The following is a 56,380-nucleotide window of genomic DNA, read 5'->3' on the forward strand; positions in this document are numbered from 1 at the left end:
CAGCTTCTCCACGGACGCGGAGGCGCGGACGGACTTCGGGCCGTTCACGCCGGGCTTCGACATCGTGCCGTACGGGGACCTGGCCGCGCTGCGGGCGGCGGTCAGCGAGGAGACGGTCGCGGTGCTGCTGGAGCCGATCCAGGGCGAGGCGGGCGTGCTGGTGCCGCCGCCCGGCTACCTCGCCGGGGTGCGGGACGTGACGCGCGAGCGGAACGTCCTCTTCGTCGCGGACGAGATCCAGTCCGGGCTGGGTCGCACGGGCCGCACCTTCGCTTGCGAGCACGAGGGCGTGGTGCCGGACATGTACGTCCTGGGCAAGGCGCTCGGGGGCGGGGTCGTACCGGTGTCGGCGGTGGTGTCGAGCAGGGAGGTGCTCGGGGTGTTCCGGCCCGGTGAGCACGGGTCGACGTTCGGCGGGAACCCGCTGGCCTGCGCGGTGGCGCTCGAGGTGATCGCGATGCTGCGGTCGGGCGAGTACCAGCGGCGCGCCGCGGAACTCGGTGACCACCTGCACCGGGAACTGGGGCTGCTGACGGGCTCGGGGCATGCCACGGCGGTGCGCGGGCGGGGGCTGTGGGCGGGCGTCGACATCGCCCCCGAGTACGGCACGGGACGCGAGATCTCCGAGCGGCTGATGGACCGGGGTGTCCTGGTCAAGGACACCCACGGGGTCACGGTCCGGATCGCCCCGCCGCTGGTCATCAGCAAGGAGGACCTGGACTGGGGGCTGGCTCAGCTGCGTGCGGTGCTCGGCGCCGACTGAGCGCTCAGGGCCTGTCCGGCCGGACAGGCCCTGGCTAGGTCCTGTCGTCTACATTCCCGTCGTGGGGCAGACGGGAATGTGACGACAGGGCCTAGAGGATCACGTGGGGCAAGAAGCGGGCGTACTCGTCCGTGATCAGCCCGGACGACTCGCGGATGCCGAGCCCCGCCGACTCGCCGTCCACGACCCAGGCGCCGAGGACGACATGGTTGCCGTCGAAGGAGGGAAGGGGGGCCAGTTCCTGGTAGCAGCAGGGCTCGTCCTCGCGTACGACGGGGGCGGCGCCCGGCGCGTGCACCGTCACCCCGGCGCCCTCGCGGCCGAGGAGCGGCTTGGCGACGTACCCCTGGGTGGTGGCCAGCTCCCGGGGACCGTCGAGGTGGGCGGGAAGGAGGTTGGGGTGGCCCGGGTACAGCTCCCAGAGCACGGCGAGGAGGGCCTTGTTGCTGAGGAGCATCTTCCAGGCGGGCTCGATCCACAGGGTCGTGCCCGTACCGCCGCCGTTGTCGAGGGTGTCCAGGACGTGGTCGGCGAAGCGGTCGGTGGTGAGCCACTCCCAGGGGTAGAGCTTGAAGCAGCTGCGGATGAAACGGAGCTGATTATCGACGAAGCGGCCGGAGAGGGGGTCCCAGCCGATCTCCTCCACCGAGATCCAGTCGGTGTCCAGGCCCGCCTGTTCCGCCGTCTCCTTCAGATACGCGACGGTCATCAGGTCCTCGCCGAGTTCGTCGTCGGCGGAGTGCGCGAAGTAGAGGGGGCTGCCCGGCGGAAGGAGGGCGGCCTGCTTCTTCCAGGCGGCGACGAGGCGTTCGTGCAGGGAGTTCCACTGGTCGGCGCCGGGGAAACGGTCCTCCATCCAGAACCACTGGGGGCTCGCCGCCTCGACGAGGGACGTCGGGGTGTCGGCGTTGTACTCCAGCATCTTGGCGGGGCCCGTGCCGTCGTAGCGCAGGTCGAAACGGCCGTAGACGGAGGGGAGTTCGGCGCGGCGCTGCCAGGCCTCGGCGACCGCCCGCACGACGCGCGGGTCGGTGATGCCGAGGTCGGCGAAACGGTTCTCCGTGACGATGTGCTCGGCCGCCGCCAGGCACATGCGGTGCAGTTCCTCGACGACCTCCTCCAGCGCCTCCACCTCCGGGAGCGAGAAGGCGTAGTACGCGCTCTCGTCCCAGTAGGGGCGCAGGGAGTCGTCCGGGTAGCGGGTCAGGGGGTAGATGAGGCCCTGGTGCTCGACGGTCTGCTGCCAGCCGACGCGGGGCTCGATGGTGCGGCGTTCCATGGCGTACGGGTCCGATCGGTGCTGGGCGCGCGGTCTACGGCTACGGGTGCGGTGACGCGGTGTCACGTCGCTCAGCCGCCGGAGCTGCCCTTGCCGCTGCCGAAGCCGCCGCGGTCGACGGAGTGGTGGGTGCCGCCGCTGGTGCTGCTGCCGGATCCCTTGCTCGCCCTGGTGAAGGAGCCGCCGTCGACCCAGCTGCCCTTCTTCTTGCCGCCGTAGTACCAGCCGCTGCTGACCGAGGTCTTGGTGGTCTTGCAGTTCTTGTCGGCGACGACCTTGTAGCCCTTGAGCGAGGTGTAGCTGTCGCGGTCGACACAGCGCTTGTCCGGATCCGAGGAGCAGGCGGTGAGGGCCGCCGCGAGGAGTCCCATGCCGCCGAGTACGACCGTGCCCGAGCGCAGTTGCCGTCGTGTGTCCGCCATTTTCGATCCCCCGTTGTTGTCACAGTGCGTCCTGCTGAGCACCCTGCTGGGCGCAAGCGATCAGATTAGAGAACGGCTGTGACAGGTGGGCGGCAACCCCCTCCTTTTCGGCGTCCCCTACAGTCACTTCGTGCTCTTTGGAATGGTGTGCGCACTTGGTGCGGCGGTCTGCTTCGGTACGGCGACGGTGTTGCAGGCGATCGCCGCGCGGGCGGCGGCCGACAGTGGCGGCTCGGGCGGGGACGCGGCGCTGCTGCTGCGCGCGCTGCGGCAGTGGCGGTATCTCGCGGGCCTCGCGCTGGACGGGCTCGGCTTCCTGTTGCAGATCGCGGCACTTCGCTCCATCCCCATCTACGCGGTCGGGGCGGCGCTGGCGGCGAGCCTCGCGGTGACGGCGGTGGTCGCCGCGCGGCTGCTGCAGGTGCGGTTGAGCGGGGTCGAGTGGGCCGCGGTGGGGGTGGTGTGCGCGGGGCTGGCGATGCTCGGGCTGGCGTCCGGGACGGAGGGCGGCGAGGCCGGGTCCATGACGCTGAAGTACTGGATGCTGGGGACCGCGGTGGTGGTGCTGCTGCTCGGCCTGGTGGGCGGGCGGCTGTCCGGGCGGGGCCGGGCGTTGGTCCTCGGGCTCGGGGCCGGGTTCGGTTTCGGGGTCGTCGAGGTCTCGGTACGACTGATCGACGACCTCGCGCCCGCCACGCTGCTGACCAACCCGGCGACGTACGCGCTGCTCATCGGCGGAGGCGCCGCGTTCATCCTGCTGACCTCGGCGCTGCAGCGCGGCTCGGTGACGACGGCCACGGCCGGCCTGATCATCGGCGAGACCGTCGGACCGGCCCTGGTAGGGGTGATCTGGCTGGGCGACCGCACCCGCGAGGGCCTGGCCTGGCTGGCGGTACTGGGGTTCGCGGTGGCGGTGGCGGGCGCGTTGGCACTGGCACGGTTCGGCGAGGCACCGGTGGAGGAGGGGTGACGGGGCTTGCGGAGGGTCGTCATCGAGGGTCCCACGCCCATTCCCTACGAGGCCGTGATCCACGAAGCAGCACTCCGCGTCAAGGTGGCCGGACGGCCCGCTTCGCGGGCCCCACTCACCCGGGTTGTGGAACTGTCCGAGGCGGAGCACATCAGCGTGCGGGTCATCCCGTTCGGCCTGGACGACTTTGCTGGCGCAGGAAGCGCCATGGTGTACGTGGGTGGCGCGGTAGCACGCCTGGACACCGTCGTACGCGATGCTCCGCACGGCACGGTCTTCGTCGATTCGGAAGCCCAACTGGAGCACTTCCGGAAGCTCTTCCGTAGGGTGAAGGGTGAATCTTTGGACCCCGGTCAGTCACGTGACCTCATCCACAGGCTCATCAAGGAACTGTGAGGAAGAGCCATGGCCTCCCACCTCAAGTGGCAGAAGTCGTCCTTCTCCGGCGGCGGTGAAGGCAACGACTGCCTCGAAGTCGCCGCCACCCCCACCACCCTCCACCTCCGTGAGAGCGACACCCCGGCCGCGGTCCTCACCACCACGTCGACCGCCCTCGCCCACCTCCTGGCAGGCATACGCGCCCACGACATCCCGGGCCAGGCGTGATCGAAGACAGCGCCCCTGCATGGATGAACCATACGAAGGGCTCACCACGTCCCGCAGAGCAACATAGGGAAGTTTGAGCGGCAAAACCGCTGATCACGGCGGCGTTGGCAGCAGCCGTACCTCGGACTCGGGGAGCTTGGCCCACCAGTGGAGAGGCCGGGCGCAGCCCCGCCGCAGGGGACCGTCCGCGGCAGCGCGCCCCTCAAGTCGTCGTCAGGCCATCGCCTCCACGATCCCGTCCCACAACCGGGCCCTCGCCTCGAGGGCCAGCGTCGCCGTTTCGACCGCCTCCTGCCAGCGCGTGTCGTCCGTGCCGCAGAGGTCGGCCACCATCTGCATGGCCATGGGGGTGTGTTCCTCGCCGTCGACCTCGATATGTCGGGCCAGGTAGTCGCAGAAGAGCGGGAAGCGGTCGGTGCCCTCCTTCTTGATGACCTGGTCGAACATGTCGGGGATGAGGTCCTCCCGGGAGAAGGCGAACGCGGCCGCCCGGCAGTGCAGCGGCCGGTCCGAGATGATCTCGAAGGTGGTGCGGACGAACTCGGCCGCGGGGGCGGGGACTTGGGCGACGCGCAGCGCCGAGGGCACGTCGTGGCCCTCGGTGATCAGGGCGAGGAAGGTGTCGATCCTGATCGCGTCGGCGTCCGCCTCGGTCATGCCCGCGCGGTACAGCTCGAAATGGCTGGTGAAGCCGCCGTTCAGTTCGTCGCTCTCCTCGACCAGGACGATGTCGTTGATCAGGCGTCGGCTCACCTCCGTGCCGCGCGGCACCCAGGGGACGTCGACGCAGGTCAGTTCCCGCTGGAGGGACTTCAGGAGCGACATGAAGTCCCATACCGCGAACACATGGTGCGCCATGAACGTCGCCATGTCCTCCCGACTGTTTATCCGCTGGTAAATCGAGTGGGTGGTGACCTCCTTCCGTGCGGGTTCGATCACGGAACGCGCCCGCTCGATTCCCTCGTGGTTCATATTCCAGTCGTACCTGGACATGGGATCTCCTTCTTGGTGCCGGATGGGGGCCACAGCGGCGGTGGATGGCGATCGTGCAGCCTTATCGAGGGGCCTCGCAAGCACTTTCTGAAATTACGGGAGAGTTACCAGGAGTATCGATCGACAGAAGATGTCAAGATAACCGAAAGATAAACAAACGGTCACGATCCGGACACTCGAAAAACTTCGTTGAAACTTTGAACGCGCTGTATGCGCTTTCCGTACTCGGTGACGTGACCAGGAATCCCGTAACCGTCACCGTGGCGTATCACGTGATCCCGGGCCGCGAGACCGACTTCCACTCCTGGGGGTGGGCCGTGCTGCGGGCGAGCTCGCGCGAACCGGGCTTCATGGGGGGTGGTGTACTTGCCGACGGAGAGGCGGAGTGGCATGTGGTCTACCGCTTCGACAGCGAGGGATCGGCCCTGGCCTGGGAAGACTCGATCATCCGGGCGCAGTGGGCCACCCGGGCGGACCCGTTCGCCCGGGAGACGGGCCGGCGGAGCGTGCGGGGCTCCAAGAGCTGGTTCGACGCCCAGACCGGCGCGCCGAAACCGCCGCCGGCACCGATCCCGCCCGCGAAATGGAAGCTGTGGTTCATTAATATGAGCGCGGTTTTTCCGCCGGTGCTCTTATTCAATCTGCTCGTGATTCCGTATCTCGGCGGTCTCAATCCGCTCATCCGAACGCTGCTGCTGTGTCTGTGTGTGACGGCCCTCGTCACCTGGATTCTCATGCCGCGCCTTCAGCGATTCTTCAAGAAATGGCTGTACCCACCGCTCCAGGCGCTCCGCGGACGCCACAAAAGACGGACCGCGTAGGCCCGAGAACGATCAAAGGGAGGTGGGCGGGTGAAGACCCTGCTCATCGACAATTACGACTCGTACACGTACAACCTGTTCCAGCTGATCGCCGAGGTCAACGGCGAGGAGCCGGCGGTGATCCTCAACGACGCCGCCCCCGACGGAACAGACGGAAGAACTCCGGATCTCTCGGAATTCGACAATGTGGTGGTGTCGCCGGGCCCCGGACACCCGGCCGAATCCCGTGACTTCGGGATCAGCGCCAGAGTGCTCGCGGAGTCCACGATCCCGGTGCTCGGTGTCTGCCTGGGCCACCAGGGCATCGCGCTCGGGGAGCGGGGTCGGGTGCTGCCCGCCCCGGAGCCCCGGCACGGGCATCTGTCGAGAATCCGGCACGACGAGCGGGACCTGTTCCAGGGGCTGCCGCAGCACTTCACCGCGGTCCGCTACCACTCGCTGTCCGTGCGCGAGCCGCTGCCCGAGACGCTGGAAGCCACGGCCTGGTCCGAGGACGGCGTCCTGATGGGACTGCGGCACCGCACCCGGCCGCTGTGGGGGGTGCAGTTCCACCCGGAGTCCGTCCTGACCGAGTACGGCCACCGGATGCTCGTGAACTTCCGCAACCTCACGGCGCAACGCGCCCGCAAGACCCGTACGAAGAACACCGCGGTCACCCCGTCCGCGGCGGCCATCCCCGCCCCCGCCGGGCCCTCCCGCCCCGCGCGGACCGTCCGCCCCGCCCACCGGCTGCACACCCGCCGCATCGCCACCGCCGTCGACGCGGAGGCCGCCTTCACCCGGATGTACGCCGCCTCCCCGCGGGCGTTCTGGCTGGACAGCGCACGGGTCGAGGAGGGGCAGTCACGGTTCTCGTTCTTCGGCGACGGCTCCGGGCCGCTGTCGGAGTTCGTCCGGTACGACGTCACGAGCGGCCGCTGCGAGATCGAGCGGGCCGGCCGGCCGCCGCGCAAGGTCCGGGCGAGCGTCTTCGACTACCTCAAGCGGCAGTTGGCGAACCGCCGCGTGGACGCCACCGGGCTGCCCTTCGACTTCACCGGCGGATACGTCGGCTACTTCGGGTACGAGGCCAAGGCCGACTGCGGCTCCCCCAACCGCCACCGGGCCGAAACCCCGGACGCCTGCTGGCTGTTCGCCGACCGGCTGATCGCGGTGGACCATCAGGAGGGCTTCACCTACGCCGTCTGTGTGGCCGAGGACACCCCCCAGGCCACCCGGGAGGCCACCGACTGGCTCGACGGCGCACTCGCCCAGCTCACCTTCGTCGGTCCCGACCCGCAGCCGTTACCGCCCGCTCCCGTGTCGGCCGAGCCGGACCTCGCCGCCGCCGAACCATGGCTCGTCCGCGACCGGGCCACCTACCTCGCGGACATCGAGGCCTGCGCGCGCGAACTCCGCGCGGGCACCAGCTACGAGATCTGTCTGACCAACGCCGCCCGGCTGCCCGCGCCGCCCGACGCGTACGACTTCTACCGGGTGCTGCGCCGCGTCAACCCGGCGCCGTACGCGGCCTTCCTGCGGTTCGGCGACCTCGACGTGGCGGGCGCCTCCCCCGAGCGCTTCCTGCGGATCACCCGCGGCGGCGTCGCCGAGGCCCGGCCCATCAAGGGCACCGCGCCCCGGGGCGGCACCCCGGAGGAGGACACGCGCCTGCGGGACACGCTCGCCGCCGACGCCAAGACCCGCGCCGAGAACCTGATGATCGTCGACCTGCTCCGCAACGACCTGGGCCGGGTCTGCCGGACCGGGACGGTACGCGTCTCCCGGCTCATGGCCACCGAGACCTACGCCACCGTGCACCAGCTCGTCTCCACCGTCGAGGGCCGGCTGCGCCCGGACACGGACGCGGTGGACTGCGTCCGCGCCTGCTTCCCCGGCGGCTCGATGACCGGCGCGCCGAAGCTGCGCACCATGGAGATCATCGACACGCTGGAGACCGAGGCGCGCGGGGTGTACTCCGGGGCCCTCGGCTACCTGGGGTGCAGCGGCGGCGCCGACCTCAGCATCGTCATCCGTACCGCCGTACTCGCGGACGGGCTGACGCACCTGGGCGCGGGCGGCGCGATCGTCCTCGACTCCGATCCGGCCGCGGAGTACGACGAGATGCTGCTGAAGACGGCGGCACAGATGCGGGCCCTGCGGGAGTACCAGGAAGCCACCCCGGCAGGGGTGAGCGCCCGTCGGGCGGACACCCCCCGCCGAGCCGCCGTAGAGGAGCCCGCCCGGTGACGATCCCCACCTCCACGCCGACTCCGCAGTCGCCGACCGGCACCCACGCCGACGCCGACGCCCCCGGCAACCTGGCCACCCATCTAGCCGCGCTCGCCGAGCGGCGCGGCTGGGGCGACCGGATCGCCTTCCACCAGGGTCACCGGGCCTGGACCCACCGCGAGGTGCACGAGCTCGCGGGCCGCGCGGCCGGTGTGCTCGCCGCGCACGGCGTGGGCGCGGGCGACCGGGTGCTGCTCGCGCTGCCCGACGGGATCGCCTGGGTGGCGGCCTTCCTCGCCACCGCCCGGCTGGGCGCCGTCGCGGTCCTGGTCAACCCCGAACTGCCCCCGGCCGAGCACGCGTTCATGGCCGAGGACGCCAAGGCCGTGCTCTGCGTGACCGGGCCGGGCCTGGAGGACCGCTTCACCGACCGTGTGCGCCTCGGCGCCGATCAGCTGATGGCGCTCACCGCCGACGCCGAGCCGGCCGCCGCGCACCCGGTCCACGCGCACACCCCGCTCTACGTCCAGTACACCTCCGGCACCACGGGCCGGCCCAAGGGTGTCGTGCACTGCCACGGCGACCCGAAGACGTACCACGACCTCATCGGCCGGCGGCTGCTGCGGATCACCCCGGACGACGTCACCCTGTCGGTGTCGAAGCTGTACTTCGCGTACGGCTTCGGCAACGCCTTCGTCTTCCCGCTCTTCTCCGGCTCCTCCGCCGTCCTGGTGGACCGGCGTCCGAACCCGGCCGCGGTGGACGAGTTGGTCGCCCGGCACCGGGTCACCCTGCTCTACTCCGTGCCTTCCGCGTACGCCGCCCTCGTCGCCGACCGGGGCAGCGGCCACGCGACCTGCTTCGCCTCCGTACGCGCCGCCGTGTCGGCCGGGGAGGGCCTGCCCGAGGGGCTCGAAAAGCAGGTCGCCGATCTGCTGGGCGCGCCGGTCCTGGAGCAGATCGGCTCCACCGAGGCCGGTCACGCGTTCTGCGCCAACAGCTTCGAGCACAACCACCCGGGCACGGTCGGCCGCCCGGTCCCCGGCTTCGAGGTGGAGCTGCGCGACGGCGCCGGTGTGCCGGTGGAGGACGGCGCGGAGGGTGAACTCTGGGTGCGCGGGCCGACGTTGACGCCCGGCTATCTGAACCGGCCCGAGGAGACGGAACGCACCCTGGTCGGCGGCTGGTTGGCCACCCACGACCGGGCGCGCCGGGAGGCGGACGGCAGCTACCGGCACCTGGGACGGACCGACGACCTGGAGATGGTCGGCGGGATCACCATCTCCCCGCTGGAGGTGGAGGCCGTGCTGCGGGCCCATCCGGCGGTGAAGGAGGTCGCGGTCGCGGCCATGACCGACTGGCGCGGCTTCAGCCGGCTGCGGGCCTTCGTCGTCCCCGTCTCGCCGCTGCCGCCCGGCCTCTCCGGACTGTCCGGGCCGTCCGGTCTCGAGGCCGCACTCGTGGGCCTGGCACGCGAGCACCTCGCCGCGTTCAAGGTCCCCAGAGCCATCAGCTTCGTCCCGTCCCTGCCCCGCACCTCGACCGGAAAACTCCGCCGCCACCTCGTCCGCCAGGGCGCCTGGTGACCACCGCGGCACCACGACCACAGAGCACGACCACACACCACGACCGCAGACCACAGCCACAGCCACAGCCACAGACCACAGGACAGAAGGGAACGGGCACATGCGACAGCAGCAGCCCCTGCTCGCCGACCGCGGTTTCTACCTGGGCCCGATGTTCCGGCACGCGGCGGACCGCCACGGAGCCGTCTTCGTCACCCTGGACCGGCCGCTGGACGTCCGTCCCGGCCTGGGGGTCGACCTCAGCTATCCGGTCCTTGCCGAGGTGGTCGAGGAGCTCTCCGGACGGCTGTGGGAGGCCGGGGTCCGGCCCTCGGAGGAGGTGGTCGTCCACAAGACGGACAACGTCGACATCGTCCTGCTGACCTGCGCCGTCTCCCGTATCGGGGCCGTCCCCGTCCTCCTGTCGCCCGCACTCGCAGGCCCGGTGGTGGGCCGGCTTCTCGAACGGCTCCACACACCCTGGCTGATCACCGACAGAGCCAAGCTGGAAGGCCCGCTGGCGGACGTCGACCTCTCCGCCCTCGTACGACGGACGCTCTCCGTGGACGACGCGCCCGGGGCCGAACCCCTGGAGAAGTACGCCGGGTCGCGGACGCCCTCTCCCGTCCGGCTGCATCCGCGCGAGCCCGCCCTGATCACCCACAGCTCGGGCACCACCGGCCTGCCCAAGCTCGCCGTGCACTGCGCGAACACCATGTGGAACCGGCTCGTCCCGCAGAAGGCGATGGGCTGGCCCACCCGCGGCGAGACCGCCGCGCTGCACATGTCGTTCGTGCACTCGCGCTTCTACCATCTGCTCGGCGTCCTGCTGCACTTCGGCAGCCCGCTCGTACTCATCACCGACCCGGACCCCGCCACGGTGGGACCGCTGCTGACCCGGCACCGCCCCGGCATCGTCGAGACCCACCCCAACACCTTCGTGCTGTGGGAGGAGCTGGCCGACGCCCCCGGAGCGCCGCTGTCGCGGGTCCGCTCGTACGGCTCCACGTTCGACGCGATCCATCCGCGCACCGTACGGCGGCTGCTGGACGCCTCGAAGCGGCGCACGCCCTGGCTGATCCAGCTGTACGGGCAGAGCGAGACGGGTCCGGTGGCCTTCCAGTGGTTCACCCGGCGCAGCGCCGCCCGCGCGGACGGGCGCCGGGTCGGGATCGGGATCCCCGGCTTCACCCGGGTCCGGGTCACGGACGACTCCGGCGGGCGGGCCAGGCCCGGCACACCCGGCCGCATCGAGGCCCGCACCCGGGGGCGGATCCTCACCTATCTCGGCGCCCGGGAGCAGTACCTGCGCCAGCTGGACGGCGACGGCTGGTGGCAGATGGGCGACATGGGATACCAGGGCCGACTGGGCGGGCTGTATCTGATCGACCGTGAGATCGATCAGATCGACTCGGTGCACAGCAATCTCGAGGTCGAGGACGCCCTGATGGACCGGCTGGAGGAGCTGCGTGAGGTGGTCATCGTGCCCGGCGCGGACCGGGAACCGGTGCCGGTGGTGTGCGTACGGGGCGAAGAGCCGCTGGACCCGGCGCGCTGGCGGGAGGCCACGGCCGACCTGCCGCCCCTGGCCGAGCCCCGGCAGTGGCGCTTCGAAGAGCTGCCGATGACCGCGACCTGGAAGGTGAAGCGGGTGGAGATCACCCGCATGCTGGCCGAGGGCGCGCGCACGTGAGCGGCGCCCCCGGCCGACCGGTCCTCGTGGTGGGTGCCGGGCCCGTCGGGCTGTCGGCGGCGCTCGCGCTGCGGGCGTACGGGCTGCCGGTCGTGCTCCTGGAGGCGGACCCCGCGGAGCGCGAACGCCCGGGCAGCCGCGCCCTGTTCGTGCACCGGGAGACCCTGCGGCTGCTCGACGGGATGCGCCCGGGGCTGGCCGCCGAGATCACGGCGTACGGGCGCACCTGGCACACCAGACGCACCCTGTACCGGGGCCGCGAGGTGTACGCCCGCACCTTCCCGCCCCCGTCCACGCCCGGCCTCCCGCCCTTCACCAGCCTGCGTCAGGTGGACACCGAGCGTTTCCTGCGCACCGCGTGCGAGGCGGCCGGAGTGGAGTTCGCGTGGGGGGCGCGGGTGACGGGGGTGCGCGTCGCGCCGACGGAGGTCGTGCTCACCGGTGAGGACGGCCGTGTCTGGACCGGCACGCACGCCGTCGCCGCCGACGGGGCGCGCTCGGCGGTCCGGGGCGAGCTGGGCATCCCGATGGAGGGGACGCGCGCGGACGGCTTCCATGTCGTCGTGGACGTCGCCGACCTGCCGGGCGCCGAGCTGCCGTTGGAGCGGGTCTTCCACTACGAGCATCCGGGGGTGGGCGGCCGCAGCGTGATGCGGGTGCCGTTCACCGGGGGCTTCCAGGTCGACCTGCAGTGCCGGGACGACGACACGCAGGAGGCGTACGGGACCGAGGAGGCCGTACGGGAATGGCTGCCGGCGGTGGTGGGCGACGGGTACGCCGAGCGGATCCTGTGGGTGTCGACGTACCGTTTTCTGCGCAAGGTCGCCGCCTCGTTCAGCGACCCGCACCGGCGGGTGCTGCTCGTCGGTGAGGCCGCCCATCTGTTCCCGCCGTTCGGCGCGCGCGGGATGAACAGCGGGATCGCGGACGCGGCGGCCGCCGCGCGGGCGATCGCCGACGGGACGGCCGCCGCGGTCGCCGGGTTCGCCGAGGTCCGGCGGGCTGCGGCCCTGTTCAACAGCGCGGCCGCCGGCAGCGCGCTGGACCATCTGCGACCGCACCGCCGGATCGTCCGCGTCAAGCAGCGGGCGGCGGCGGCGCTCGCGCCCGTGCTGCCGTGGTGCGGTTCCTGGCTGGAGCACGCGCCGTACGGGCCACGGAACGGTTCGCCCGCTGTCGCGGGCCGCAAGTACTGAGACCGAGAGGGGTACGCAGTGACACAACCGGCCATCGCGGAGGAGCTGTTGGCGTGGGCGCCCGGCCGTGGGCTGACCTCCGGTCCGGCCCCCGGCAGGTTGCCGGGCGGGCGGCTGCTCGTCGCGGACTCGTGGCTGCTGCGCGAGGGCCGGATGCGCGGCTTCGACCGGCACCGGGAACGCTTCCTGCGGGCCTGCGGCGACTGCGGCGGCCCACCGCTGGACCGGCTCGTCGCGTTCTGGCGGGACATGACCGCCGCGCTGCCGCGCACCGGGGAGTGGTTCCCCCGGGTCGAACTCGCCTCGGGCTCCATGGAGCTGCGGCTGCTGCTGCGGCACGCGCCGCCGCTCGGCACGGGCGTACGGGTCTGGGCGGCGGGGCAGAGCGATCCGCGGACCGTCCCCCGCCGCAAGGGGCCCGACCTGGACACCCTGGCCCGGGTGAGGCGGCGGGCGTCCGGGGAGGGCGCGGAGGAAGCGGTGCTGATCGCGTCCTCCGGTGTGGTCCTCGAGGCGGCCACGGCCAGCGTGCTGTGGTGGGAGGACGACACCCTGTGCCTGCCCTCGCCGCAGCTGCCCGTCCTGGCCGGAGTGACGGCCGGCCTCATCCAGGAGCGGGCCCACCGGTCCGGGATCCGTGTCGCCCACCGCGAACGGACCGTGGCCGAGCTCGACAGCCGTGAGGTGTGGCTCGTGAACGCGCTGCACGGGATCCGTCCGGTGACCGCCTGGACGGCGCGGCCGATGAGCCCGGCGCCGGCCGTGCGCGCCCCGGAATGGCGGCAGTGGCTGGACGACGTCATGGAACCGCTGCCGGTCGACTGAATTCCGGACACAAAAGCCGAAGACGGACCGATGACCGAAAAGCAGCGCCGGGACGAATTGAATTCGCCCCGGCGCTCCTTCTCGTGCCCTCGTTCCCGAATTCAGCTTTTCTTCTGGGCGGGCTGATAGGCGCCCGGCACCATACGGGTCGCGATCGCGATCCGGTTGTACGCGTTGATGACGGTGGCCGCCCAGATCAGCGCCGCGATCTGAGCCTCGTCGAAGACCTCCGCCGCCGCGGTGTAGACCGCGTCCGGCACGTGTCCGTCGTGGACCAGCGTCACAGCCTCGGTCAACGCCAGTGCGGCACGCTCCCGTTCGGTGAAGAACGGGGTCTCCCGCCAGGCGTTCAGGGCGTAGATCCGCTGCTCGGTCTCGCCCCCGGCGCGGGCGTCCTTGGTGTGCATGTCGAGGCAGAACGCGCAGCCGTTGAGCTGCGAGGCACGAATCCTGATCAGCTCCAGGAGTTCCGGTTCGACCTTGGCGTCCTGGGCCGCGGAAACGGCGGCGCCGTGCAAGGCGCCCATGGCACCGGACACCTCGGGGGTAATCTTCTTGAGGGCTACACGGGACAGGGCTTCACTATTACTCATGGGGCGACTCTATTCCATGAAAAGGGCCGTCGCCTCCCTCATTGTGGAACGTACCGTTGAAAGTGCTGTGGAAGGTTCTGTTGAAAGTTCCGTCGAAAGGCAGTGCCGCGCACAATGCGTCCAGCGCCCCCGACCACCCGTGGTCCGGCGGTGTCCCGTACCCCACCACCAGCGCGTCGGTCCGCACGGCGGATGACTCCGGGTGGCGGTAGCGGTCGAGCCCGTGCACCGCGAGCCCCTGCCAGGCCGCCGCCCGCAGCGTCTCCTGCTCGGTGCCGGGCGGCAGGCGCAGCACCACGTGCAGGCCCGCCGCGATGCCCGTGGCCCGGACCCCGGGGGCCTGTTCGGCGAGCCGCGCCACCAGGGCGTCCCGGCGGCGCCGGTAGCGCAGCCGGGACGCGCGGATGTGGCGGTCGTAGGCGCCCGACGTGATGAACTCCGCCAGGGTGAGCTGGTCCAGCACCCCGCACGACCAGTCCACCCCGCCCTTCGCCGCGACCACCTCCGGGGCGAGCGACGGCGGCAGCACCAGCCAGCCCAGCCGCAGACCGGGCGCCAGGGACTTGCTGGCCGTGCCCACATGGACCACGTGGTCGGGGTCGAGGCCCTGGAGGGCGCCGACCGGCTGACGGTCGTAGCGGAACTCCCCGTCGTAGTCGTCCTCCAGGATCAGACCGCCGCCGCGCCGCGCCCAGTCCACCACCTGCGCCCGCCGGTCGGGGTGCAGCGGTACGCCCATCGGGAACTGGTGGGCGGGCGTCATCAGCACCGCCCGTACGCCTCCCAGCGCGTCCCCGCCCCGCGGGCCGGCCGCCAACTCCTCGGTACGCGTGCCGAGTTCGTCGAATCCGAGCGGCACCGTCCGCAGCCCGGCCCGCTCCAGCAGCCGCCAGTGGACATCGAGCCCGTAGGACTCCACGGCCAGCGAGTTCAGTCCCCGCCCGCGCAGCACCTGGCCGAGCAGCATCAGACCGTGCACGAAGCCGGAGCAGATGACGATGTGCTCCGGATCCGTGCGGACGCCCCGGGCGCGGGCCAGATAGCCGGCCAGGGCGGTGCGCAGTTCCACCCGGCCGCGCGGGTCGCCGTAGTCGAGGGCCTCGTGCGGGGCGAGCGTCAGGGCGCGGCGGGAGGCCTTCAGCCAGGCCGCGCGGGGAAAGGAGGACAGGTCGGGGGTGCCGGGGACCAGGTCGTACGCCGGGCGGGCGTGGGTCCGGCGGCCGGGTGCGGCGGCGGTGGAGGAGGCCCGCACCGGGCGGCGGGCGACGCTCGTGCCCGAGCCCTGGCGGGCGGTGAGCCAGCCCTCCGCCACCAGGTCCGCGTACGCCTCCGCGACCGTGTTGCGGGCGATGCCCAGGTCGGCGGCGAGGGAACGGGAGGAGGGCAGCCGGGTGCCGGGCGCGAGGCGGCCACTGCGGACCGCCTCGCGGAGGGCTTCCGTCAGACCTCTGCGGACACCGGGTCCGGTCGGCTCGACGTGGAGGTCGACCCCGAAAGTGGCCCAAGATTTCGCCATGTAAATGGACCATACTCCTGGGCTGCTTCGCTCGTAGGGTCGAGAACATGACGACGAACGACGCCACCACCGAGACGACCGCCACGACCGACACCACAGCCCCCGACACCACAGCCGAGTACACCCCCGAGCACAGCCCCCGCCTGCACTGGGCCAAGCACGCCCCCGAGGTCTACAAGGCCATGCTCCGGCTGGAGACGGCCGCGCAGCAGGGGCTGGAGCCGAAGCTGCGCGAGCTGGTGAAGATCCGCGCCTCGCAGCTCAACCACTGCGCGTTCTGCCTCGACATGCACACCAAGGACGCGCTGGCCGCCGGCGAGAGCGTGCAGCGGATCATCCAGCTCAGCGCGTGGGAGGAGTCGAAGCACTTCTACACGGCGAAGGAACTCGCGGCGATCGAACTGACCGAGGCCGTCACCGTCCTCACCGACGGATTCGTACCGGACGAGGTGTACGAGAAGGCGGCGCGGCACTTCGAGGAGGCCGAGCTGGCGCAGCTGATCGCCGCGATCACGGTGATCAACGCGTGGAACCGGTTCGGCGTGAGCACGCGCATGGTTCCGGGCCACTACGAGGCGGGCCGGCACCAGTGACGGAGCGCGGCGAAGCCACGAGGGAGCGCACGAAGGCGCTCGACCCGGCGGTCGGGCGGGCCCTGTCCGCGCTGAGCGCCGCCGCGAAGAAGGGGCTCGGCGAGCCCGCGCGCGCGGTAGCCGCGGTCACGACAGCCACGCGCGCCATGTCGACGCGTGGCTGTCGACCCACTTCTTCGCCGCGTCCTGCGCCGACAGCTTGTCGTTCGCGATCATCAGGGAGACCTCGTTCTGGTCCTCGGTGGTCCACTTGAACTTCTTCAGGAAGGCGGCCGCCTTGCCGCCACTCTTCGCGAAGTCGGCGTTCAGGTACTTCTGGAGCGGTGTGTGCGGGTAGGCGCAGGCGACCTTGGCCGCGTCGGCGTCGCAGCCCTCCTCGTACGGCGGCAGCTTCACCTCCGTCATGGGGACCTTCTTGAAGAGCCACTGGGGCGAGTACCAGTAGGTGAGGAAGGGCTTCTTCTCCTTGGCGAACTGCTTCATCTGGGTGATCTGCGCGGCCTCCGAACCGGCGAACACCACCTGGTAGTTCAGCTTCAGGTTGGCCACCAGGGCCTTGTCGTTGGTGACGTAGGAGGGCGAGCCGTCCATGAGCTGGCCCTTGCCGCCGCTCTCCGCGGTACGCAGCTGGTCGGCGTACTTGTTGAGGTTCTTCCAGTCGGTCACGTCGGGGTGCTGCTCGGCGAAGTACGTCGGGACGTACCAGCCGATGTGCCCGGTGACGCCCAGGTCCCCGCCGGGGGCGATGGTCTTCTTGTCCTCGACGTACCGCTTCTCCTGGTCGGGGTGGCCCCAGTCCTCCAGGATGGCGTCGACCCGGCCCTGGCTGAGCGCGTCCCACGCGGGGACCTCGTCGACCTGGACGGTGTCGACGCGGTAGCCGAGCTCGTGTTCCAGCAGGTACTGCGCGACGGCCACGTTGGCCTGCGCGCCCACCCAGGACTGGACGGAGAGGGTCAGGCTCTTCGCCCCCCGCGCGTTCGCGAAGGGCGAGGCCTGCTTGGTCATGTCGACGGCGCCGCAACCGGTCAGCGTCAGCAGTGCGGCCGCACCGGCCATCACCGAAGTCGTACGTAGGCGCATGTCACGCTCCCTTCTTCGTGGTCCGCGCGGTCGGCTGAGTCACCCGGTCGAGCATCAGGCCGAGGCAGACGATCGCCGCGCCGGCGACGAGACCGGTCGCCAGGTCGCCCTGCGCGAGGCCGAACACGACGTCGTAGCCGAGCGCGCCACCGCCGACCAGACCGCCGATGATGACGACGGCCAGGACGAGCACGACGCCCTGGTTGACGGCGAGCAGCAGCGACCGGCGGGCCAGCGGCAGCTGGACCTGGCGCAGCTGCTGGGCGCCGGTCGCGCCGAGCGAGCGGGCCGCCTCCAGCGCGGCCGGGTCGACGGCGCGCAGGCCCTGGGTGGTGATGCGGACGACGGCGGGCAGCGCGTAGACGACCGCGGCGGCCACGGCGGGCGCGCGGCCCACGCCGAACAGCGCCACCACCGGGATCAGGTAGACGAACTGCGGCATCGTCTGGAAGACGTCAAGGACCGGCCGCAGCAGCCGCTCGACGCGCTCGCTGCGCGCCGCCGCGATACCGGTGGCGAAGCCGAGCACGAGGGTCACGGCGACCGCGGCGAGGACCTGCGACAGCGTGTCCAGGGACGGCTTCCACACGCCGAGCACCCCGATCGCGGCCATCGCGAGGACCGCGGTGAGGGCGGTGCGCCAGGTGCCGATCAGCCAGGCGAGGGCGGCGACGATCAGCAGGACCGACCACCAGGGCAGCCACTGGAGGCCGTCCCGGACGGGGTCCAGGACCCAGGTGGTGAAGTGGCCCGCCCAGTCGGCGGTGCCGCCGATGTAGGGGACGCCGGAGTAGAGGTGGTTGGTCATCCAGTCGACGACGCGGTTCACGGGCTCGGCGATGGAGAGGGTCCAGGAGGCGGGCCAGTCGAGACGGCCGGTGAGATGTCCGGCCAGCGCCACGGCGAGGCCCGCGCCGGCGGCGTACGCCCAGCGCAGTGCCGTCGCCCCGGAGTCCGAGCCGAGCCGCTCCCCGGCCGCTCCCGTCACCCGGTCCAGGACGACCGCGAGCAGCACGATCGGGATGCCGGCGGCGAGGGCTGCGCCCACGTCGACGGAGGCCAGCGCCTGGTAGACGCGGTCGCCGAGGCCGCCCGCGCCGATCACGGAGGCGATGACCGCCATGGACAGGGCCATCATGATCGTCTGGTTGAGGCCGAGGAGGAGTTCCTTGCGGGCCAGCGGGAGGCGGGCGGTCAGCAGGCGCTGACGGGCGGTGGCGCCGAGCGAGGTGACGGCCTCCATCACCCCGGCGTCGGCGTCACGCAGGCCGAGCGCGGTGAGACGGGCCATGGGCGGGGCGGCGTACACGACGGTGGCGAGGACGGCGGCGGGGACGCCGATGCCGAAGACGAGGACGACGGGCAGGAGGTACGCGAACGCCGGGAGCACCTGCATGGTGTCGAGGACGGGGCGCAGCGCGCGGAAGGTGCGGTCGGAGAGCCCGGCGGCGAGGCCGAGCAGCGCGCCCAGCAGGACCGACGCGAGGACGGCGACCACCATGAGCGCGAGGGTCTGCATGGTCGGCACCCACATGCCGAGCAGTCCGCAGGCGAGGAACGCGACTGCTGTGCCGAGCGCCAGCCGTACGCCGGCCGTGCGCCAGGCGACGAGTGCCGCGACGGCGGTCACACCGGCCCAGCCCGCCGCGAGCAGCACCACGTAGACGGCGCGCACGGAGAGGACGACGGCGCTGCTGACGTACCCGAAGAAGTACAGGAACAGGGGGTGGCTGTCCCGGTTGTCGATGATCCACTCGCTGGCTCGGCCGAGGGGTGCGGAGAGATCGACGGTGAGGGCGCCCGGCCAGGTGCCGCTCGCCCAGTGGGAGTCGAGGACCGGGACGATCACGGCCGCAGCGACGGCGAGCAGCAGCAGCTTGCCGAAGGCCCGGTGTCTGCGGAGGTTCTTGAGCAGCGTGGAGACGCCGGAGTGACCGACGGTCGCGGTGACGGTGGCCATCAGGCGGCCTCCCCACGGGGGCCGTCCGGCGCCCCTGCGGCGGGCGTGTCCGCGCCGGCCACCACGCCGAGCAGCGCCGCCGAGTCCACGACGCCGACGCAGCGTCCCTGGTCCATCACGCGGGCGGGGTCGCCCGAGCGGGCCACCGCCTCGATGGCCTCGGAGACGGTCGCGTCGGGTGCGAGCGCCGGGCCCCGGGCGGCCTCCGCGGCGGACGCGGCCCGCATGGCCGTACGGACGGTCATGACCTGTTCGCGCGGTACGTCCCGGACGAACTCGCGGACGTAGTCGTCGGCGGGCGAGCCGACGATCTCCTCGGGGGTGCCGAGCTGGACGACTCGGCCGTCGCGCATGAGCGCGATGCGGTCACCGAGGCGCAGCGCCTCGTTGAGGTCGTGGGTGATGAAGACCATCGTGCGGCCCTCGTCGTGGTGCAGCCGGACGACCTCCTCCTGCATGTCGCGCCGGATCAGCGGGTCGAGCGCGCTGAACGGCTCGTCGAAGAGGAGGACCTCGGGGTCGACGGCGAGCGCGCGGGCGAGCCCGACGCGCTGCTGCTGGCCGCCGGAGAGCTGAGCGGGCCTGCGCTGCTCCATGCCTTCCAGGCCGACCTTGGCGACGACCTCGGCGGCCTTCTCGCGGCGCTTCGCCTTGCCGACACCCTGGATCTCCAGGCCGTACGCCACGTTGTCGAGCACCGAGCGGTGCGGGAGCAGGCCGAAGTGCTGGAAGACCATCGCGGCGCGGTGGCGGCGCAGTTCCCGCAGCCGGTTCTTGTCCATGGCGCGTACGTCCTCGCCGTCGATGACGATCGCGCCCGCGGTCGGCTCGATCAGCCGGGTGAGGCAGCGGACCAGCGTGGACTTGCCGGAGCCGGACAGCCCCATGACGACGAAGACCTCGCCCTTGCGGACGTCGAAGCTCACGTCACGGACGGCGGCCGTGCAGCCGGTGCGGGAGCGGAGTTCGGCGGGGTCGAGGGCGGCGAGCCCGGGGTCGGCGGGGACGCGCTCGGCCTTCGGCCCGAACACCTTCCACAGGCCTTCGACGGAGAAGACGGCGTCGGCGGAACTGGCGGGCGTACTGGCGGGGGTGCCGGTGGTCGTACTCATCACGCACCGCCCCCGATCAGCTCGGCGCATTTCTCCCCGACCATGAGCACTCCGATCATCGGGTTCACCGCGGGCATCGTCGGGAAGACGGACACGTCGGCGATCCGCAGGCCGTCGAGGCCGCGCACCCTCAACTCGGGGTCGACCACGGCGAGTCGGTCATCCGTGGCGCCCATCCGGCAGGTGCCCGCCGGGTGGTAGACGGTGTGCGCGACCTGACGGGCGTACGCGCTCAGTTCCTCGTCGTCGGTGACCTCGGGCCCGGGGCACACCTCGCGCTTGAGCCAGCCGGCGAGCGGCTCGGTGCGGGCGATCCGGCGGGCGATGCGGATGCCGTCGACGAGGGTGCGGCCGTCGTAGTCGTCCTCGTCCGTGAAGTAGCGGAAGTCGAGGGCGGGCTTGACCGATGGATCGGCGCTGGTCAGGTAGAGGCGGCCGCGGCTGCGCGGTTTGGGGATGTTGGGGGTCATGGAGACGCCGTGCGCCGGGCGTTCGTAGCCCAGCCGCTCCGGGTTGTCCGTGAAGGGGATCTGGTAGAAGTGGAACATCAGGTCGGGGCCCGCCTGTTCGGGGTCGCGGCGCACGAACAGGCCCGCGTCGGAGTCCATCGCCGAGTTCTCCGGGATCGGCCCGTCGGTCTCCCAGACGATGACCGACTCGGGGTGGTCGAGCAGGTTCTCGCCGACGCCGGGCAGGTCGTGGGCGACGGGTATGCCGAGCTCCGCCAGGTCGTGGGCGGGCCCGATCCCGGAGTGCAGCAGCAGCCGCGGCGAGTCGACCGCGCCCGCGCACAGCAGGACCTCGCGCCGGGCCCGTACGAGGGTCTCCGTGCCGTCCTCGGCGCGTACGTGCACGCCCGTGGCGCGCGTCCCCTCCAGCTCCAGCCGGTACGCCCAGGTCTCCAGCAGCAGCGTGAGGTTGGGCCGTTCGTCCATCACCGGGTGGAGATAGGCGACCGACGCGCTGGAGCGCTTGTTGTTCTCGGGGTGGTAGGCGAGGTCGAAGAAGCCGGTGCCCTCGGTGAACGGCTTCTTGTTGAAGCCCTCGACGCGGGGCACGCCCAGCGCGCCCTGGGCGGCGTCCACGAAGTCGCGGGCGATGGCGTTGCGGTCCTTCTCGTCGACCGGGACGATGTTGTTGAGGAGCCGCGCGAAGTACGCCTCCATGGGCACCGCGCCCCAGCCCTTGGCGCCCGCCTCCTCCCACTCGTCCCAGTCGGACGGCAGCGGCTTGAAGGCGATCAGCGTGTTGTGGGACGAACAGCCGCCGAGGACGCGCGCCCGGCTGTGCCGGATGTGCGAGTTGCCGCGCGGCTGCACGGTGGTCGGGTAGTCGTAGTCCAGTTCGCCGCCGAGCAGGCCCATCCAGCGGCGCAGGGTGAGGACGTCCTCACGGCCGACGTCGCTGGGACCGCCCTCGATGACGGCGACCGTCACGTCGGCGTTCTCGGTGAGACGGGAGGCGATGACGGAGCCTGCCGTGCCGCCGCCGATGACGACGTAGTCGTACGTGTTCTCGGACGCGTTCTCGTGCGTGCTTTCGTGCATGGAGGTGCTCCAGGGTGCAAGGGGCAAGTGCGGTGTGAGGTGGTGGGGTTACGTCACTGGGGTCGGCCCGCGAACCAGCGGACCGGCTTCGGCGCCAGGTTCTGGTAGACGTGCTTGGTCTCGCGGTATTCGGCGAGGCCCGCCGGGCCCAGTTCGCGCCCCACGCCGCTCTTCCCGAAGCCGCCCCACTCCGCCTGCGGGAGGTAGGGGTGGAAGTCGTTGATCCAGACGGTGCCGTGCCGCAGTCGTCCCGCGACGCGGCGGGCGCGGCCCGCGTCGGTGGTCCAGACGGCGCCCGCGAGCCCGTACTCGGTGTCGTTGGCGAGCGCGACGGCCTCGTCCTCGGTGCGGAAGGTCTCCACGGTCAGGACGGGCCCGAAGACCTCCTCGCGGACCACCTTCATCTCGCGGTGGCACTGGTCGAGGACGGTCGGCTCGTAGAAGTACCCGGTGGCGGGCCGTTCGGCGGACGGCTCGGGGCGCCGGCCGCCCGCCCGCAGCACCGCGCCCTCCGCGAGCGCGGAGGCGACGTACGCCTCGGTCTTCTCGCGCTGTCCCTCCGACACGAGGGGGCCGCACTCGACGCCGTCCTCGGTGCCGCGGCCGAGCCTGATCCTGCTTGCCCTGCGGGCGAGTTCGGCGACGAAGCGCTCGCGCACGGACTCCTCGACGATGAGCCGGGATCCGGCCGAGCAGACCTGGCCGCTGTGGATGAAGGCGGCGTTGAGGGCCTGGTCGACGGCGGTGTCGAAGTCCTCGTCCGTGGCGCAGGCGTCGGCGAAGACGACGTTGGGGTTCTTGCCGCCGAGCTCCAGGGCGACCTTCTTGACGCTCTCCGCGGCGGCCCGCGCCACCTTCGTGCCGCTGACCAGGCCGCCGGTGAAGGAGACGAGGTCGACGTCGGGGTGCTCGGCGAGGCGGGCGCCCACCGTGTGCCCCGGGCCGGTCACGAGGCCCGCGACCCCGGCGGGCAGGCCGGCCTCGGTGAGCAGCCGTATCAGCGCGATCGTGGTCAGCGGGGTGATCTCGCTCGGCTTGACCACGAAGGTGTTGCCGGCGGCGAGGGCGGGCGCGATCTTCCAGCTGGCCTGCAGGAGCGGATAGTTCCAGGGGGTGATCAGCGCGCAGACACCGACGGGCTCGTGCACGACGACACTGTGGACGTCGGCGGACCCGGCGTCGACGACCCGCCCGCCGCCCTCCCCCACGACGAGGTCGGCGAAGTAACGGAAGGCGTCCGCGACACAGTCGATGTCGACCCGCCCCTCCTCCAGGGTCTTGCCCGCGTCGCGGCTCTCCAGGAGTCCCAGCTGCTCGCGGTCGCGGACGAGGAGGTCGGCGACGCGGCGCAGCAGCGCGGCGCGCTCGGCGACCGGGGTACGGGGCCACTCCCCCGTGTCGAAGGCGTGGCGGGCGGCGGCGACGGCCGCGTCCGCGTCCCGCTCGTCACCCTCCGCGACCACGGCGAACGGCTTGGCATCCGCGGGATCGAGGATCTCGCGGGTGGCACGGGAGACGGCCTCCCGCCACTCCCCACCCACGTGAAGGGTCTGTTGTGCCTGCTGAGCCTGGTGCGCTTGGTGTCCGGCCATGGTCGGTGTTGCCTTCCGTTCCTGTTCCGTGCCCCTGCGTGCCCGTGTGTCACACGCGTGTCACTCTCGGGGACCGGGAGCGCCTGCCCCTCGACCCGGAATGCATGCACAACCAGTGACCAAAAGTGCCCGGCGTCACGGAAAAATGAGCGGAAATGCGACCAGAAACCACAAAGCCCAGGCCTAGGGTGATCGGCACCCCGGAGGTGGCTTTCTTTGACTAGAGTCAAAGAATGACTCAGTCGGTGTCAGCGCAGGACGTGCGAGCGTTGCGGCGCTTCAACCGGTACTTCACCCGGCGCATCGGAGCCCTCGACGACCACTACCTCGGACAGGACCGGCCGCTCGGCGAGGCCCGGCTGCTGTTCGAGATCGGGAACGGGGCCTCGCTGCGGGAGCTGCGCGGCCGGCTCGGCCTGGACGCCGGGTACTTGAGCCGGATGGTCCGGGCGCTACAGGCACAGGGGCTGGTGCGGGTGAGCGTGCCGGCCGAGGACAGCCGGCTGCGGGTCGCGGAGCTCACGCCGGCCGGGCGGATCGAGGTCGAGGAGCAGAACCGGCGGGCCGACGCGCTGGCCGAGGGGCTGCTCGGCTCCCTCGACGAGCGCCGGCGCGGCGAACTCACCGCCGCCATCGCCGCCGCCGAGCGGTTGCTGCGACTGGCCGCGATCACCGTCGAGTCCGTCGACGGTGCCGCGCGCGACGCGCGTGACTGCCTCGCCGGGTACGCCGCCGACATCGACGCACGGTTCCCGGAGGGCTTCGACCCCGCCGCCCTCGTACGGCCCGACGAGGTGTCGGGGGACTCGGGTGCCTTTCTGGTCGCGTACGAGGAAGGGCGTCCCGTGGGGTGCGGGGCGCTGCGGCGGCTCACCCCGGACACCGGCGAGATCCGGCATGTGTGGGTGCGGCCCGAGGCCCGGCGGCTCGGCCTCGCCCGCCGGATCCTCGACGGACTGGAGCGGGCGGCGGTCGCGCGCGGGTACGGCGTGGTGCGCCTCGACACCCACGCGGTGCTCACCGAGGCGCAGGCGATGTACCGGGCGTGCGGCTACACCGAGATCCCGCGCTACGACGAGAACGTCTACGCCGCCCACTGGTTCGAGAAGCGGCTGCCCCGCCCGTAGGAGGACTGGCGGAGGACTGGCAGGGAACTAGCTACTGCTCGCGCAGTTCGTGTCGGTGGGGCAGAAGGAGTTCAGGGCCGTGGTGAGCGGGCCCGTCATGTCCACGCCCTCGGGACCGCTCGCGTTGATCGCGTAGAGCGTGCCGTCGGCGGCCCGGAAGCGGTGGTCGACCACGTGCGTGGCGCCCTTCTGCGGGCTGTCGTAGCGGTAGGTGACCTCCGTCCAGCCGGTGCCGTTCTGCCGCTCGATGAGCCGGTACCCCGGGAGCTTCTGCGAGATCGCCTCGGCCTGGGACGACGACTCCGCCAGGGAGCTCTCCTTGACCTCGAACAGCATGAGCCTGCTGTTGCCACCGGGGGCCGTGTAGGTGACGACCGGCGCCAGCTTGCCCTGGACCTCCTCGCGCACCCAGCCGTCCGGCACGTCCACCGTGTAGCCCACCGCATCCACCGACCTGCTGTAGCCGGGCAACGGCTCCGGGGTCGTGGGCTGCGTCGCCGGGTCGCTGGACCCGCCCGAACCGGCGTAGATGTCCGGACTCCCCGAGGTGTACCCGGTGTCCGGGGAAGGAACGCTCTGGGTCGCCGTGACGGTCACCGCCGGGCGCGACGGGTCGGCGCCGGTGTGTCCGGACGAGTCACCCCTGGTCAGCGCCCACACCGCGCCTCCGACACCGCCCGCGAGGACGGCGACGGCCACGATCGCCACCAGCAGCCGACGCGAGTCCGTGGGGGCCGGACCCCGGCCGCCACCGGAGCTCCCGCCGGGCCCGGACCACGACGGTGGCGGCAGGGGCGTCTCGGGCGGGCGCGGTGGCCCCGCCTGGGTCGTCGCCGACGCCCACCACTGCTGCTCCGCGTCCGGCGGCACCCCGCCACCACCGGGCCCGCCCCTGCCCCGCCCGCCCGCGCCGTCGTCGTCGACCCACCGCTGGCGGTCCTCGTCCCACCGTTGCGCCACCTCGTCACCCCGTTCCCACTAGACCGATCCCGCGCCGACCGCTAACCGGCCAGCTGCGCGATCACCTGCACCACAGCCGCCGTCGACGCCAGCCCCGCCACGGCCGTGGCGGCGGTCTCCAGGCGCATCCGCAGCCGGCCGAGCCGCGCCGGGTCCGCCTGGCCCGTTCTCTCGATCTCCCCCTGCACCACGGCCAGTTCGCCGTCGAGCCCGGTCGTGTCGTCGGTCTCCGTGAGCAGCCGCAGATGATCGCGCAACGTGCGGACGGCCTCCAGGAGCGCCACGGTCGTCTCGTCGGCGCCGGCCGCGGGCGGCGCCTCGTGATAGTTCGCGGTGCCGTGGTCGCCGAAGTTCACCGCACTGCGCGTGATCCGGTCGACCCGCCCGCCCGAGCCCTCAGTCATCCCTGTTCCCCTCGTTGTACGACGCGCCCCCACTGCCCATGGAGACGGCGCTGTTGCTGATCCGGCCCACCGCGGTGCCACCGCTCATCTGCCCGATGAACTGACCGCCCGCGGACACGTTGAAGATGTTCTGCTCGAAGCTGCCCGTGTCACAGCCGCTGCGCCGCAGCGCCTCGCGCACCCCGCTCGCGATCCGGTCCTCGACGGTCTTGATGTAACGGCTGACATCCATCTCCTGGAACAGCGACAGCCGGTCGGTGCTGCCCATCTCCCGCACGGACACCAACGGGGCGTCCGGCGGGGCCTGTTCGGGCCGGGCCAGCCAGGTGCGCAGGCACTGGACGAGGGTGCGCAGCATGGAGAACCCGGCCACCACGCCCGTCGCCGGGGCGGACAGCACCGTACGCAGCACCTCACGCCCCGTCGCGCCCTCCCCGGAGGCCGCGATGAAGTCGACACGCCGGTACTCCTCGAAGATCGGCCCCAGCACGTGCGGTACGACTTCCAGGACCAGCATCCCGCCCTGCGTGTGGACGCGGACCAGCACCGAGACCACCACCTGCTCGTCCCAGGCGCCGACCCTGACCCGCAGGAAGTGACGGCGCGCCTCGCCGCCCTCGTCCACCGCCCCGTCCAGGTGCAGCCGGGCCGACGACGGCTCGTACACGCCCTGGTTGCGGCCCACGCCGTACGGCAGGTAGACGAACTCCTCGACCTCCAGGTCCTTGAGCCGGTCCCGGCTGGTGCGCGCGGCGGACTCACGCAGCGCCTCCAGCTTCGGTACGACCAGGTCGAGGATCTGCCGGTTGGTCAACTGCACCGGCGGGCGGTGCCCGTTCGCCGAACCGTCGCCGGTCTGCTCGGGCAGCTTGCCGTTCAGGCCGTCGAACGGCTTCTTGGCGGGGGTGATCTCCATCGCGAACGACCAGGGCTCGTACGGCTTTCCCGCGCCGACGAACGGCCGGTGGGCGTCGTAGAGCGCCACGGACGCGTGCTGCTCCCAGGTGACGGCCCGCGCGACCCGGAGCTGACGCTCGCTGCCCATGGGCAGCGCCACGGACGTACGGGCGAAGGCGTCCCGGGAGAGTTCGACGCTCATGACCGCGGCCACCTGGGAGCGGTGGGCACCGATCACGAAGGTGAGCAGGAGCGGAAAGATCACCAGAAAGGGGTCATGGAGCAACTGGGTGAACGCGTACACCCAGTAGGCGAGCTCCGCGGCCCGCGCCATGAAGGTGAGCCCCCAGGCGGTCGCCCTGCGCGGCAGACGCAGCCGGGCGGACTCGTCCCGGCTCGCGGCGTACATGCTCATGCCCCACCCGGACGCGACCCGCGCGGACCACAGCAGAAAGCAGACGGCGGCGTAGAAGAACACCGCGAGGGCGCCGAACGCCTCCGCGAAGCCCTGGGGCCCCGCGTCCGCGACGCCGGTGGCCGCCCGGACCATCTCCACCAGGAAGAACACGACCCAGATGGCCAGCAGCCCGAGTCCGGTCAGGGCCTCCCTGCGGCGCGCGCGCAGGGCGTGCGCGAGCACGGCGACGACGTCGACACCGAGGGACGGTGCCGCGGGCCGCTCCTCGTGCCCTATGAGTTCGTCGATGACCCGTGCCCGGAACACGGTGTCCAGATGCACTCCGGCACACAACAGCCGTGTCGCCTCGCTGTGTGCGTACCGTCTCTCCGATTCCGTCACTGGGACCACCCCCGTGTGTCTCCCCCGGCCGCGCCCCAGCGCTCTTGAGCAGCCCTGCGCTCCCCTACCGGACCGTACGTCACGACGATAGCGAGAGTTACTCCCCGTGTACCCCTGCATACAGCGAGAAAGCACGTACGTTCGATGCGTACTTTCTGTACGCATGCGTCGGCCCCGCCCGGGACACTTCCCGGACGGGGCCGATGAGTTGCGAGTGACTCAGGTGAGTCGGGTACGTCAGATCAGACCGAGACCACGGACCGCGTCGCGCTCCTCCTCGAGCTCCTTGACGGAGGCGTCGATACGGGCGCGGGAGAACTCGTTGATGTCCAGGCCCTGGACGATCTCGTACTGCCCGTCCTTGGTGGTGACGGGGAAGGAGGAGATGATCCCCTCGGGCACGCCGTAGGAGCCGTCCGACGGGATGCCCATGGAGGTCCAGTCACCGTCGGCGGTGCCGTTGACCCAGGTGTACACGTGGTCGATGGCGGCGTTGGCGGCGGAGGCGGCGGAGGACGCGCCACGGGCCTCGATGATCGCGGCGCCGCGCTTGGCGACGGTCGGGATGAAGTCCTCGGCGAGCCACTTCTCGTCGTTCACGACCTCGGCGGCGTTCTTGCCGGCGACCGTGGCGTGGAAGATGTCCGGGTACTGGGTGGCGGAGTGGTTGCCCCAGATGGTCAGCCGCTTGATGTCGGCGACCGTCGAGCCCGTCTTCTTCGCGAGCTGGGTCAGCGCGCGGTTGTGGTCGAGGCGGGTCATCGCGGTGAAGCGCTCGGCCGGTACGTCCGGGGCGGCGGCCTGGGCGATGAGGGCGTTGGTGTTGGCCGGGTTGCCGACGACGAGGACCTTGATGTCGTCCGCGGCGTTGTCGTTGATGGCCTTGCCCTGCGGCTTGAAGATGCCACCGTTGGCGGAGAGCAGGTCACCGCGCTCCATGCCCTTGGTACGGGGGCGGGCGCCGACGAGCAGCGCGACGTTCGTGCCGTCGAAGGCGACGTTCGGGTCGTCCGTGATGTCGATGCCCGCGAGCAGCGGGAAGGCGCAGTCGTCGAGCTCCATCGCGGTGCCCTCGGCGGCCTTCAGCGCCGGCGTGATCTCCAGGAGGCGCAGCTTGACCGGCACGTCCGCGCCGAGCAACTGGCCTGAGGCGATGCGGAAGAGCAGGGCGTAACCGATCTGGCCGGCCGCGCCGGTGACGGTGACGTTCACGGGAGTGCGGGTCATGGCGTTCTCCGTATGACAGCAGGCGGTGGGGCGTCCCTGCCCCGGGGTGCAGGATCGTCCCCTGCGTCCACCGCAATGATCGATCAAAGGAACCGATGATCGATCTCTCGGCGTCAAGAGAGATCCGCCGTCAGGCTATCGCGCATCCAGGATCCCGGACGGCCGGGTCCCGTGTGGCCCAGCCCACAGCCCCCCGACGGGGCGGCCGCCGGTCCGGGAGAGGATGACACGACGACCGCCGTCGGGGTGACCGGCCGGTGCCGGATCCCGTGGGGGTACGGTGCGCCTGCCCCAACGGCGCCGGAACATTCCTGCGCCTCGGTTTTCGAGGGTGGGTTTCTTCTTCGGCTGCAGGTGAGCGGGGGTCGCTCGCGCCTCTGGGATCGGGGCTGCGCCCCGAAACCCCGCCCGCACGTAGTGTCTCGACTGCCGGCCGGTGGGGGTTGCTCGCGCAGTTCCCCGCGCCCCCAAGGCGGGGCTGCGCCCCGAAATTCCGGCGGCCTGTTGTCTTTTGGCCGAAGGGTGGTGGGGGCTGGGCGCGCGGTTCCCTGCGGGGTGTTTCGGCTGCGGGACGGTGGGGGCGAGGGACCGTGCCGCGCCTGCCCACCCGCCCCAGCCGAGGCCCCCCGGCTACCTCACCTCGTGCAACCCTTCTGGCCCGACTTCAGCGTGACGCACGCCTTCGCCTCGGCGGCATCCTTGACGGCGACCATCGGGGTGTACGCATCGGTGGCATTGTCGACGGTCCCCGTCTGCTTGGCGGCGGTCCCGGCCGTCACCTGGACCGAGTCACCGATCACGGCCTGGGTGATGCGGGCCCAGGCCGCGGCGCAGGTCTTGCTGTAGCGCACCTCGACGAGGGTGGTACCCACGGTGATGCTGGTGCTGGTCGTCGCCAGTTGCCCACCGCACCCCATGTTCTCCGGGTCCTTGCCCGTGCAGTCGGCGCCACTGCACTTCACCCCGGCCGGCAGGTCGGGATTGACCGCGGCGGACGTCGAGGGCGTCTTCGGCGCGCTCGCCGCCTTCTTGCCGTCGCCGCCCCCGGTGAAGTACACGGCCGCGGCTATCACCACGAGCGCACCCACGACCCCCGCGAGGAACATCGTCAGCCGCCGCTTACGCCGCGCCGCCGCGTCCGCGGATCCCCCCACGGACGCACCCGGCCCACCGGCACCGACAGCCCCGGCCGGACCCACGGAACCGCCCGGCCCCGACGAACCCACAGACCCCACGGCACCCACAGAGCCCCCCGGCCCCACAGACCCCGCCGGAGTCGACGGCCCGTACCGCCCCCCGTCACCGGACGGCGTGGCGACGACCCCCCAGCCCCCGCCACGCGAGCCCCCACCGGAGGAAGGCCCACCCGAGGACCCGCCCGAAGAGGACCCGCCGTACCCGGCACCCCCACGCGCCCCACCCCCGAGCGACGACGAAGAGCCGTACGACGAGTCCTCCACCTCCGTGGCGGACGGCTGCGGCGGCACCGTCGGCGACACCCCCGCGGGCCCGGCGATCCCCGGCGTGATGCCGGGCGTCGCGGTCGCGCTGCCGCCCTTGCGGGCCTGCTTGCCGTTGCTCCCCTTCGCCGGGGGCGCCCCGAACTCCCCGAGCGCGGCGCGCGCCTGGGAGATCCGGATCGCTTCCATGGTCATGTCGTGGCGCATCTCCGAGCGGCTCCACGCACGCTCGGCGAGCTCCCACATGGTCGTCAGATGGATGGGATTGGTCCCGGTCACCTCGGCCAGGGCGACGATCGCGCCCTTGGGCGCGAGAAGCCGGCCGTTGAGGTACCGCTCCCAGGACGTCTTGCTGTAGCCCGTACGGTCGGCCACCGCGGCGATGCCCAGCCCGCTCCGGTCGACCAGCCGGCGCAACTGGCTGGCGAACTCCCTGACCTGCGGATCGAGTTCATCCGGCAAGTCCCTCCAACGAGGCATTACTGCTCCCCCCTGCTTCTTTCCCCCCGTACGTGCCTGACTGTTCCCCCGCGTGTTTCGGCACCCGCCCGCCGAGTCCCCCGGCCCCGCCGGTCCCCGTTCTGGCTACCCACAGGGATGCGATCGGTCAGGATCTCAGTTCCCGGGATGGGGGCGCACGGGAGCATTCGGGCCCGGGCATGCACCGTTGCACGCCCCGCGGGCTGCGGCCCATTGTCCCATCGACGCCATACCCGCCATTCGGACCCTCGTCCTCCGCACCAGGACGTCCGATACCGTCCCGATTGGCCACGCTAACCGGGTTGTTGGGACGGATCAGGGTAAATCCTTGAACTTGTCAAGACATCGACACAACGGGAACACAGGTGCGACCTCACCTGTCACGAGAACGCTCAGCTCACCCGAGGGTGACGGCACCCGCGACGGCGGCGAGGAGGAGGACGACGGCGAGGAGGGCCGCGTAGAGGAGGAGGCGGGGCGCACGGGGCCCGGCGGGCTGCCGGGACGACTCCTCGTCGAGCAGGTCCCACCACGGGAGCGTGGGCTCCTCCTCGTAGCCGTCACGGCCGCGCGCGGCGGAAACGCCATGCCCGGCCGGGACGGAGGCTTCGGCGCCGGGAGCAGGTTCACCGCCGGCGACGGGGCCGGCGACGGGACCGCCCGCCGGTACCGGTACGGACGGCACGGGTGGCACGGGCTCGCGCGGCCAGGCCCGCACCGCCAGTTCCCAGCGCACCCCGAAACGTTCGGTCTCCTCGCCCGCGACACCCGCGACCCGGCACAGGGCGACGACCGCCTGCCGGGGCGGCGGCTGGCTCGCGTTGAGGTAGCGCTGCCAGGAGGACTTGCTGTACGCGGTGCGCGTGCCCAGCGCGACCAGGCTCATCCCGGTGCGGTCCTTGAGCAGCCGCAACTGCTCGACGAAGTGCCGTACCTCCGCCGGAAGCTCCTCCGGCAGCGGCTGCCAGGCACCCATCGCTTCACCCACCTCCCGCGGCGCTCACCAGGCGCCCCGTGTCGTTCCCCGTGAGCGATTGACGATGCCGGGCGGTGGACGGTTCCCGTCACACGGCGCGGACACCGTGGCGGAATGGTCACTTCCGTGCCACAGGGAACTGACGGCTGTTGTACAGGCGGTGCCTGTACAGAAGGGTTGACCCGGGCGGTCCGACCGCCCGGCCGCGGCCCGTCCTTACTCGGGGGAGGGGACGGGCCGCGCCCTGCTTCAGGGCATGCGCGCGGGTCTCAGCGGACCGTGAAGTGCAGCGTGTCGTCCAGGAACGGGATGACCAGCCACGGGTTGGGCTGGGCCATCAGCGAGAGCAGCACGATGGCGACGCCCAGCACGCCGTACGTGAGCATGTCCGTGAAGCGGGAGCGGACCGCGAGCATGCCCACGTCGGGCACCATCCAGCGCATCACGGCGCCGGCCAGCAGCGCGGCGCCGATCAGGATCGTGCCGAGCCGGAACACGTCGAGGGCGGTCAGCAGCAGGCCGAGCCCGACGGCCGACAGCACGGCGAGGATCGGCCACTGGCGGGCCGGGGCCGGGGCGTCGCGGCCCGCCGCCCGGCCGCCGCCCTCGGGCCGCGCGGTGTCCCTCGTGAACAGGGGGAAGCGCCGTGTGGTGCGGCGTGGCTCCCCCTCGGCGTCGGGCGCGCTCACGGCGTCGAGCGCACCCGGCTCGCCCTCGGCGCCCTCCGCCTCCCGCACACCCGCCACACCGCTCACGGACCCCGCGTTCCCCGAACCGGCCTCACCGTTCACGGACCCCGCTTTCCGAGCACCGGCCTCACCGTTCACGGACCCAGCCTCCCGCACGACGGACTCACCCTTCCCAGCCCTCGCCCTCCGCACGGCCGACCCGCCGTTCGCGGACGCGGCCTCCCGTACGGCCGACTCGGCGTCGGAGTCGGAGTCGGAGCCGGAGCCGGAGTCGCGGGCCGCGGCGTCCTCAGGGCCGCCGTCAGCCGACACTGCGCTCCGCCGCTTCCACCACGTTGACGAGCAGCTGGGCGCGGGTCATCGGGCCCACGCCGCCGGGGTTCGGGGAGATCCACGCGGCGACCTCGGCGACATCCGGGTGGACGTCTCCGACGATCTTGCCCTCGGCGCTGCGCGAGACACCGACGTCGAGGACGGCGGCGCCCGGCTTCACGTCCTCGGCGCGGATGAGGTGGGCGGATCCGGCCGCGGCGACGATGATGTCGGCCCGCTTCAGGTGGGCGGAGAGATCACGGGTGCCGGTGTGGCACTGGGTGACCGTGGCGTTCTCACTGCGCCGCGTCAGCAGCAGCGGCATCGGACGCCCGATGGTCACCCCGCGGCCGACGACCACGACCTCGGCACCCTTGATCTCCACGCCGTAGCGGCGCAGCAGGGTGAGGACGCCGTTGGGGGTGCACGGCAGCGGGGCCGGCTCGTTGAGGACCAGTCGCCCGAGGTTCATCGGGTGCAGGCCGTCTGCGTCCTTGTCCGGGTCCATCAGCTCCAGGATGCGGTTCTCGTCGATGCCCTTGGGGAGCGGGAGCTGGACGATGTAGCCGGTGCACGTGGGGTCTTCGTTGAGTTCGCGCACCACCGCCTCGATCTCCTCCTGCGTGGCGGTCGCGGGCAGTTCACGCTGGATGGAGGCGATACCGACCTGGGCGCAGTCGCGGTGCTTGCCCGCGACGTACTTCTGGCTGCCGGGGTCGTCGCCGACCAGGACGGTCCCCAGGCCGGGCGTGACGCCCTTCTCCTTGAGGGCCGCCACGCGGGCGGTCAGATCGGACTTGATCGCGGCTGCGGTGGCCTTGCCATCGAGAATCTGGGCGGTCATGGCCCCATCCTCGCGGATGACCCGCTCCCGGTTCCAATCCGGGCGCCCCTTTCCCCCTGTGACCAGCCGCAATCAGCCGTGATCAGTGATGTTGCACTTGCACAACACCTGCACAACACAATCGGAAGGGCTCTGGACAAATAAGTAAGGCGTTTAGAACGATGAACACCACAGTGCCGCGGACAGTACCGGGGGGACGGACCGCTCTGTAGAACTCTCCTCCGCACCTTGCCGCGCGTCCCCGCACCAGGCAACGGAGGAACACCCGCCATGAGTTTCGGCGACCCGAACAACCCCTACGGTCCCCCGCAGGGCCAGCCGGCCGGCTACCCGCCCCAGGGCCAGCCCGGCTACGGCTACCCCCAGGGCGCCCCGCAGCAGCCCGGTTACGGCTACCCGCAGGCCCCGCCGATCGGCCAGCAGCCCGGTTACGGCTACCCCGGCGGCCCGATGGAGATGCCCGGCACGGTCAAGGCCGCGCGCGTGATGCTGTTCGTCATCGCCGGTCTGCAGGTGATCGGCGCGGTCCTGATCGCGATCTCGGCGCTCGCCGTCTCCGCCGCGAAGAACAACGCGGACCTCAAGGACGACGTCCAGTTCCAGCAGCTCGCGGACTACTCGGCCGGCGTCCTGTGGGGCGTCGCGGTCGCGGTCCTGGCGTGGGGCGTCTTCGCGATCTGGCTCGGCGTCAAGTGCGCGAACGGCGGCAGCGGCGTCCGCATCGCCGCGCTGGTGTTCGGCATCCTCACCGCGGTCCTCGGTATCTACCCGTTCGTCGTCATCGGTCTGGTGCACACCGTGCTCGCCATCCTCATCGCGGTGTTCGTCGGCAAGGCGGACGGCGCCGCCTGGTTCGACCGCCCGAAGTACTCGGTCTGAGACCAACGGCGGTACGGCCGCCACGAGGCCGACTCCGAGGCCGACTTCGAGGCCGCGAAGGCGACTTCCCGCCATTCACTCCGAGGGCCGTGTCTCCCCCTGCGCAGGGGGGCACGGCCCCAGTGCGTCCGTCTACCGTCGCCCACCCGTCGCTGAGCGACTCACCGGGCCATGCGGGCGACCTGGGAACCGATCTGGCCGGTGCAGCCCTGCTGACGCACCCCTGACAGGGATACGGCGGTGGTCTCCGGCCCTCCCCCGAGGGGGCCGGAGACCACCGCCGCGCATGTGCGCGAGCCGCCCTCTGGCTCAGCCGCAGTTACCGGTGATCCACTGGTGGGAACGCACCTTGTACGTACCGGCGAGGTTGCCGCCCTGCTGCTGCCGGGTGCAGCCGATCCGGCTGTTGTAGTTGGTGTTCGCGTAGAAGGCGACACCGCTGTACGAACCGGTGCCGGCGTTCCACACCGACTTCACGTTCGTCGTGGCGGCCCAGGAACACTTGATGGCACCGCTCTGCCAGTCGGGGTCGGCGACGCTCCACGAGCACTTGCTGCCGGTGAAGTTGAAGCCGGTCCAGAAGCAGACGTCACCCGACGCGCAGTCCACGGCGGCGGCCGAGGCGGGTGCCGCCGACGCGGAGGCGGGCAGGGCCAGCGTGGTGGCGGCCGCCGCGCTGACGGCGAGAGTCGCGAGCAGCGGGGAGAGTCGGCGCGGACGACGTATTACGGAGAGGTTCATGGGTCTGTTTCTCCTTGCGATGCGGCTGCTGGTGGTCGGACAGCCAGAAGGTGGCAACGCGTGTCCCGACCGGGCAAGGAGACCGGCCGGGCTGGGACGCCGGGACGGCCGTACGCCCGCTACTTGGCGCGTTATCTAACCCCTGGGACGGCCGTGGGACGGCTACTGTGTCCAGCCACTGGAACGTCTGACCAGCGTGCCGTAAGTGCCAGGGGGGAACCGCGATGCCCGCGTGCCCGGAGACCGAACGGTTCGCCGCGCTGTTGCGTTCGCTGAAGAACCGGTCCGGTCTGAGTTACGAGGCCCTCGCCAAGAAGACCGGCACGGCCGGCTCCACACTGCACCGCTACTGCCGCGGCACTTCGGTGCCCCAGGACTACGGCAGCGTGCACCGGTTCGCCACCGCCTGCGGCGCGACCCCGGACGAACTACGGACACTGCACCGGCAGTGGGCCCTGGCGGACGCCGCCCGGCCGGAGCCGGGGACGGGGACGCAGTCCGACGCAGACGTTGTCGAGGCCGTCGAAGTCGTCGATCTCGTGGACGGTGACGGCGCCGAGGAGCCGAAAGCGGTGGAGCCGGGAGCGGTGGAGCCCGGAGCGGTGGAGCCGGCGGCCGTGGAGCCGGAAGCGGTCGAGGTCGGGCCCGTTCGGCCGGTCCGTCACGGCCGGTTGCGTCTTGACCGGTTCCGGCAGGGCCGGTTCCGTGTCGTGGTGATCGGCGCCGTGGTCCTGACGCTCGGTGTGTCCGCCTGGGCCCTGACGACCGATCACCCGTCGTCGGGCATGGGCACCGGCAGCGGCGACGGCTCCGCGACGGACGGCCGTCTGCTCTTCTCGGCCGCCTGTCAGCCCGTGGTGGCCATGGGCCAGCACGACGCCTGCGTGGGTGAGGTACAACGGCTGCTGCACGCCAAGGGCGCGGACATCGACGTCGACTCGGACTTCGGCCCGCAGACGCTGCGCCGGGTCACCGCCTTCCAGGTGTTCACCGGTCTCCAGCCCAACGGAGTCGTCGGGGACGCCACCAAGAAGGCGCTCTACACCTCGAACGTACGTATGACCGTCTGGTCGCCGGCGAAGGTACGGCAGCACATCCGCGCGGTCTTCACCGACGCACCCGACGCGGCGGTCGCCATCGCGGACTGCCAGTCGTTCCTCGACCCGCTGCACATCCTGCCCAACACCAACGGCACCCGTAACTGGGGTCTGTTCCAGATCTCCGACCTGCGCCTGCGTGAGCTGGGCGGGACCCCCCGTCAGGCGCTCGACCCTGAGTGGAACATCAGGGCGGCCAGGCGCCTCTGGAGCAAGAAGCGCGACTTCCACGACTGGCCGAACTGCGAGCGCGCGGTCAAGGGCGCCGCCACCACCGCGCCCGCACGGTAGCGGCGGCCCACCGGAACCCCGGTGGACCGCCGCGCACGCACCGACCTGCCGCGGATCAGTGGAAGAAGTGCCGCGTCCCCGTGAAGTACATGGTGATGCCCGCCTTCTTCGCGGCCTCGACCACCAGCTCGTCACGGACCGAACCGCCGGGCTGGACCACGGCCCTGACGCCCGCCTCGGCAAGGATCTCCAGACCGTCGGGGAACGGGAAGAACGCGTCCGAGGCCGCGTACGACCCGCGGGCCCGCTCGGCGCCCGCCCGCTCGACCGCGAGCTTCGCTGAGTCGACGCGGTTGACCTGGCCCATGCCGACGCCGACCGAGGCGCCGTCCTTGGCGAGCAGGATCGCGTTGGACTTCACCGCGCGGCAGGCACGCCAGGCGAAGGCCAGCTCGTCGAGCTCGCCCTCGTTCAGGGCGTCACCGGTCGCCAGGGTCCAGCTCGCCGGGTTGTCGCCGTCGGCCTGGAGGCGGTCGGTGACCTGGAGCAGCGCGCCGCCGTCGATCGGCTTGAGTTCGGTCGGGTTCGCGGGCGCGCGGTGGGCACGCAGCACGCGGATGTTCTTCTTCTTGGTGAGGGCTTCGAGGGCGCCGTCCTCGTACTCGGGCGCCACGATGACCTCGGTGAAGATCTCGGCGACCTGCTCCGCCATCTCCTTCGTCACCGGCCGGTTGACCGCGATCACACCGCCGAACGCGGACAGCGGGTCACAGGCGTGCGCCTTGCGGTGCGCCTCGGCGACGTTCGAGGCGATCGCGATGCCGCACGGGTTGGCGTGCTTGATGATCGCGACGCAGGGGTCCTCGTGGTCGTACGCGGCACGGCGCGCGGCGTCCGTGTCCGTGTAGTTGTTGTACGACATCTCCTTGCCGTGCAGCTGCTCGGCCTCCGCGAGACCGCCGGCGCCCGAGGTGTAGAGGGCGGCGGGCTGGTGCGGGTTCTCGCCGTAGCGGAGGGTGTGCGCGCGCTCCCAGGTGGCGCCGAGGAAGTCGGGGAACCGGGAGGCGTCGACGGGGGCGTACTCGGAGGCGAACCAGGAGGCGACGGCGACGTCGTACGCGGCCGTGTGCTGGAAGGCCTCGGCCGCGAGCCGCTTACGGGTGGTGAGGTCGAAGCCGCCGGTCTTCACGGCGGAGAGAACGTCGCCGTAACGGTCGGGGCTGGTGACTACGGCCACGGACGGGTGGTTCTTGGCGGCGGCACGGACCATCGAGGGGCCGCCGATGTCGATCTGCTCGACGCACTCGTCGGTCGTCGCGCCCGAGGCGACGGTCTCACGGAAGGGGTAGAGGTTGACGACGACGAGGTCGAACGGCTTGACGCCCAGCTCTTCCAGCTGCCGCCGGTGGTCGGGCAGACGCAGGTCGGCGAGGATGCCGGCGTGGACCTTGGGGTGCAGGGTCTTGACTCGGCCGTCGAGGCACTCGGGGAAGCCGGTCAGGTCCTCGACCTTGACGACGGGGACCCCGGCCGCGGCGATCTTGGCGGCGGTGGAGCCGGTGGAGACGAGCTCGACACCGGCCTCGTGCAGCCCGCGGGCAAGCTCTTCGAGCCCGGTCTTGTCGTAGACGCTGACGAGCGCGCGCCGGATGACCCGCTTGGTGCCCTCGGTGCTCTCGGCCGTGACTGTGCTGTCGGCGGTCACTGGATAACTACCTTTCGTCCCTCAATGCGATAGCCGTTGCGGGCGAGCCGCCCCACGACATCGACGAGCAGTCTTCGCTCGACTTCCTTGATGCGCTCGTGCAGCGCGCTCTCGTCGTCCTCGTCCCGGACCTCCACCACGCCCTGAGCGATGATCGGTCCGGTGTCGACGCCGTCGTCGACGAAGTGGACGGTGCAGCCGGTGACCCTCGCGCCGTATGCGAGCGCGTCGCGTACGCCGTGGGCCCCCGGGAAACTCGGCAGCAGGGCGGGGTGCGTGTTGACGAACCGCCCACCGAACCGGGCGAGGAATTCCTTCCCCACGATCTTCATGAACCCCGCGGAGACCACCAGGTCGGGCTCGTGGTCGGAGACGGCCTCGGCGAGCGCGCCGTCCCACTCGTCCCGCGTGTCGTAGTCCTTGACGCGGCGGACGAAGGTCGGAATCCCGGCCCGCTCGGCCCGGGCGAGCCCTTCGATGCCGTCCCGGTCGGCGCCCACGGCCACGATCTCGGCCCCGTAGGCCTCCGGCCCGGCTGCGGCGATGCCGTCGAGCAGTGCCTGCAGATTCGTGCCTGATCCGGAGACCAGCACGACGAGGCGCTTGGTCTTGGCCACGACGGGGCCCTTTCTCGGGGGAGCGTTTGTACGGTCGTACGAATGCTTCACGTCCCTGGATACGGGGAAGTCTACGAAGCGGCCGACCGTCAGCAACGATACCGGCACACCGGGCGGCCCCCACGGGACGGGGGCGTGGCCGGAAGGTAGCGTCTGCGGTGGATCCTCCCGGGAACACTGTTCCGTTCAGCACGGGGAACGCCCTGTGCGCTTGGGACGTTGACCTGGGACGGGTAGAACGTTCGGGGTACGAGCCCCCGGGGCGAACGTCCGGGGCGCGGGCCTCGGACGGAAAACCCGGGGCAGGGACTCCGTGGAGCGGTATCCGGGGTGTGAATCCCGGGTCCTGATCCTGAAAACGAACGCCCGGGGTGCGAGCCCCGGGCAGGACGCTCGGGGCGCGCGTCGCGAGCACGATGCCGTGTGGACACGCCGCCCGCCAGAACACCACCAAGGGGAAGACGCACACCTGATGCCGGACCGCAGTCTCCGACTCCCTCCGCTGCTGCTGCGCGAGCGGCGCCCTTCGCCTACCCCGCCGCGGGAGAGCGGGGACACGCCCGCGGGTGGGAACGGTTCCGCGGGCGGACGCGGCCCGAACACAGACTCCGGCACGGGCTCCGACTCCGGCACGGGCTCCGGCTCCGGCTCCGGCTCCGGCTCCGGCTCCGGCTCCGGCTCCGGCGACAATCCCTTCGCTCCGCCCCCGGAGGGCACGCCCGACCGCCCCTGGCAGCCTCGACGTCCCGCGTCCGGCCAGGGCTCGAACGAGAACGACGGTTCCGGCCCCGGGTCCGACCCCGGACAGTCCCCATGGGGCAGTCAGTGGAGCGACCGGCAGCCGGGGCGTTCGTCCGGCGGCGGTTTCGGCGACCGTCCCGGGGCTCCGCAGGGCCAGGGCGGTCCGGAAGGTCCCGGCGGTGGGCCGGGCTCCGGAATGCGCTGGGACCCGACGGACCCCGCCCAGCGCCGCGCGCGCTACGCGCTGCTCTCCGGAATGTGGGCGTTCTTCTTCGCCCTGTTCAGCTGGCCGTACGTGGCGCTGCTGCTCGGCGCGCTCGCCCTGTACTGGGGCGGCAGCGCACTGCGCGCCAAGCCCCGCGCGCAGGACCCGGACACCCCGGCCCCCGAGGCGAACACCCGCCCCCAGACGACCGCCGCGGTGAGCGGCCTCGTCACCGCGTTCCTGGCCATCGTCATGGTCGCCGCGACCTTCACCGCGCAGCTCGTGTACAGCGACTACTACTCCTGCACGAACGACGCCCTCACCAACGCCGCCAAACAGTCCTGCAACGACCTCCTCCCGAAGGACCTGAGGGGCGTCTTGGGAACCCGCAGCTAGCTCTCCAACACCGTCGCCCCGTCAGGGGCGCGGGGAACGGCGCGCCCAGCCCCCACGCACCCGCAGCAAATAATCTGCCCCGGGGGTCTGGGGCGCAGCCCCGGGGGATGATGGGGGTCCCCCCTGCTCGAGCGAAGCCGAGAGCTTGGGGGAGGGTAGGGGCGGCGGGGGCGAGGAAACCGAGGGCTCCTCACTCACCCCATGTCATCAGAGGGCAAGAGGTCATACGGCTCCAGGCTCGGATCCCGAGCCGGACCCGAAGCCAAACCCGAAGCCGGTCCCGCCCCCACCGTCGAAGTCACCCCCACCGCAGGAGTCGGCTCCCCCTTCGCAACCGGCTCCACCTGACCCCCCTCACGCCGCACCCGGAACCACGACCGCCACGCCCCCCACGAGGGCCACGAGGGCCGAGTGAGCCACGCAGACCAAGAAACCCCTCGTCGCCGCCAAAGCCCCCACCCCCACAACCCCACCCCCACAGGAACCCCCACCCCCACCGTCCAGACCACCACCGCTCCCCCCACCTGCCACCACACCGGCCCGAAGTGAGCCAACGCCGCCACCCCCAACGGCCCACCCGCCACACCGGCCAGCACCGCCATCACCAGCCCGCACAACACGGCCGCGACCCCCACCCCCACCACGACCCGCCCGCACGACCAGGCCTCACGTCCCTCCCTCGGCGCCCCCGCGGTCACCATGAACCACGCCACCGTCATCCCGGCCACCACCGGCACCCCCATCCCCACCTCACTCCACACCGCCCCGGGCACAGCCCCGGGCACCGGCACCGCCGCCAGCAACGGAAACGCCGGCAGCAACGGCCCCGGCCCCGCCGCGGACAACGGCCCCACGACATGCCCGGCCCCCAGCACGACCCCGGGCCCGAGCCCGTACGCGGCCCCCCACACCGCCGCGTTCGGCACGAGCGCCAGACAGAGCAGCAGTACCGCGAACCGCCCCGACCACACCTCGGTGAGCTGCGCGAACGAGTCCCGGACGGCATCGCCGTGCCACACCAGCGACACCGCCACCATCAGCGAGCCACCCCCGACGAGCACCGCCGCCCCGGCCCCGGCCGCCCGCGCCGAGGCCTCGAAGAATTGGGGCGCGCAACGGCGTACGCCGGCGGGCAACACGGCGAGCAACCGCCGGACCCGCGCGGGCACGGGGAAGCCGGCGCGTCCGTACGCCGCCCACACCCCCACCCCCGCCGCACTCCCGGCGAGCAACGGCAGGCACCCGGCGGTCCACACCCACGAAGGCCGCAACTCCCCGCCCGAGCAGTACAGCGCGGCCGCCAGTCCGACCGTCAGATAGCCCCCGACGACCCCCGTCCACACCGTGCCCGGCTCCGCCTCGGCCTCGGCGTCCGCCACGCCGCGCACCGCCCGGTACAGCAGCCACACGGGCAGGACGACCAGCAGCAGCGGTGTCACACCCACCGGCAAGGGCAGACCCGACAGGGTCTCGGTGCGGATCAGCTCCACGCCGTGCGCGAGCAGCCACAACGCGGCGGCCACGTGCAGCGATCCACTCGGCCCGCTGTCCGGATAGGGCGAGCTGATCCACAGCATCATGACGAGGACGGCGAACGAGCCGAGTCCGAGCCCCGCCGCGAGGGCGCCACCCAGGAGGCTGGCGCCCAGTCCGGGTGAATGGTGGCGCATCCGGGTGAGCAGGGGCGACAACGACAGCCTGCGGTCGGTCATTTGGGTCACGTCCGCCATGCTCCCAACGACACGCGCTTTCTCGTCGTAACAGGCGAACCTCGGATGTGTCGCTCAATATGCAGCTATGTACCTTTTCGTACTAAGGGGCACCCTGTGGGGTCCGACATGACACGCACCCCTGAGACCCCGCTGCCCTCCCCCAAGGAGCGCCGCCGTCTGCGCGAGGCCCAGTCGCTGAGCCAGGCCGACGTCGCGGCCGCGGTGGGCGTCACCCGTGCGACGGTGCGCTCGTGGGAGAACGGCCGTACGACGCCACGCGGCACCACACGGGACGCGTACGCACGACTGCTGACGGGCGCCGAGGAGGTGACCCCCCGTCAGGAGAACCCGGCTCCCGCCCTGGTCGGCGCCGCCACCGGCCCCGTACAGACGTCCCCCGACCGCGCCGAACCCACCCCGGAGCCGTCCTCCGAAACCCCACCCGCCTCCGAACTCGCCCCCAAACCCGATGCCGCACTCGGTCCTGATCCCGCACTCGGCCCCAAACCCGAGCTCGACCCCGATGCCGAACTCGAACCCCTTTCACCCTCCCTGACGCCCGATCAGGCCTTCGACGCCCTCTACGCGTTCTGCGCCCCTGCCCTCGTACGGCAGACCTACCTGCTCACCGGGCGGCGCGAACTGGCGAGCGAGTCGGTGGAGCGCGCCTTCCAGCTGGCCTGGCACCGCTGGCCCGAGGTGGCCATGGACCGCGATCCGGCGGGGTGGGTGCGGGCGACGGCGTACGAGTTCGCGCTCTCGCCCTGGCACAGGCTGCGCCCCCGGCACCGCAACCCGGAGCCGCCGCCCGCCGCCCCCGCGGACCGCGCGCTGCTCGACGTACTCCTGCAGCTGCCGCCCGTGTACCGGCGGACCCTGCTGCTCTACGACGGGGTCGGGCTCAATCTGCCGGAGACCGCGGCCGAGACGGAGGCGAGCACGCCCGCGGCGGCCAACCGGCTGCTGCACGCGCGCGAGGCCGTGGCCACACGGCTGCCGGAGCTGGCGGAGCCGAAGGAGTTGCACCGGCGACTCGCCGAGGTCGCCTCCGCCGAGCGGCTGCGCCCCGCGAAGCCCACCACGGTCCGCTGGGGCGGAGAGCAGCGCGCCCGGCACTGGACCCGTGCCGCCATCGCCTTCACGGTCGTCCTCATCGGCGCCACGACACTGACGCTCCGTACGGCCCCGGACCACTACGAGCCGCCGCTGGCGCCCGGCGCCACGGTGCACGGGGTGCCGCCCCGGGTCGCGCCCGGGCCGCTGTCCGCGGAGGAGCTTGCCCTGCGCGCCAAGCTCAAGGGAGAGATGGTCAGCGGGCCGGAGCGGCTGGTTCCGGAGGCAGGCTGAGCCGGGTACGACGACGGGCTCGCACCCCCGTGGGGATGCGAGCCCGTTCAGTCTGGAGAAGGTCCAGCCTGGCGAAGGTCAGCCGGCGAGGATCTCGCGGGCCAGCTTCGCCGTCTCGGTCGGCGTCTTGCCGACCTTGACGCCGGCGGCCTCGAGGGCCTCCTTCTTCGCGGCGGCCGTGCCGGAGGAGCCGGAGACGATGGCGCCGGCGTGGCCCATGGTCTTGCCCTCGGGCGCGGTGAAGCCGGCGACGTAGCCGACGACCGGCTTCGTCACGTTCTTGGCGATGAAGTCCGCCGCACGCTCCTCGGCGTCGCCGCCGATCTCACCGATCATGACGATCAGGTCGGTGTCGGGGTCGGCCTCGAACGCGGCGAGCGCGTCGATGTGCGTCGTACCGATGATCGGGTCGCCACCGATGCCGACGGCGGACGAGAAGCCGATGTCACGGAGCTCGTACATCATCTGGTACGTCAGCGTGCCGGACTTCGAGACCAGGCCGATGCGGCCCGGCTTCGTGATGTCGCCCGGGATGATGCCGGCGTTCGACTGGCCCGGGGTGATGAGACCGGGGCAGTTCGGGCCGATGATGCGGGTCTTGTTGCCCTTCGACTTCGCGTACGCCCAGAAGGCGGCGGAGTCGTGGACGGCGATGCCCTCGGTGATGACGACCGCGAGGGGGATCTCCGCGTCGATCGCCTCGACGACGGCGGCCTTGGCGAAGGCCGGCGGCACGAAGAGGACGGACACGTTGGCGCCCGTCTTCTCCATGGCCTCGGCGACCGTGCCGAAGACCGGGATCTCGGTGCCGTCGATGTCGACGGACGTGCCCGCCTTGCGCGGGTTCACGCCACCGACGATGTTCGTGCCGTCGGCCAGCATGAGCTTGGTGTGCTTCATGCCCGTGGCACCGGTCATGCCCTGGACGATGACCTTGCTGTCCTTGTTGAGGAAGATAGCCATGGCGGTTGTTTCCCTCGTCCCTTACTTCGCAGCCGCGAGCTCGGCGGCCTTGTCGGCCGCGCCGTCCATGGTGTCCACGCGCTGGACCAGCGGGTGGTTGGCGTCCGACAGGATCTTGCGGCCCAGCTCGGCGTTGTTGCCGTCCAGACGCACGACCAGCGGCTTGGTGACTTCCTCGCCCTTGTCGGCGAGCAGCTGGAGCGCCTGGACGATGCCGTTGGCGACCTCGTCGCAGGCGGTGATGCCGCCGAAGACGTTGACGAAGACGGACTTGACGTCCGGGTCGCCGAGGATGATCTCCAGGCCGTTCGCCATCACCGCGGCGGAGGCGCCGCCACCGATGTCGAGGAAGTTGGCGGGCTTGACGCCGCCGTGGTTCTCACCGGCGTACGCGACGACGTCGAGGGTGCTCATGACGAGACCCGCGCCGTTGCCGATGATGCCGACCTCGCCGTCGAGCTTGACGTAGTTGAGGTTCTTGGCCTTGGCGGCGGCCTCAAGGGGGTTGGCCGACGCGTGGTCGACCAGCGCCTCGTGCTCCGGCTGGCGGAAGTCGGCGTTCTCGTCCAGGGACACCTTGCCGTCGAGCGCGATGACGCGGCCGTCGGCGACCTTGGCGAGCGGGTTGACCTCGACGAGGAGGGCGTCCTCCTTGATGAAGGTGTCCCACAGCGTCACCAGGATCTCGGCGACCTGCTCGGCGACCTCGGCCGGGAACTTCGCCTGAGCGACGATCTCGCGGGCCTTCTCGATCGAGACGCCCTCGTTGGCGTCGACCGGGACCTTCGCGAGGGCCTCGGGGTTCTCCTCCGCGACGACCTCGATCTCCACGCCGCCCTGGACGGACGCCATGGCGAGGAAGGTGCGGTTGGTGCGGTCGAGGAGGTACGAGACGTAGTACTCCTCGGCGATCTCGGGCGCGGTCTCGGCGATCATCACCTTGTGGACCGTGTGGCCCTTGATGTCCATGCCGAGGATGTCCGTCGCCCGGGCGACGGCCTCGTCCGGGGTGGCGGCGAGCTTGACGCCGCCGGCCTTGCCGCGGCCACCGACCTTCACCTGGGCCTTGACGACGGACTTGCCGCCAAGACGCTCGGTCGCCTCGCGGGCTGCCTCAGGCGTGTCAATGACTTCACCGGCCAGCACCGGTACACCGTGCTTGGCGAAGAGGTCCCTCGCCTGGTACTCGAACAGGTCCACGCGCGTCCGTCCCTATCAGTGATCTCGCGGTTCGTTGGATGCGTGGGCGTGCCGCGAAGGGCAACGTGACGTCCGCTGTCACAAGGGTGGCGCACACGGTGTCCGAGCGCGCGGCATGTCCGTCCCGCAGGTTATCGCCGCAGGACGTGGGTCCCTAAATCGCAGGTCACACCTGAGCGGTGATACCTGTCACAGATCTGGCCGGGACGGGGCCTCACCAGGCTGGGGTTTGCCTGGTGAGGCCCCTCGAACAGCCCCTGAGGGGCCCAGGGAGGGCGGTCCCCACCCCAATGGGGACCACCCTCCCCATCCGCGGGGTTTCGGCCGGACACAGCCGACGGCTTTCGGCCGTCCGGGGCCGTGGCCCCGCGGAGTCGGTCGGTGGGTACAGCGGCGGATACGGCGGTACGGCGGTACGGCGGTACGGCGGGAGGGACGGTCGGACGCCGCGAAGCCGTCGACATTCACCTCGCCGCCGTAGGCCAGACCGGTGGCGCAGGCGGATGTTCGGCCGCCGGCGGGGGAAGGACCGCCCTAGCCGGGGAAGAGCGGAATGTCCCGGTGCCTGTCCCGGGTCTCGGCCGCGGTCACCGCCGCGGGAACGCCGGACACGAGCCGCGGCGGCGCCCGGTGACTCGGAGTGACGACGGCATGAGGATCGCCATGGCGCGGCGTGCCGTTGTCGACGGCAGACTGACCGCCCAGCGCGCCCGTGGGGTCGCCGGGGGGTGCCTGATGGTCGGGCCCCGGTCCCGGCGCCGCACCCCGGTGCTCGCCGCGCGCGGCGACACCGTCCGTGTCCGTACCTGGGCGGGCGGGGCCGTAGTGCGTCGGACCGACGGGCCCGGCGTCCGCGTGCCGCACCACCGCATGCGACGACGAGGGCACGGCACCCGCACCCGAGTGCTGGGGCCCCGAACCGGCGGACGGAACCTGACCCCCCGCGCCCGGAAGCGAGGGCGGACCGGGCAGCTCGGGCGGGGAGGGCAGCGAGGGAAGCGAGGGCAGAGGCTCCGGCGGCGCCTGGCCCAACTCGCCGGTCACCGTCTCCACGAGATCACCGACCGGCCGTACGACGCTCTCGGCAGTCGGCCGTACGACGTGCCGGACGGGGTCGGTCACACGGGTGACGGTGTCGCCGACCCGAACGACGGTGTCCGTGACGTGAGTGACGGTGTGGGCCGCCGAGTGCGTCACCGGGAGCGGAGCACCCGGCTTCACCACCCGTACCGACGAACTTGTCGGAACCGTCGGCACCGTCGGCACCAACCCGTCCGCCGCATGCGCCCGCTCTCCGCAGAGGAGCCCGAGCGCGAACAACCCGGCCACCAGCAGCGCCAGTCGCAACGCACACCGCCCGGCCGCCGAGCGCGTCATGCGTGCCATGCGTGCCATGCGTGCCATGCGTGCCATGCGCAGAGCGGCACCGGCGAAGGGCGGTTCGGCGACGGGCGGGGTCAAGACGGCGTGATCCTCCGTACGGCGGGAAGAGGCGTCGATCCTCGCACGGGTCTCCTGAGGTCGCGCAAGCCCCCGGTCGCCGTCATCGCTGACGGCACATCTCCTCAGGCGGTGTCCGGTATCGGGAGCGGCCGCTTCTCGATCGCCGCCGCCATCACCTCGGGAAACAGGTCGGGCGTACAGGCGAACGCCGGTGCGCCCAGCGCCGCGAGCGCCGCCGCGTGCTCACGGTCGTACGCGGGCGCCCCTTCGTCGGACAGCGCCAACAGCGTCACGAACTGCACCCCCGACGCCTTCATCGCCGCGACCCGCTTGAGCATCTCGTCGCGTATACCCCCTTCGTAGAGGTCGCTGATGAGCACGACCACCGTGTCGGCGGGCCGGGTGATCTGCGACTGGCAGTACGCCAGCGCCCTGTTGATGTCCGTACCGCCGCCCAACTGGGTGCCGAAGAGGACGTCGACCGGGTCGTCGAGCTGGTCGGTCAGATCGACGACGGCCGTGTCGAAGACGACGAGCCGGGTGGCGATGGACCGCATCGACGCGAGGACGGCGCCGAACACGGAGGCGTAGACGACGGACGCCGCCATGGATCCCGACTGGTCGATACAGAGGACGACCTCCTTCTTCACGGACTGCGAGGCACGCCCGTAGCCGATCAGCCGTTCGGGCACGATCGTGCGGTACTCGGGCAGGTAGTGCTTCAGGTTCGCCGCGATCGTGCGGTTCCAGTCGATGTCATGGTGACGGGGCCTGCTGATGCGCGTACTGCGGTCGAGGGCGCCGGTGAGCGTCGCCCGCGTGCGGCTCGCGAGCCGCTTCTCGAGATCCTCGACGACCTTGCGCACGACCGCCCGCGCGGTTTCCTTCGTCGTCTCCGGCATGGCCTTGTTGAGGGAGAGCAGCGTGCCGACCAGATGCACATCGGCCTCGACCGCTTCCAGCATCTCGGGCTCCAGCAGGAGGGTGGACAGCCCGAGCCGGTCGATGGCGTCCCGCTGCATGACCTGCACGACGGACGAGGGGAAGTACGTCCGGATGTCCCCGAGCCAGCGCGCGACCGACGGCGCCGACGCCCCCAGCCCCGCCGAACGGTCCCGCCCGGACCGCCCCTTGCCGTCCTTCCCGTACAACGCGGTGAGCGCCCCGTCCATCGCCGCGTCCTGCCCCGCGAGCGCGCATCCGGTGCCGTCCGCCTCCTCACCCCCCAGCACAAGCCGCCACCGCCGCAACCGCTCGCCGGCGGCGTCGGCGGCGGTGGGTCCGGTCGGACCGTTCGACCCGGTCGCTTCCACAGGTGCCGCTGTCATCGGGCCACTCCCGCAAAGTCGTCGTCGTAGGCCTCGTCCAGCCCCAGCAGCAGGCTCAGCACCGGCAGGACCGCGTCGGCGCGCCCGGGGTCGAGGTCGGGCGCGAACCCGGGTATGCCGGAGGCGGCGGCCTCGGCGCTCCCCCGCGCCCCCGGGCCGCGCCGGACCAGCTCGCCCAGCGTCCTGCGCACCCCTGCCTCGTACTCCGAGAAGGTGCGCCGCAGCAGTGGCAGCACATCGGTGAACGCCTCCGCCGGCACCCCGGTCAGCCACGCGTCCACCAGACCGAGCAGCCGCTCGTCGTGCACGAGCAGCATCCCGCCCCCGGAGCCACCGCCGACGAACCCCTCGATCCACGCGGCCGCGTCCCCCGGCTCCGTGCCCGGCGACAGCACGAGACCCATGAGCCGCGCGGCCTCGTCCTGGCCCAACTCCCCGTCGTCCAGCAGCAGTCGTACCGCCCGCCCACGGATCACCCCCGGCACGGTGTCCCGCCCGGTCAGCACCCGGAGTACGGAGTGCCAGCGCTCGCGTATGCCGCCGGGGGCCGCCGTGCCCGGCTCCCCCAACAACCCCACCGCTCCGTGCACCGCGTCCACATGGCGTCGCATGTGCTCGGCGGCCTCGGTGTCGATGGCCGCACAGGCCGGTGGGAGTCCGACGAAGATCCGCTCGGCGAGGCCCACGGCGACGTCCGTGAGGGCGTGTGTGTCCGTGCCGCGCACATCGCCGTACCGCAGGGAGCGGACCAGCGCGGGCAGGGCCTGGGCGAGGTGGCCGACATCCGCGTCCAGCGCCGCCCGGTCGGCGAGGACCCGCATCACCACGGGCAGCGCGTCCGGGAGTTCGGCGAGCAGACAGCGCTCGGCCAGTGCCGTGACGTCGGCCAGGGCGTGCGCGGCGACGGCGTCCGCCTCGGCCTTGCCGGTCGCCGCCGACAGCACCGTCGTGCCCCAGACCCCGGCCTCGGCGACCCGCACGGACAGCTCCGGCTCCCAGCGCAGCCGCCAGGTCTCCCGGAAGGTGCCGGTGCTGCCGCGCGAGGCGGTGGGCTCGCCCCACGCGATACCGAGCAGTCGCAGCCGGTGCAGGAGTCTGCTCCGCCCGGCGTCGGTCTCCCCCCGCAGGTCCAGCTCCAACTCCCGCTCCATCGGCTCGGGTTTCAGTCGCAGCCGCTTCTGCGCACGCGCCAGGTCGCGCTGCAACGGCACCGCGGGAGCGGACTGAGGCACCTCGCCCAGCACATCGCCGACCACGAGCCGGTCGTGCACGAGCCCCAGTGGCACGTCCGAGCCCTCGCACATCACGGCCCGTACGGCGTCGGTGGTCTCGGTCAGCCCGGGCAGTGGGCGACCACGCATCGCGGCGAGGGTGTCGGCCAGCCGTACCGCCTCGATGACGTGCGCCGACGACACCATCCGGTCCTCGGCGCGCAGCAGCCGCGCCACCTTCGTCATCCAGCGCTCGACGGGACGGTCCGGGGCGGCGAACAGATGCCCGTACCAACCCGGCGAGTCGATGCCCGCGCCGTACCCGCTGACCCGCGACAGCCTCCGGTGCGTCCACGGCACCCACGTCATGTCGGCCTTGGCCTTGGGGAGCCCCTTGAGCAGCGCCCGATCGGCGGCCACGGTCGTCTTCTGCCGCAGCGCAGGCACGTGCCAGGCCCCGCACACCACGGCCACCTCGTCCCCGAACTCCCGCTGCGCCGCCCGCATCTGGAGCCGCATGTACGCCTCGCGCACCAGGTCCCGGTCGTGTCCCCCGACCCCGTAGACCTTCCGCAGTGCCCCCATCGCCTCCTCCAGCGCGGTGAACGGCGCGAACGGGTCGGCCCCGAACCCGGACCCGCCCCGGTGCTCGACCACGTCCTCCCACCAGCGCTCGGGATCGTCGTGACCGGCCGCCTCCGCGAGTACGGCGAGCGGGTCGATCCGCACGCCCGCGTCGACGGAACGGTCCGACGCACCCGTCTCCTTCTCCCCCTTCTCCTCTTGCCCTTGCTCCCCCTCCGCCGTCCTCTTCTCCTCTTCGTTCCCCCACGCGAGCGTGTGGGTCGCCGGGAGGTCGATGAAGCGGGCCGGGACTCCGTGCTCCAGGGCCCACCGGATCGCCACCCACTCGGGGGAGAACTCGGCGAGCGGCCAGAAGGCGGAGCGGCCGGGCTCGTCCACGACATGGGCGAGGAGTGCGACGGGGGGACGCATGTCCTTCTCGGCGGCGAGCGGGATGAGCGCGTCCGCCTCCGGGGGTCCCTCGATCAGGACGACCTCGGGCGTCGCCGCCTCCAGCGCGGCCCGCACGGCGCGGGCCGACCCCGGGCCGTGATGCCGCACCCCCAGCAGCAACGGCCCCGCCGTGAAGGTCGTCATGCGCTCACCTCCCGGCAGGCCCGGTAGAAGTCCTTCCAGCCGTCCCGCTCGCGGACGACCGCCTCCAGATACTCCTGCCAGATGACCCGGTCGGCGGCCGGATCGCGGACGACGGCGCCGAGGATGCCGGCCGCCACGTCGGACGCGCGCAGGACGCCGTCGCCGAAGTGGGCGGCGAGGGCCAGGCCGCCCGTGACGACCGAGATCGCCTCGGCGGTGGACAGCGTGCCGCTGGGCGACTTCAGCTTTGTCCGCCCGTCGGCCGTGACCCCGTCACGCAGCTCGCGGAAGACGGTGACGACACGGCGGATCTCGTCCATGCCCTCGGGCGCGGCGGGCAGGTCGAGGGACCGGCCGATCTGGTCGACACGCCGCGAGACGATGTCGACCTCCGCGTCCGCGCTCTCCGGCAGGGGCAGCACCACCGTGTTGAAGCGGCGGCGCAGGGCGCTGGACAGCTCGTTCACCCCGCGGTCGCGGTCGTTGGCGGTGGCGATCAGGTTGAAGCCGCGGACGGCCTGCACCTCTTGGCCCAACTCCGGTATCGGCAGGACCTTTTCCGACAGGATCGTGATCAGCGTGTCCTGCACGTCCGCCGGGATGCGGGTCAGCTCCTCGACCCGGGCCGTCATGCCCTCGGCCATGGCCCGCATGACCGGGCTCGGCACGAGGGCGTCCCGGCTGGGGCCGTGAGCCAGCAGCTGCGCGTAGTTCCAGCCGTACCGGATCGCCTCCTCCGGTGTGCCGGCCGTGCCCTGCACCAGCAGGGTCGAGCCCCCGCTGACCGCCGCGGCCAGGTGCTCGGACACCCAGGTCTTCGCGGTGCCGGGCACGCCGAGCAGGAGCAGGGCGCGGTCGGTGGCGAGCGTGGTGACGGCGACCTCGACGATGCGGCGCGGTCCCACGTACTTCGGTGTGATCACCGCGCCGTCCGGCAGCGTGCCGCCCAGCAGATAGGTCGCCACCGCCCATGGCGACAGCCGCCAGCGGGCGGGCCGCGGCCGGTCGTCCTGCGCGGCCAGCGCGGCGAGTTCGGCGGCGAAGGCGTGCTCGGCATGTGGTCGCAGCGCCTCGCCCGCGCTCTCGCTCACCCCTTCGCCCAGGCCCTCGCTCACGGGCGGACGGACGGTCGTCGGTTCAACGGACGCAACGGGCACGGACATGGCTCGCTCCCCCTCCAGCTCGGCCGGTTCGGATCTGGTTCCACCGTGCACCACGCCACTGACAATGCGCTCTGACCTGCGCAAATGCGCTCGCGAAGGTCGATTGTCAGTGGCGGGACCTACCTTCGATGACATGACTCAGCAGGGGGTGCGCTGGACGGCGGATCAGGTGCTGGCACTGGCGCCTGATGCCGCGTCACGTACGGCCGGCAGCAAGCTCGGCGCTGCCGGGCCGTGGTCGGAGGCAGGCAGTTCTGACGAGGGGACGGTATGGGGACTGTGCAGGGGAAGCGGCAGCAGGCCTTATCAGACGGTCATCGACATCGCGGACTCCACCGGGCCCGCGTACAAGTGCAGTTGCCCGAGCCGGAAGTTCCCGTGCAAGCACGCGCTGGGACTGCTGCTGCTCTGGGCGGGCGAGGAGGGTTCGGTGCCGCGGGGGCCGGCGCCGGACTGGGCGGAGCAGTGGATAGAGGGGAGACGAGAGCGAGCGGGGGAGAAGGGGACGACGGGCGGGGGATCTGGGACGGCGTCACCGGGCGATCCGGAGGCGGCGCGGCGCAGGGCGCAGCGGCGGGCCGAGCGGATCACCGCGGGGGCGGCGGAGCTGGAGCAGCGGTTGGCGGATCTGCTGCGGGGCGGTCTCGCGTCGGCCGAGCAGGCGGGGTACGGGATGTGGGAGGAGACGGCGGCCCGCATGGTCGACGCGCAGGCGCCCGGACTGGCCGCGCGGGTCAGGGAATTGGGGGCGATTCCCTCCTCCGGACCCGGCTGGCCGGTGCGGCTGCTGGAGGAGTGCGCGCTGCTCCATCTCCTCGACCAGGGCTGGCTGCGCCGTGAGCGGCTGCCGGACGACCTGGCCGCGACGGTTCGCTCGCGAGTGGGGCTGCCCGGTTCGGCGGACGGGCCACCGGTGCGGGACCGCTGGCAGGTCCTCGCCCAGTACGACACGGCGGACACCCGGCTCACGACTCGCAGGATCTGGCTCTACGGCGCGGAGACCGACCGCACCGCGCTGCTCCTCTCTTATGGGGCCGCCGGCCGTGCGCCGGAGCTGACCCTGCCGGTGGGGCTGGCCTTCGAGGCGGAGGTGTCCGCGTATCCGGGCGCCGGACAGCTCCGAGCGGCCCTGGGCGAGCGGTTCACGCCGCCCGCCCCCGCGCGGACACGTCCACCGGGGCTGACCGCCCCCCAGGCGGCGGCCCGCTTCGGCGAAGCCCTGCGGGCCGACCCCTGGCTCGACTCCCATCCGGTCACGCTGGCCCGGGTGATACCCACCCCCGACGGCGACACCTGGCAACTGGCGGACGCCGAGGGCGACTTCGCCCTCCCGATCGCCTCCTCCCTTCTCTCCCGACCCGGGCTGTGGAGCCTCGCCGCCCTCTCCGGCGGCGGCCCCGTCACCGTCTTCGGAGAGTGCGGCCACCGCGGCTTCACTCCCCTGACGGCCTGGCCGGAGGACGACGGGGAGCCGGTGTCCTTGTGCTGACCACCGGCACCGCCCACACCACTGGCACGAGCACCAGCACCAGCACCAGCACCAGCACCAGCACCAGCACCAGCACCAGCACCACTGTCACCGGTCAAGCCATCAGCACCGCCTCCCCACGGAAAGGACGCTCATGAACACGACCTCCGCCTCCGCGGGCGCGCCCGTCGGAGGTTCCTGGGAGGAGCTCGTCACGATGGCCCTGCTCGGGACCGAGCGGCGCCCGCCTCCGGTCTGGGCCGCCGGGCGCGAGGCGCCGGTGGCCCTGCTGGACGCGGCCGCCGTGGAAACCCTGCGGCGGCGGGCCGGGGTGCGGGCCGCACGGGCGGCCGCCCGTCCCGAGCCCGCCGCGCCCGACCCACGACCGGCCCTCCCGCCCGCCGCGGCCCACCGACTCACGACGCTGCTGGCGGACCGGCCCGGCACGGGAGGCGGCGGCCGCCGGGGCACGGCGCCCGACCTCATGGAGCTGCTGCCGCAGTGGCTCGCGCTGGCGAACGCGCGGGGTTTCGCGCCGCCCCCGGAAACGCTGCCCGCGCTCCTCGACGCCGCCCGGGGCCGTACGGACCTGCGGCCGGCGGCCCTGGCCTTCGCCGGGCCGCGCGCCCTGTGGCTCGCCCGGCTGAACCCGGACTGGCGTTTCGCCCTGCGGTCGCTGCCCGGCGGCGGCACCACGCTGCCCGGCCCGGAGGACCCCGAGCGCGCGCAACAGCTCTGGCAGGAGGGTCTCTTCGCCGAGCGGGTCGCACTGCTCACATCGATACGGGCCCAGGACCCCAGGGCCGCGCGCGAGCTGCTCGCCACCACCTGGGCGACCGAGCGGGCCGAGGACCGGCTGATGTTCCTCGACTCCTTGCGCTCCGGGCTGTGCGCGGCGGACGAACCGTTCCTGGAGCGGGCGCTCGCCGACCGGAGCCGCAACGTCCGGGCCACGGCGGCGGAGCTGCTGTCCGCGCTGCCCGCTTCGGCGCTCGCCGCGCGGATGGCGGCCCGGGCCGGCTCATGCGTGGCCGTCGACCGGACGCGGGGCACACCCTCGATCGTCGTCGAGGCGCCGCACGAGTGCGACGCGAGCATGGAGCGCGACGGTGTTGTACCGAAAGCTCCGGCGGGACGAGGGGAACGGTCGTGGTGGCTGGGCCAGTTGGTCGAAGCAGCGCCGCTCGGGACGTGGTCGCGACGGCTCGGCGGACGTACGCCGGAGGAGATCGTGGCGCTTCCGGTGGCGGACGACTGGCAGAGCGAGCTGCATGCCGCATGGTGCCGGGCGGCGGTACGGCAGCGGGACCCGGGCTGGTCCCGGGCTCTCCTCGGCGCGCCGTCGGCTCCGGAGGCCGGCGGGCCGGGGGCGGTGTCGCTGGCGGAGCGGTCGAAACTGCTCGCCACGTTGGGCTCCGCCGAGCGGGCCGAGTGGGTGGCGGGGTTCATCGCCACGCACGGTCTGTCCGAGGCGTTCCAGCTGCTCGGGGTCTGTGCGGTGCCGTGGGCGGGGCCCCTGGGACGGGCGGTGGTCGACGCGCTCAATATCGCGCGGGACGCGGGGAGTTATCCATGGAGCTTCAGTGGGGTGATGGGGCTGGCCGAGCGGTGCCTGGATCCGGCGGAGGCGGGGCGGCTGGAGGGACTCACGGCGGTCGCCGACGAGCCGGAGAACGCGGCACCCGGTGCCGGTGGCTACTGGGCGGAGGCCTTCCAGCGCCTCGTCACCACCCTGCGTCTGCGCGCGGTGATGTCCTCGGAGCTGGATGGCGCGGAACGACGCTGACAGGAACGCCCCTTGAGCGGCGCGGGGAACTGCGCGAGCAGCCCCCACCCACCCGCGGCCGCCCCACGGGCGACGGGGACCGCACCCCCGCCGGAGGGGTGCTACGCGCCGGCCGGCTGGCGTACGTTCGCCCGGACCCACTCCACGATCGACGCGGTCGTCGCGCCCGGCGTGAAGATCTCGGCGACGCCCTTCTCCTTGAGCGGCGCGATGTCCGCCTCGGGGATGATCCCGCCGCCGAAGACCTTGATGTCCTCCGCGTCGCGCTCCTTGAGGAGATCGATGACCGCGGCGAACAGTGTGTTGTGGGCGCCGGAGAGGATCGAGAGGCCGATCGCGTCGGCGTCCTCCTGGATCGCGGTGTCGACGATCTGCTCCGGGGTCTGGTGGAGCCCGGTGTAGATGACCTCCATACCGGCGTCGCGCAGCGCCCGCGCGATCACCTTGGCCCCGCGATCGTGGCCGTCGAGCCCCGGCTTGGCCACCACCACGCGGATCGGACCGGCTGCCACACCCATCACTGCCTCCATGAACGGACTTCATCGACCGCCCCGCACCGCACCGGCAGGGGAAGTGAACGAACGTTATCGTCAGATCCGTGCAAACCGCAGTTTCCCGCTGAAGACCGAGGGGGAAATCACACGGTGGGACACATTCGCCGCGCACCGCTCCGCGTTACTGCGGCACACGCGCCGCAGGGATCTGCGACGCGCGGGCCGTGGCCGGAGCCTGCGCAAGGAGAGCCGCCAGCAGGTGGCAGCACCGCCGTCGCATCACGGAGGCGCGACGGCGGTGCGGCGCACCGGCGGGAGCACGACGGCAGGGAATCCCGTCGCGTCACCGGCGCACCACACGCCATGGACGCACCGTCGGCAACCGCCCACGCCATCGCCACCGGCACCACCACCGCGGCTTTCCACGAGGGCACACGGGGGACAGAGCGGTCCCGCTGCGTGCCGACTGGAGGTCGGCCATGAAGGTCACCGGGGCTGAGTTGCCCTTTCTCCCTCTCCGTCAGCGCCTGCTGCCCAGCCGACTGACCGGGCTCTCGGTGGCCCTGTTGAAGGCGACGGCCCTGGAGATCGCCATCCTCGCCGGGCACCTCCTCCTCTATCCGTCCGGCATCACCCAGGAGCGCCGCGGCACCCCCGCGCTCCCCCCGCCCGACGCGCCCCGGCTGCCCACCGGGACCAAACCGCCGGTCGTGCTGCTGCACGGCTTCATCGACAACCGTTCGGTCTTCGTGCTGTTGCGCCGCAACCTCGCCCAGCACGGCAGGCAGCACATCGAGTCGCTCAACTACTCGCCGCTGACGAACGACATCCGCGCCGCCGCGGAGCTGCTCGGGCGGCACATAGAGGACATCTGCGAGCGCACCGGGCGCGACCAGGTGGACATAGTGGGGCACAGCCTCGGCGGACTGATAGCCCGCTACTACGTTCAGCGCCTCGGCGGGGACCTGCGCGTCCGC

At 71.9% G+C, this 56,380-nt stretch carries 47 protein-coding genes and 1 pseudogene (2 of these 48 running past the window's edge); 19 read left to right on the forward strand and 29 right to left on the reverse strand.

What is annotated here, in order from left to right:
• Nucleotides 1-763: the 3' portion of an ornithine--oxo-acid transaminase gene (rocD, locus tag ACZ7M3_RS08220; protein ID WP_472061688.1), read on the forward strand. It extends 446 nt beyond the left edge of the window; only the last 763 of its 1,209 coding nucleotides appear in the window; its start codon lies off the left edge, out of view; its stop codon occupies nt 761-763.
• A 91-nt stretch (nt 764-854) separates the two neighbouring features.
• On the opposite strand, the gene ACZ7M3_RS08225 is transcribed toward rocD, so the two are convergent.
• Together ACZ7M3_RS08225 and ACZ7M3_RS08230 are read right to left on the reverse strand one after the other, a co-directional pair.
• Nucleotides 855-2,042, reverse strand: a complete 1,188-nt coding sequence (locus tag ACZ7M3_RS08225; RefSeq protein WP_472061690.1) for a glutathionylspermidine synthase family protein — start codon at nt 2,040-2,042, stop codon at nt 855-857.
• Between the two features lie 71 nt (nt 2,043-2,113).
• Nucleotides 2,114-2,464, reverse strand: coding sequence for a hypothetical protein (locus ACZ7M3_RS08230; RefSeq protein ID WP_472061692.1), 351 nt, complete (start codon nt 2,462-2,464; stop codon nt 2,114-2,116).
• A gap of 142 nt (nt 2,465-2,606) precedes the next feature.
• Between ACZ7M3_RS08230 and ACZ7M3_RS08235 the strand changes: the two genes are divergently transcribed.
• The 3 genes and pseudogenes from ACZ7M3_RS08235 to ACZ7M3_RS08245 all read left to right on the forward strand — a co-directional run bounded on the left by ACZ7M3_RS08235 (nt 2,607) and on the right by ACZ7M3_RS08245 (nt 4,040).
• Nucleotides 2,607-3,434 (forward strand): DMT family transporter, encoded by an 828-nt coding sequence (locus ACZ7M3_RS08235; RefSeq protein WP_472062191.1) that lies wholly within the window; start codon nt 2,607-2,609, stop codon nt 3,432-3,434.
• 9 nt (nt 3,435-3,443) lie between these two features.
• A pseudogene (locus ACZ7M3_RS08240) lies at nt 3,444-3,830 on the forward strand (Scr1 family TA system antitoxin-like transcriptional regulator); the annotation flags it as partial.
• A 9-nt stretch (nt 3,831-3,839) separates the two neighbouring features.
• The gene (locus ACZ7M3_RS08245; RefSeq protein WP_472061694.1) at nt 3,840-4,040 is read left to right on the forward strand and encodes a DUF397 domain-containing protein; all 201 of its coding nucleotides are present in this window, start codon (nt 3,840-3,842) and stop codon (nt 4,038-4,040) included.
• A 213-nt stretch (nt 4,041-4,253) separates the two neighbouring features.
• Here ACZ7M3_RS08245 and ACZ7M3_RS08250 read toward each other — a convergent pair whose 3' ends face one another.
• Nucleotides 4,254-5,033, reverse strand: a complete 780-nt coding sequence (locus tag ACZ7M3_RS08250; RefSeq protein WP_472061696.1) for a DUF3050 domain-containing protein — start codon at nt 5,031-5,033, stop codon at nt 4,254-4,256.
• A 206-nt stretch (nt 5,034-5,239) separates the two neighbouring features.
• On the opposite strand from ACZ7M3_RS08250, the gene ACZ7M3_RS08255 reads away from it, so the two are divergent.
• The 6 genes from ACZ7M3_RS08255 to ACZ7M3_RS08280 all read left to right on the forward strand — a co-directional run bounded on the left by ACZ7M3_RS08255 (nt 5,240) and on the right by ACZ7M3_RS08280 (nt 13,344).
• Nucleotides 5,240-5,854, forward strand: a complete 615-nt coding sequence (locus ACZ7M3_RS08255) for a hypothetical protein (RefSeq protein WP_472062193.1) — start codon at nt 5,240-5,242, stop codon at nt 5,852-5,854.
• A 30-nt stretch (nt 5,855-5,884) separates the two neighbouring features.
• The gene (pabB, locus tag ACZ7M3_RS08260) at nt 5,885-8,083 is read left to right on the forward strand and encodes an aminodeoxychorismate synthase component I (protein ID WP_472061698.1); all 2,199 of its coding nucleotides are present in this window, start codon (nt 5,885-5,887) and stop codon (nt 8,081-8,083) included.
• A 2-nt stretch (nt 8,084-8,085) separates the two neighbouring features.
• Nucleotides 8,086-9,651 carry an AMP-binding protein gene (locus ACZ7M3_RS08265; protein ID WP_472062194.1) on the forward strand — a complete coding sequence of 522 codons (1,566 nt, stop codon included), beginning with the start codon at nt 8,086-8,088 and terminating at the stop codon, nt 9,649-9,651.
• A gap of 100 nt (nt 9,652-9,751) precedes the next feature.
• Nucleotides 9,752-11,323: a class I adenylate-forming enzyme family protein gene (locus ACZ7M3_RS08270; RefSeq protein WP_472061699.1), complete on the forward strand. Its 1,572-nt coding sequence runs from the start codon at nt 9,752-9,754 to the stop codon at nt 11,321-11,323.
• The gene (locus tag ACZ7M3_RS08275; protein WP_472061701.1) at nt 11,320-12,519 is read left to right on the forward strand and encodes an FAD-dependent monooxygenase; all 1,200 of its coding nucleotides are present in this window, start codon (nt 11,320-11,322) and stop codon (nt 12,517-12,519) included. Before ACZ7M3_RS08270 ends, ACZ7M3_RS08275 begins: the two co-directional genes overlap by 4 nt.
• 18 nt (nt 12,520-12,537) lie before the next feature.
• Nucleotides 12,538-13,344 carry an aminotransferase class IV gene (locus tag ACZ7M3_RS08280; protein WP_472061703.1) on the forward strand — a complete coding sequence of 269 codons (807 nt, stop codon included), beginning with the start codon at nt 12,538-12,540 and terminating at the stop codon, nt 13,342-13,344.
• A gap of 101 nt (nt 13,345-13,445) precedes the next feature.
• Here the strand turns inward: ACZ7M3_RS08280 and ACZ7M3_RS08285 are convergent, their stop codons facing one another.
• Nucleotides 13,446-13,937 (reverse strand): carboxymuconolactone decarboxylase family protein, encoded by a 492-nt coding sequence (locus ACZ7M3_RS08285; protein ID WP_382123327.1) that lies wholly within the window; start codon nt 13,935-13,937, stop codon nt 13,446-13,448.
• Entirely contained in the window at nt 13,930-15,453 is a 1,524-nt protein-coding gene (gene pdxR, locus ACZ7M3_RS08290; protein ID WP_472061705.1) for a MocR-like pyridoxine biosynthesis transcription factor PdxR, read from the reverse strand. Before pdxR ends, ACZ7M3_RS08285 begins: the two co-directional genes overlap by 8 nt.
• Nucleotides 15,454-15,500: 47 nt before the next feature.
• Between pdxR and ACZ7M3_RS08295 the strand changes: the two genes are divergently transcribed.
• Nucleotides 15,501-16,046, forward strand: a complete 546-nt coding sequence (locus ACZ7M3_RS08295; RefSeq protein WP_472061707.1) for a carboxymuconolactone decarboxylase family protein — start codon at nt 15,501-15,503, stop codon at nt 16,044-16,046.
• Nucleotides 16,047-16,172: 126 nt separating this feature from the next.
• Here the strand turns inward: ACZ7M3_RS08295 and ACZ7M3_RS08300 are convergent, their stop codons facing one another.
• Genes ACZ7M3_RS08300 through ACZ7M3_RS08320 form a run of 5 tightly spaced genes read right to left on the reverse strand, consistent with a single transcriptional unit; the run spans nt 16,173 to nt 23,340 of the window.
• Entirely contained in the window at nt 16,173-17,129 is a 957-nt protein-coding gene (locus tag ACZ7M3_RS08300) for an ABC transporter substrate-binding protein (RefSeq protein WP_472061709.1), read from the reverse strand.
• A 1-nt stretch (nt 17,130) separates the two neighbouring features.
• Nucleotides 17,131-19,089, reverse strand: a complete 1,959-nt coding sequence (locus tag ACZ7M3_RS08305; protein ID WP_472061711.1) for an ABC transporter permease — start codon at nt 19,087-19,089, stop codon at nt 17,131-17,133.
• The gene (locus ACZ7M3_RS08310) at nt 19,089-20,201 is read right to left on the reverse strand and encodes a quaternary amine ABC transporter ATP-binding protein (protein ID WP_355302711.1); all 1,113 of its coding nucleotides are present in this window, start codon (nt 20,199-20,201) and stop codon (nt 19,089-19,091) included. Before ACZ7M3_RS08310 ends, ACZ7M3_RS08305 begins: the two co-directional genes overlap by 1 nt.
• The gene (locus ACZ7M3_RS08315) at nt 20,201-21,748 is read right to left on the reverse strand and encodes a GMC family oxidoreductase (RefSeq protein ID WP_472061712.1); all 1,548 of its coding nucleotides are present in this window, start codon (nt 21,746-21,748) and stop codon (nt 20,201-20,203) included. The genes ACZ7M3_RS08310 and ACZ7M3_RS08315 overlap by 1 nt, the downstream gene beginning before the upstream one ends.
• A gap of 53 nt (nt 21,749-21,801) precedes the next feature.
• Nucleotides 21,802-23,340 carry an aldehyde dehydrogenase family protein gene (locus ACZ7M3_RS08320; protein ID WP_472061714.1) on the reverse strand — a complete coding sequence of 513 codons (1,539 nt, stop codon included), beginning with the start codon at nt 23,338-23,340 and terminating at the stop codon, nt 21,802-21,804.
• Between the two features lie 233 nt (nt 23,341-23,573).
• Here ACZ7M3_RS08320 and ACZ7M3_RS08325 point away from each other — a divergent pair, with 233 nt between their 5' ends.
• Nucleotides 23,574-24,467 carry a GNAT family N-acetyltransferase gene (locus tag ACZ7M3_RS08325; RefSeq protein WP_472061716.1) on the forward strand — a complete coding sequence of 298 codons (894 nt, stop codon included), beginning with the start codon at nt 23,574-23,576 and terminating at the stop codon, nt 24,465-24,467.
• Nucleotides 24,468-24,494: 27 nt separating this feature from the next.
• On the opposite strand, the gene ACZ7M3_RS08330 is transcribed toward ACZ7M3_RS08325, so the two are convergent.
• The 8 genes from ACZ7M3_RS08330 to ACZ7M3_RS08365 all read right to left on the reverse strand — a co-directional run bounded on the left by ACZ7M3_RS08330 (nt 24,495) and on the right by ACZ7M3_RS08365 (nt 33,515).
• The gene (locus tag ACZ7M3_RS08330; protein WP_472061718.1) at nt 24,495-25,427 is read right to left on the reverse strand and encodes a hypothetical protein; all 933 of its coding nucleotides are present in this window, start codon (nt 25,425-25,427) and stop codon (nt 24,495-24,497) included.
• 41 nt (nt 25,428-25,468) lie between these two features.
• Nucleotides 25,469-25,831: a hypothetical protein gene (locus tag ACZ7M3_RS08335; protein ID WP_351532786.1), complete on the reverse strand. Its 363-nt coding sequence runs from the start codon at nt 25,829-25,831 to the stop codon at nt 25,469-25,471.
• Nucleotides 25,824-27,467, reverse strand: a complete 1,644-nt coding sequence (locus tag ACZ7M3_RS08340) for a hypothetical protein (protein ID WP_472061720.1) — start codon at nt 27,465-27,467, stop codon at nt 25,824-25,826. The genes ACZ7M3_RS08335 and ACZ7M3_RS08340 overlap by 8 nt, the downstream gene beginning before the upstream one ends.
• 297 nt (nt 27,468-27,764) lie before the next feature.
• On the reverse strand, nt 27,765-28,754 hold the full coding sequence (locus tag ACZ7M3_RS08345) for a malate dehydrogenase (RefSeq protein ID WP_054233746.1): 990 nt from the start codon (nt 28,752-28,754) through the stop codon (nt 27,765-27,767).
• A gap of 635 nt (nt 28,755-29,389) precedes the next feature.
• Entirely contained in the window at nt 29,390-30,694 is a 1,305-nt protein-coding gene (locus tag ACZ7M3_RS08350) for an XRE family transcriptional regulator (RefSeq protein ID WP_472061722.1), read from the reverse strand.
• A gap of 397 nt (nt 30,695-31,091) precedes the next feature.
• Nucleotides 31,092-31,670 carry a helix-turn-helix domain-containing protein gene (locus ACZ7M3_RS08355; RefSeq protein WP_472061724.1) on the reverse strand — a complete coding sequence of 193 codons (579 nt, stop codon included), beginning with the start codon at nt 31,668-31,670 and terminating at the stop codon, nt 31,092-31,094.
• 269 nt (nt 31,671-31,939) lie between these two features.
• A complete protein-coding gene (locus ACZ7M3_RS08360; RefSeq protein ID WP_472061726.1) occupies nt 31,940-32,425 on the reverse strand; it encodes a DUF3017 domain-containing protein in 486 nt (161 codons plus the stop codon).
• A 235-nt stretch (nt 32,426-32,660) separates the two neighbouring features.
• Nucleotides 32,661-33,515 (reverse strand): bifunctional methylenetetrahydrofolate dehydrogenase/methenyltetrahydrofolate cyclohydrolase, encoded by an 855-nt coding sequence (locus ACZ7M3_RS08365; protein WP_054233749.1) that lies wholly within the window; start codon nt 33,513-33,515, stop codon nt 32,661-32,663.
• A 270-nt stretch (nt 33,516-33,785) separates the two neighbouring features.
• Here ACZ7M3_RS08365 and ACZ7M3_RS08370 point away from each other — a divergent pair, with 270 nt between their 5' ends.
• Nucleotides 33,786-34,394 (forward strand): proline-rich domain-containing protein, encoded by a 609-nt coding sequence (locus tag ACZ7M3_RS08370; RefSeq protein ID WP_351308573.1) that lies wholly within the window; start codon nt 33,786-33,788, stop codon nt 34,392-34,394.
• A 309-nt stretch (nt 34,395-34,703) separates the two neighbouring features.
• Here the strand turns inward: ACZ7M3_RS08370 and ACZ7M3_RS08375 are convergent, their stop codons facing one another.
• The gene (locus ACZ7M3_RS08375) at nt 34,704-35,135 is read right to left on the reverse strand and encodes a peptidase inhibitor family I36 protein (RefSeq protein ID WP_261690663.1); all 432 of its coding nucleotides are present in this window, start codon (nt 35,133-35,135) and stop codon (nt 34,704-34,706) included.
• A gap of 224 nt (nt 35,136-35,359) precedes the next feature.
• Here ACZ7M3_RS08375 and ACZ7M3_RS08380 point away from each other — a divergent pair, with 224 nt between their 5' ends.
• A complete protein-coding gene (locus ACZ7M3_RS08380; protein ID WP_472061729.1) occupies nt 35,360-36,523 on the forward strand; it encodes a helix-turn-helix domain-containing protein in 1,164 nt (387 codons plus the stop codon).
• Nucleotides 36,524-36,578: 55 nt separating this feature from the next.
• Here ACZ7M3_RS08380 and purH read toward each other — a convergent pair whose 3' ends face one another.
• Together purH and purN are read right to left on the reverse strand one after the other, a co-directional pair.
• The gene (gene purH, locus ACZ7M3_RS08385) at nt 36,579-38,168 is read right to left on the reverse strand and encodes a bifunctional phosphoribosylaminoimidazolecarboxamide formyltransferase/IMP cyclohydrolase (protein WP_472061730.1); all 1,590 of its coding nucleotides are present in this window, start codon (nt 38,166-38,168) and stop codon (nt 36,579-36,581) included.
• Nucleotides 38,165-38,785: a phosphoribosylglycinamide formyltransferase gene (gene purN / locus ACZ7M3_RS08390; protein ID WP_095853022.1), complete on the reverse strand. Its 621-nt coding sequence runs from the start codon at nt 38,783-38,785 to the stop codon at nt 38,165-38,167. The genes purH and purN overlap by 4 nt, the downstream gene beginning before the upstream one ends.
• A gap of 472 nt (nt 38,786-39,257) precedes the next feature.
• Between purN and ACZ7M3_RS08395 the strand changes: the two genes are divergently transcribed.
• A complete protein-coding gene (locus ACZ7M3_RS08395; RefSeq protein WP_472061732.1) occupies nt 39,258-40,127 on the forward strand; it encodes a hypothetical protein in 870 nt (289 codons plus the stop codon).
• A gap of 194 nt (nt 40,128-40,321) precedes the next feature.
• On the opposite strand, the gene ACZ7M3_RS08400 is transcribed toward ACZ7M3_RS08395, so the two are convergent.
• Nucleotides 40,322-41,857, reverse strand: coding sequence for a cell division protein PerM (locus ACZ7M3_RS08400; protein WP_472061734.1), 1,536 nt, complete (start codon nt 41,855-41,857; stop codon nt 40,322-40,324).
• Nucleotides 41,858-41,965: 108 nt separating this feature from the next.
• Between ACZ7M3_RS08400 and ACZ7M3_RS08405 the strand changes: the two genes are divergently transcribed.
• The gene (locus ACZ7M3_RS08405) at nt 41,966-43,186 is read left to right on the forward strand and encodes a helix-turn-helix domain-containing protein (protein WP_472061736.1); all 1,221 of its coding nucleotides are present in this window, start codon (nt 41,966-41,968) and stop codon (nt 43,184-43,186) included.
• Between the two features lie 78 nt (nt 43,187-43,264).
• Here the strand turns inward: ACZ7M3_RS08405 and sucD are convergent, their stop codons facing one another.
• The 6 genes from sucD to ACZ7M3_RS08435 all read right to left on the reverse strand — a co-directional run bounded on the left by sucD (nt 43,265) and on the right by ACZ7M3_RS08435 (nt 51,655).
• A complete protein-coding gene (gene sucD / locus ACZ7M3_RS08410) occupies nt 43,265-44,149 on the reverse strand; it encodes a succinate--CoA ligase subunit alpha (protein ID WP_075028438.1) in 885 nt (294 codons plus the stop codon).
• A gap of 21 nt (nt 44,150-44,170) precedes the next feature.
• On the reverse strand, nt 44,171-45,349 hold the full coding sequence (gene sucC, locus ACZ7M3_RS08415) for an ADP-forming succinate--CoA ligase subunit beta (protein ID WP_452964660.1): 1,179 nt from the start codon (nt 45,347-45,349) through the stop codon (nt 44,171-44,173).
• A 534-nt stretch (nt 45,350-45,883) separates the two neighbouring features.
• A complete protein-coding gene (locus ACZ7M3_RS08420) occupies nt 45,884-46,810 on the reverse strand; it encodes a hypothetical protein (protein WP_472061738.1) in 927 nt (308 codons plus the stop codon).
• A 104-nt stretch (nt 46,811-46,914) separates the two neighbouring features.
• Nucleotides 46,915-48,120, reverse strand: coding sequence for a VWA domain-containing protein (locus tag ACZ7M3_RS08425; RefSeq protein ID WP_472061740.1), 1,206 nt, complete (start codon nt 48,118-48,120; stop codon nt 46,915-46,917).
• Nucleotides 48,117-50,492, reverse strand: a complete 2,376-nt coding sequence (locus ACZ7M3_RS08430; RefSeq protein ID WP_472061742.1) for a DUF5682 family protein — start codon at nt 50,490-50,492, stop codon at nt 48,117-48,119. The genes ACZ7M3_RS08425 and ACZ7M3_RS08430 overlap by 4 nt, the downstream gene beginning before the upstream one ends.
• Nucleotides 50,489-51,655, reverse strand: a complete 1,167-nt coding sequence (locus ACZ7M3_RS08435; protein WP_472061744.1) for an ATP-binding protein — start codon at nt 51,653-51,655, stop codon at nt 50,489-50,491. Before ACZ7M3_RS08435 ends, ACZ7M3_RS08430 begins: the two co-directional genes overlap by 4 nt.
• Before the next feature lie 133 nt (nt 51,656-51,788).
• On the opposite strand from ACZ7M3_RS08435, the gene ACZ7M3_RS08440 reads away from it, so the two are divergent.
• Together ACZ7M3_RS08440 and ACZ7M3_RS08445 are read left to right on the forward strand one after the other, a co-directional pair.
• Nucleotides 51,789-53,144 (forward strand): SWIM zinc finger family protein, encoded by a 1,356-nt coding sequence (locus ACZ7M3_RS08440; RefSeq protein ID WP_472061746.1) that lies wholly within the window; start codon nt 51,789-51,791, stop codon nt 53,142-53,144.
• 133 nt (nt 53,145-53,277) lie between these two features.
• Complete coding sequence (locus ACZ7M3_RS08445; RefSeq protein WP_472061748.1) at nt 53,278-54,909, forward strand: DUF5691 domain-containing protein; 1,632 nt, start codon at nt 53,278-53,280, stop codon at nt 54,907-54,909.
• 101 nt (nt 54,910-55,010) lie between these two features.
• On the opposite strand, the gene ACZ7M3_RS08450 is transcribed toward ACZ7M3_RS08445, so the two are convergent.
• A complete protein-coding gene (locus ACZ7M3_RS08450) occupies nt 55,011-55,427 on the reverse strand; it encodes a cobalamin B12-binding domain-containing protein (RefSeq protein WP_067366859.1) in 417 nt (138 codons plus the stop codon).
• A gap of 455 nt (nt 55,428-55,882) precedes the next feature.
• Here ACZ7M3_RS08450 and ACZ7M3_RS08455 point away from each other — a divergent pair, with 455 nt between their 5' ends.
• On the forward strand, nt 55,883-56,380 hold the 5' portion of the coding sequence (locus tag ACZ7M3_RS08455) for an esterase/lipase family protein (protein ID WP_355302748.1). The gene runs 375 nt beyond the window's last position; only the first 498 of its 873 coding nucleotides appear in the window; the start codon lies at nt 55,883-55,885; its stop codon lies off the right edge, out of view.

The organism is Streptomyces sp. NPDC111656 (genome assembly GCF_055656965.1).

What these genes read in the sequence shown, in the direction of transcription:
- ACZ7M3_RS08425 (WP_472061740.1), bottom strand. Translation starts at nt 48,120, where the DNA reads ATGACAGCGGCACCTGTGGAAGCGACCGGGTCGAACGGTCCGACCGGA.
- ACZ7M3_RS08305 (WP_472061711.1), bottom strand. Translation starts at nt 19,089, where the DNA reads ATGGCCACCGTCACCGCGACCGTCGGTCACTCCGGCGTCTCCACGCTG.
- ACZ7M3_RS08345 (WP_054233746.1), bottom strand. Translation starts at nt 28,754, where the DNA reads ATGACCCGCACTCCCGTGAACGTCACCGTCACCGGCGCGGCCGGCCAG.
- ACZ7M3_RS08335 (WP_351532786.1), bottom strand. Translation starts at nt 25,831, where the DNA reads ATGACTGAGGGCTCGGGCGGGCGGGTCGACCGGATCACGCGCAGTGCG.
- ACZ7M3_RS08435 (WP_472061744.1), bottom strand. Translation starts at nt 51,655, where the DNA reads ATGTCCGTGCCCGTTGCGTCCGTTGAACCGACGACCGTCCGTCCGCCC.
- ACZ7M3_RS08430 (WP_472061742.1), bottom strand. Translation starts at nt 50,492, where the DNA reads ATGACGACCTTCACGGCGGGGCCGTTGCTGCTGGGGGTGCGGCATCAC.
- ACZ7M3_RS08315 (WP_472061712.1), bottom strand. Translation starts at nt 21,748, where the DNA reads ATGCACGAAAGCACGCACGAGAACGCGTCCGAGAACACGTACGACTAC.
- ACZ7M3_RS08285 (WP_382123327.1), bottom strand. Translation starts at nt 13,937, where the DNA reads ATGAGTAATAGTGAAGCCCTGTCCCGTGTAGCCCTCAAGAAGATTACC.
- ACZ7M3_RS08300 (WP_472061709.1), bottom strand. Translation starts at nt 17,129, where the DNA reads ATGCGCCTACGTACGACTTCGGTGATGGCCGGTGCGGCCGCACTGCTG.
- ACZ7M3_RS08320 (WP_472061714.1), bottom strand. Translation starts at nt 23,340, where the DNA reads ATGGCCGGACACCAAGCGCACCAGGCTCAGCAGGCACAACAGACCCTT.
- ACZ7M3_RS08230 (WP_472061692.1), bottom strand. Translation starts at nt 2,464, where the DNA reads ATGGCGGACACACGACGGCAACTGCGCTCGGGCACGGTCGTACTCGGC.
- ACZ7M3_RS08225 (WP_472061690.1), bottom strand. Translation starts at nt 2,042, where the DNA reads ATGGAACGCCGCACCATCGAGCCCCGCGTCGGCTGGCAGCAGACCGTC.
- ACZ7M3_RS08380 (WP_472061729.1), top strand. Translation starts at nt 35,360, where the DNA reads ATGCCCGCGTGCCCGGAGACCGAACGGTTCGCCGCGCTGTTGCGTTCG.
- ACZ7M3_RS08350 (WP_472061722.1), bottom strand. Translation starts at nt 30,694, where the DNA reads ATGCCTCGTTGGAGGGACTTGCCGGATGAACTCGATCCGCAGGTCAGG.
- ACZ7M3_RS08375 (WP_261690663.1), bottom strand. Translation starts at nt 35,135, where the DNA reads ATGAACCTCTCCGTAATACGTCGTCCGCGCCGACTCTCCCCGCTGCTC.
- ACZ7M3_RS08365 (WP_054233749.1), bottom strand. Translation starts at nt 33,515, where the DNA reads ATGACCGCCCAGATTCTCGATGGCAAGGCCACCGCAGCCGCGATCAAG.
- ACZ7M3_RS08355 (WP_472061724.1), bottom strand. Translation starts at nt 31,670, where the DNA reads ATGGGTGCCTGGCAGCCGCTGCCGGAGGAGCTTCCGGCGGAGGTACGG.
- ACZ7M3_RS08295 (WP_472061707.1), top strand. Translation starts at nt 15,501, where the DNA reads ATGACGACGAACGACGCCACCACCGAGACGACCGCCACGACCGACACC.
- pdxR (WP_472061705.1), bottom strand. Translation starts at nt 15,453, where the DNA reads ATGGCGAAATCTTGGGCCACTTTCGGGGTCGACCTCCACGTCGAGCCG.
- ACZ7M3_RS08250 (WP_472061696.1), bottom strand. Translation starts at nt 5,033, where the DNA reads ATGTCCAGGTACGACTGGAATATGAACCACGAGGGAATCGAGCGGGCG.
- ACZ7M3_RS08310 (WP_355302711.1), bottom strand. Translation starts at nt 20,201, where the DNA reads ATGAGTACGACCACCGGCACCCCCGCCAGTACGCCCGCCAGTTCCGCC.
- ACZ7M3_RS08325 (WP_472061716.1), top strand. Translation starts at nt 23,574, where the DNA reads ATGACTCAGTCGGTGTCAGCGCAGGACGTGCGAGCGTTGCGGCGCTTC.
- ACZ7M3_RS08405 (WP_472061736.1), top strand. Translation starts at nt 41,966, where the DNA reads ATGACACGCACCCCTGAGACCCCGCTGCCCTCCCCCAAGGAGCGCCGC.
- ACZ7M3_RS08270 (WP_472061699.1), top strand. Translation starts at nt 9,752, where the DNA reads ATGCGACAGCAGCAGCCCCTGCTCGCCGACCGCGGTTTCTACCTGGGC.
- ACZ7M3_RS08445 (WP_472061748.1), top strand. Translation starts at nt 53,278, where the DNA reads ATGAACACGACCTCCGCCTCCGCGGGCGCGCCCGTCGGAGGTTCCTGG.
- ACZ7M3_RS08235 (WP_472062191.1), top strand. Translation starts at nt 2,607, where the DNA reads ATGGTGTGCGCACTTGGTGCGGCGGTCTGCTTCGGTACGGCGACGGTG.
- ACZ7M3_RS08245 (WP_472061694.1), top strand. Translation starts at nt 3,840, where the DNA reads ATGGCCTCCCACCTCAAGTGGCAGAAGTCGTCCTTCTCCGGCGGCGGT.
- ACZ7M3_RS08440 (WP_472061746.1), top strand. Translation starts at nt 51,789, where the DNA reads ATGACTCAGCAGGGGGTGCGCTGGACGGCGGATCAGGTGCTGGCACTG.
- ACZ7M3_RS08450 (WP_067366859.1), bottom strand. Translation starts at nt 55,427, where the DNA reads ATGGGTGTGGCAGCCGGTCCGATCCGCGTGGTGGTGGCCAAGCCGGGG.
- sucD (WP_075028438.1), bottom strand. Translation starts at nt 44,149, where the DNA reads ATGGCTATCTTCCTCAACAAGGACAGCAAGGTCATCGTCCAGGGCATG.
- ACZ7M3_RS08395 (WP_472061732.1), top strand. Translation starts at nt 39,258, where the DNA reads ATGCCGGACCGCAGTCTCCGACTCCCTCCGCTGCTGCTGCGCGAGCGG.
- ACZ7M3_RS08400 (WP_472061734.1), bottom strand. Translation starts at nt 41,857, where the DNA reads ATGGCGGACGTGACCCAAATGACCGACCGCAGGCTGTCGTTGTCGCCC.
- ACZ7M3_RS08370 (WP_351308573.1), top strand. Translation starts at nt 33,786, where the DNA reads ATGAGTTTCGGCGACCCGAACAACCCCTACGGTCCCCCGCAGGGCCAG.